This is a genomic window from Trichocoleus sp. FACHB-262 (assembly GCF_014696035.1).
Taxonomy (GTDB): Bacteria; Cyanobacteriota; Cyanobacteriia; order FACHB-46; family FACHB-46; genus Trichocoleus.
Genome location: NZ_JACJPK010000097.1, coordinates 172,665 through 229,765, shown reverse-complemented (window position 1 = coordinate 229,765; position 57,101 = coordinate 172,665). Strand labels below are relative to the sequence as shown.

At 49.0% G+C, this 57,101-nt stretch carries 56 protein-coding genes and 1 tRNA gene (2 of these 57 cut by a window edge); 16 read left to right on the top strand and 41 right to left on the bottom strand.

Features of this window, described 5'->3' with window-relative positions; genetic code table 11:
- Window positions 1–1,046, bottom strand: the 5' portion of a protein-coding gene (locus tag H6F68_RS23355; protein WP_190562681.1) for a tRNA (guanine-N1)-methyltransferase. Its footprint begins 94 nt before the window's first position; 1,046 of the gene's 1,140 nt are visible here — the first part of the coding sequence; it begins with the start codon at window positions 1,044–1,046; the stop codon falls past the left edge of the window.
- A 221-nt stretch (window positions 1,047–1,267) separates the two neighbouring features.
- Here H6F68_RS23355 and H6F68_RS23350 point away from each other — a divergent pair, with 221 nt between their 5' ends.
- Window positions 1,268–1,591 carry a hypothetical protein gene (locus tag H6F68_RS23350; protein ID WP_242016994.1) on the top strand — a complete coding sequence of 108 codons (324 nt, stop codon included), beginning with the start codon at window positions 1,268–1,270 and terminating at the stop codon, window positions 1,589–1,591.
- Window positions 1,592–1,627: 36 nt separating this feature from the next.
- Here the strand turns inward: H6F68_RS23350 and H6F68_RS23345 are convergent, their stop codons facing one another.
- The 3 genes from H6F68_RS23345 to H6F68_RS23335 form a co-directional block, all read right to left on the bottom strand.
- Complete coding sequence (locus H6F68_RS23345) at window positions 1,628–1,975, bottom strand: DUF2103 domain-containing protein (protein WP_370527521.1); 348 nt, start codon at window positions 1,973–1,975, stop codon at window positions 1,628–1,630.
- A 31-nt stretch (window positions 1,976–2,006) separates the two neighbouring features.
- Window positions 2,007–2,333, bottom strand: a complete 327-nt coding sequence (gene clpS, locus H6F68_RS23340; RefSeq protein ID WP_190438295.1) for an ATP-dependent Clp protease adapter ClpS — start codon at window positions 2,331–2,333, stop codon at window positions 2,007–2,009.
- A 94-nt stretch (window positions 2,334–2,427) separates the two neighbouring features.
- A complete protein-coding gene (locus H6F68_RS23335; protein WP_190562882.1) occupies window positions 2,428–4,491 on the bottom strand; it encodes an FAD-dependent oxidoreductase in 2,064 nt (687 codons plus the stop codon).
- Window positions 4,492–4,775: 284 nt separating this feature from the next.
- Between H6F68_RS23335 and H6F68_RS23330 the strand changes: the two genes are divergently transcribed.
- Window positions 4,776–5,405 (top strand): NUDIX hydrolase, encoded by a 630-nt coding sequence (locus tag H6F68_RS23330; RefSeq protein ID WP_242065621.1) that lies wholly within the window; start codon window positions 4,776–4,778, stop codon window positions 5,403–5,405.
- A gap of 218 nt (window positions 5,406–5,623) precedes the next feature.
- On the top strand, window positions 5,624–6,001 hold the full coding sequence (locus H6F68_RS23325; protein WP_190555362.1) for a hypothetical protein: 378 nt from the start codon (window positions 5,624–5,626) through the stop codon (window positions 5,999–6,001).
- On the opposite strand, the gene H6F68_RS23320 is transcribed toward H6F68_RS23325, so the two are convergent.
- The 6 genes from H6F68_RS23320 to H6F68_RS23295 form a co-directional block, all read right to left on the bottom strand.
- Window positions 5,998–8,100 carry a cation:proton antiporter gene (locus H6F68_RS23320; RefSeq protein WP_190562678.1) on the bottom strand — a complete coding sequence of 701 codons (2,103 nt, stop codon included), beginning with the start codon at window positions 8,098–8,100 and terminating at the stop codon, window positions 5,998–6,000. The two genes, H6F68_RS23325 and H6F68_RS23320, sit on opposite strands and share 4 nt — an antisense overlap.
- Window positions 8,101–8,225: 125 nt before the next feature.
- On the bottom strand, window positions 8,226–8,894 hold the full coding sequence (locus H6F68_RS23315) for an HAS-barrel domain-containing protein (RefSeq protein ID WP_190562676.1): 669 nt from the start codon (window positions 8,892–8,894) through the stop codon (window positions 8,226–8,228).
- Window positions 8,895–8,899: 5 nt separating this feature from the next.
- Complete coding sequence (locus H6F68_RS23310; protein ID WP_190438286.1) at window positions 8,900–9,097, bottom strand: NAD(P)H dehydrogenase subunit NdhS; 198 nt, start codon at window positions 9,095–9,097, stop codon at window positions 8,900–8,902.
- Window positions 9,098–9,266: 169 nt separating this feature from the next.
- Window positions 9,267–10,535, bottom strand: a complete 1,269-nt coding sequence (gene rodA / locus H6F68_RS23305; protein WP_190438274.1) for a rod shape-determining protein RodA — start codon at window positions 10,533–10,535, stop codon at window positions 9,267–9,269.
- Between the two features lie 77 nt (window positions 10,536–10,612).
- A complete protein-coding gene (locus H6F68_RS23300; protein ID WP_190562674.1) occupies window positions 10,613–11,680 on the bottom strand; it encodes an Mrp/NBP35 family ATP-binding protein in 1,068 nt (355 codons plus the stop codon).
- 132 nt (window positions 11,681–11,812) lie between these two features.
- Window positions 11,813–12,283, bottom strand: coding sequence for an SRPBCC family protein (locus tag H6F68_RS23295; protein ID WP_313930222.1), 471 nt, complete (start codon window positions 12,281–12,283; stop codon window positions 11,813–11,815).
- A 588-nt stretch (window positions 12,284–12,871) separates the two neighbouring features.
- Between H6F68_RS23295 and hemF the strand changes: the two genes are divergently transcribed.
- The 3 genes from hemF to psb29 all read left to right on the top strand — a co-directional run bounded on the left by hemF (window position 12,872) and on the right by psb29 (window position 15,533).
- Window positions 12,872–13,918 carry an oxygen-dependent coproporphyrinogen oxidase gene (gene hemF, locus H6F68_RS23290; RefSeq protein WP_190438266.1) on the top strand — a complete coding sequence of 349 codons (1,047 nt, stop codon included), beginning with the start codon at window positions 12,872–12,874 and terminating at the stop codon, window positions 13,916–13,918.
- A 269-nt stretch (window positions 13,919–14,187) separates the two neighbouring features.
- Window positions 14,188–14,547, top strand: a complete 360-nt coding sequence (locus tag H6F68_RS23285; protein WP_190438263.1) for an STAS domain-containing protein — start codon at window positions 14,188–14,190, stop codon at window positions 14,545–14,547.
- Window positions 14,548–14,810: 263 nt separating this feature from the next.
- Window positions 14,811–15,533, top strand: a complete 723-nt coding sequence (gene psb29, locus H6F68_RS23280; RefSeq protein WP_190555357.1) for a photosystem II biogenesis protein Psp29 — start codon at window positions 14,811–14,813, stop codon at window positions 15,531–15,533.
- A 48-nt stretch (window positions 15,534–15,581) separates the two neighbouring features.
- On the opposite strand, the gene H6F68_RS23275 is transcribed toward psb29, so the two are convergent.
- The 17 genes from H6F68_RS23275 to H6F68_RS23195 all read right to left on the bottom strand — a co-directional run bounded on the left by H6F68_RS23275 (window position 15,582) and on the right by H6F68_RS23195 (window position 30,726).
- A complete protein-coding gene (locus H6F68_RS23275) occupies window positions 15,582–16,577 on the bottom strand; it encodes a CBASS cGAMP-activated phospholipase (RefSeq protein WP_190562670.1) in 996 nt (331 codons plus the stop codon).
- A 198-nt stretch (window positions 16,578–16,775) separates the two neighbouring features.
- Window positions 16,776–17,534, bottom strand: a complete 759-nt coding sequence (locus tag H6F68_RS23270; RefSeq protein ID WP_190438259.1) for a phycobilisome rod-core linker polypeptide — start codon at window positions 17,532–17,534, stop codon at window positions 16,776–16,778.
- A 125-nt stretch (window positions 17,535–17,659) separates the two neighbouring features.
- A complete protein-coding gene (locus tag H6F68_RS23265; protein WP_190562668.1) occupies window positions 17,660–18,403 on the bottom strand; it encodes a phycobilisome rod-core linker polypeptide in 744 nt (247 codons plus the stop codon).
- A 65-nt stretch (window positions 18,404–18,468) separates the two neighbouring features.
- Window positions 18,469–19,314 (bottom strand): phycobilisome rod-core linker polypeptide, encoded by an 846-nt coding sequence (locus H6F68_RS23260; protein WP_190562666.1) that lies wholly within the window; start codon window positions 19,312–19,314, stop codon window positions 18,469–18,471.
- A 62-nt stretch (window positions 19,315–19,376) separates the two neighbouring features.
- Window positions 19,377–20,045, bottom strand: coding sequence for a HEAT repeat domain-containing protein (locus H6F68_RS23255; protein WP_190562664.1), 669 nt, complete (start codon window positions 20,043–20,045; stop codon window positions 19,377–19,379).
- A gap of 86 nt (window positions 20,046–20,131) precedes the next feature.
- Complete coding sequence (locus H6F68_RS23250) at window positions 20,132–20,983, bottom strand: HEAT repeat domain-containing protein (RefSeq protein ID WP_190562662.1); 852 nt, start codon at window positions 20,981–20,983, stop codon at window positions 20,132–20,134.
- A 50-nt stretch (window positions 20,984–21,033) separates the two neighbouring features.
- Window positions 21,034–21,369, bottom strand: a complete 336-nt coding sequence (locus H6F68_RS23245) for a phycobilisome linker polypeptide (protein WP_190438245.1) — start codon at window positions 21,367–21,369, stop codon at window positions 21,034–21,036.
- A gap of 127 nt (window positions 21,370–21,496) precedes the next feature.
- On the bottom strand, window positions 21,497–21,730 hold the full coding sequence (locus H6F68_RS23240) for a phycobilisome linker polypeptide (protein WP_190438242.1): 234 nt from the start codon (window positions 21,728–21,730) through the stop codon (window positions 21,497–21,499).
- A gap of 126 nt (window positions 21,731–21,856) precedes the next feature.
- Window positions 21,857–22,729, bottom strand: a complete 873-nt coding sequence (locus H6F68_RS23235) for a phycobilisome linker polypeptide (protein WP_190562660.1) — start codon at window positions 22,727–22,729, stop codon at window positions 21,857–21,859.
- 128 nt (window positions 22,730–22,857) lie between these two features.
- Window positions 22,858–23,346: a phycocyanin subunit alpha gene (gene cpcA / locus H6F68_RS23230; RefSeq protein WP_190438238.1), complete on the bottom strand. Its 489-nt coding sequence runs from the start codon at window positions 23,344–23,346 to the stop codon at window positions 22,858–22,860.
- Window positions 23,347–23,429: 83 nt separating this feature from the next.
- Window positions 23,430–23,948: a phycocyanin subunit beta gene (locus tag H6F68_RS23225; protein WP_190438236.1), complete on the bottom strand. Its 519-nt coding sequence runs from the start codon at window positions 23,946–23,948 to the stop codon at window positions 23,430–23,432.
- 566 nt (window positions 23,949–24,514) lie between these two features.
- Window positions 24,515–25,480, bottom strand: coding sequence for an RluA family pseudouridine synthase (locus tag H6F68_RS23220; protein ID WP_190562658.1), 966 nt, complete (start codon window positions 25,478–25,480; stop codon window positions 24,515–24,517).
- A gap of 131 nt (window positions 25,481–25,611) precedes the next feature.
- On the bottom strand, window positions 25,612–26,427 hold the full coding sequence (cobA, locus tag H6F68_RS23215) for a uroporphyrinogen-III C-methyltransferase (RefSeq protein WP_190562656.1): 816 nt from the start codon (window positions 26,425–26,427) through the stop codon (window positions 25,612–25,614).
- Window positions 26,428–26,591: 164 nt separating this feature from the next.
- Window positions 26,592–27,473 (bottom strand): sirohydrochlorin chelatase, encoded by an 882-nt coding sequence (locus tag H6F68_RS23210; RefSeq protein WP_190562654.1) that lies wholly within the window; start codon window positions 27,471–27,473, stop codon window positions 26,592–26,594.
- A gap of 330 nt (window positions 27,474–27,803) precedes the next feature.
- Window positions 27,804–28,364, bottom strand: a complete 561-nt coding sequence (locus tag H6F68_RS23205; RefSeq protein WP_190438226.1) for a Dps family protein — start codon at window positions 28,362–28,364, stop codon at window positions 27,804–27,806.
- A 252-nt stretch (window positions 28,365–28,616) separates the two neighbouring features.
- Window positions 28,617–30,176, bottom strand: a complete 1,560-nt coding sequence (locus H6F68_RS23200; RefSeq protein ID WP_190562652.1) for a serine/threonine-protein kinase — start codon at window positions 30,174–30,176, stop codon at window positions 28,617–28,619.
- A gap of 139 nt (window positions 30,177–30,315) precedes the next feature.
- Window positions 30,316–30,726: a DUF4359 domain-containing protein gene (locus H6F68_RS23195; protein ID WP_190562650.1), complete on the bottom strand. Its 411-nt coding sequence runs from the start codon at window positions 30,724–30,726 to the stop codon at window positions 30,316–30,318.
- Between the two features lie 149 nt (window positions 30,727–30,875).
- Between H6F68_RS23195 and H6F68_RS23190 the strand changes: the two genes are divergently transcribed.
- A tRNA-His gene (locus H6F68_RS23190) sits at window positions 30,876–30,948 on the top strand.
- Window positions 30,949–31,040: 92 nt separating this feature from the next.
- Here H6F68_RS23190 and H6F68_RS23185 read toward each other — a convergent pair.
- The 8 genes from H6F68_RS23185 to H6F68_RS23150 all read right to left on the bottom strand — a co-directional run bounded on the left by H6F68_RS23185 (window position 31,041) and on the right by H6F68_RS23150 (window position 39,257).
- The gene (locus tag H6F68_RS23185) at window positions 31,041–31,607 is read right to left on the bottom strand and encodes a hypothetical protein (protein WP_190562648.1); all 567 of its coding nucleotides are present in this window, start codon (window positions 31,605–31,607) and stop codon (window positions 31,041–31,043) included.
- 222 nt (window positions 31,608–31,829) lie between these two features.
- On the bottom strand, window positions 31,830–32,423 hold the full coding sequence (locus H6F68_RS23180; RefSeq protein WP_190562646.1) for a hypothetical protein: 594 nt from the start codon (window positions 32,421–32,423) through the stop codon (window positions 31,830–31,832).
- 321 nt (window positions 32,424–32,744) lie between these two features.
- A complete protein-coding gene (locus tag H6F68_RS23175; protein WP_190562644.1) occupies window positions 32,745–33,245 on the bottom strand; it encodes a YtxH domain-containing protein in 501 nt (166 codons plus the stop codon).
- A 60-nt stretch (window positions 33,246–33,305) separates the two neighbouring features.
- The gene (locus H6F68_RS23170) at window positions 33,306–34,109 is read right to left on the bottom strand and encodes a hypothetical protein (RefSeq protein ID WP_190562642.1); all 804 of its coding nucleotides are present in this window, start codon (window positions 34,107–34,109) and stop codon (window positions 33,306–33,308) included.
- A gap of 720 nt (window positions 34,110–34,829) precedes the next feature.
- On the bottom strand, window positions 34,830–35,153 hold the full coding sequence (gene trxA / locus H6F68_RS23165) for a thioredoxin (RefSeq protein WP_190562639.1): 324 nt from the start codon (window positions 35,151–35,153) through the stop codon (window positions 34,830–34,832).
- 184 nt (window positions 35,154–35,337) lie between these two features.
- On the bottom strand, window positions 35,338–35,784 hold the full coding sequence (locus tag H6F68_RS23160; protein ID WP_190562637.1) for a response regulator: 447 nt from the start codon (window positions 35,782–35,784) through the stop codon (window positions 35,338–35,340).
- A gap of 176 nt (window positions 35,785–35,960) precedes the next feature.
- Window positions 35,961–38,657, bottom strand: a complete 2,697-nt coding sequence (locus H6F68_RS23155; RefSeq protein ID WP_190562635.1) for an ATP-binding protein — start codon at window positions 38,655–38,657, stop codon at window positions 35,961–35,963.
- A gap of 270 nt (window positions 38,658–38,927) precedes the next feature.
- A complete protein-coding gene (locus tag H6F68_RS23150; RefSeq protein WP_190562633.1) occupies window positions 38,928–39,257 on the bottom strand; it encodes a YkvA family protein in 330 nt (109 codons plus the stop codon).
- 218 nt (window positions 39,258–39,475) lie between these two features.
- Between H6F68_RS23150 and H6F68_RS23145 the strand changes: the two genes are divergently transcribed.
- Window positions 39,476–40,192: a MotA/TolQ/ExbB proton channel family protein gene (locus H6F68_RS23145; RefSeq protein ID WP_190555340.1), complete on the top strand. Its 717-nt coding sequence runs from the start codon at window positions 39,476–39,478 to the stop codon at window positions 40,190–40,192.
- Between the two features lie 27 nt (window positions 40,193–40,219).
- Complete coding sequence (locus H6F68_RS23140) at window positions 40,220–40,939, top strand: biopolymer transporter ExbD (protein ID WP_190562631.1); 720 nt, start codon at window positions 40,220–40,222, stop codon at window positions 40,937–40,939.
- 63 nt (window positions 40,940–41,002) lie between these two features.
- Here H6F68_RS23140 and H6F68_RS23135 read toward each other — a convergent pair whose 3' ends face one another.
- Entirely contained in the window at window positions 41,003–42,820 is a 1,818-nt protein-coding gene (locus H6F68_RS23135; RefSeq protein WP_190562629.1) for an aspartate kinase, read from the bottom strand.
- Window positions 42,821–43,107: 287 nt separating this feature from the next.
- Between H6F68_RS23135 and H6F68_RS23130 the strand changes: the two genes are divergently transcribed.
- Together H6F68_RS23130 and H6F68_RS23125 are read left to right on the top strand one after the other, a co-directional pair.
- Window positions 43,108–43,758 carry a ParA family protein gene (locus tag H6F68_RS23130; RefSeq protein ID WP_190438185.1) on the top strand — a complete coding sequence of 217 codons (651 nt, stop codon included), beginning with the start codon at window positions 43,108–43,110 and terminating at the stop codon, window positions 43,756–43,758.
- Window positions 43,758–44,576 carry a hypothetical protein gene (locus H6F68_RS23125; protein WP_190562627.1) on the top strand — a complete coding sequence of 273 codons (819 nt, stop codon included), beginning with the start codon at window positions 43,758–43,760 and terminating at the stop codon, window positions 44,574–44,576. The genes H6F68_RS23130 and H6F68_RS23125 overlap by 1 nt, the downstream gene beginning before the upstream one ends.
- A 291-nt stretch (window positions 44,577–44,867) precedes the next feature.
- Here H6F68_RS23125 and H6F68_RS23120 read toward each other — a convergent pair whose 3' ends face one another.
- A complete protein-coding gene (locus H6F68_RS23120; RefSeq protein ID WP_190562625.1) occupies window positions 44,868–46,427 on the bottom strand; it encodes an NAD(P)H-hydrate dehydratase in 1,560 nt (519 codons plus the stop codon).
- A 45-nt stretch (window positions 46,428–46,472) separates the two neighbouring features.
- Window positions 46,473–47,300 carry an SPOR domain-containing protein gene (locus H6F68_RS23115; RefSeq protein ID WP_190562623.1) on the bottom strand — a complete coding sequence of 276 codons (828 nt, stop codon included), beginning with the start codon at window positions 47,298–47,300 and terminating at the stop codon, window positions 46,473–46,475.
- Window positions 47,301–47,452: 152 nt separating this feature from the next.
- Here H6F68_RS23115 and mnmA point away from each other — a divergent pair, with 152 nt between their 5' ends.
- A complete protein-coding gene (gene mnmA, locus H6F68_RS23110) occupies window positions 47,453–48,529 on the top strand; it encodes a tRNA 2-thiouridine(34) synthase MnmA (RefSeq protein ID WP_190562621.1) in 1,077 nt (358 codons plus the stop codon).
- A gap of 69 nt (window positions 48,530–48,598) precedes the next feature.
- Here the strand turns inward: mnmA and ndk are convergent, their stop codons facing one another.
- Window positions 48,599–49,048, bottom strand: a complete 450-nt coding sequence (ndk, locus tag H6F68_RS23105) for a nucleoside-diphosphate kinase (protein WP_190438638.1) — start codon at window positions 49,046–49,048, stop codon at window positions 48,599–48,601.
- Window positions 49,049–49,259: 211 nt separating this feature from the next.
- On the opposite strand from ndk, the gene speA reads away from it, so the two are divergent.
- The 3 genes from speA to H6F68_RS23090 all read left to right on the top strand — a co-directional run bounded on the left by speA (window position 49,260) and on the right by H6F68_RS23090 (window position 53,377).
- Window positions 49,260–51,287 (top strand): biosynthetic arginine decarboxylase, encoded by a 2,028-nt coding sequence (gene speA, locus H6F68_RS23100; RefSeq protein WP_242024672.1) that lies wholly within the window; start codon window positions 49,260–49,262, stop codon window positions 51,285–51,287.
- 213 nt (window positions 51,288–51,500) lie between these two features.
- Window positions 51,501–52,490: a metal ABC transporter solute-binding protein, Zn/Mn family gene (locus H6F68_RS23095; RefSeq protein ID WP_242065620.1), complete on the top strand. Its 990-nt coding sequence runs from the start codon at window positions 51,501–51,503 to the stop codon at window positions 52,488–52,490.
- A 5-nt stretch (window positions 52,491–52,495) separates the two neighbouring features.
- Window positions 52,496–53,377 (top strand): metal ABC transporter ATP-binding protein, encoded by an 882-nt coding sequence (locus tag H6F68_RS23090; RefSeq protein ID WP_190562619.1) that lies wholly within the window; start codon window positions 52,496–52,498, stop codon window positions 53,375–53,377.
- A gap of 346 nt (window positions 53,378–53,723) precedes the next feature.
- Here H6F68_RS23090 and H6F68_RS23085 read toward each other — a convergent pair whose 3' ends face one another.
- On the bottom strand, window positions 53,724–54,746 hold the full coding sequence (locus H6F68_RS23085; RefSeq protein WP_190562617.1) for an Npun_R2821/Npun_R2822 family protein: 1,023 nt from the start codon (window positions 54,744–54,746) through the stop codon (window positions 53,724–53,726).
- A gap of 356 nt (window positions 54,747–55,102) precedes the next feature.
- On the opposite strand from H6F68_RS23085, the gene H6F68_RS23080 reads away from it, so the two are divergent.
- Window positions 55,103–56,467, top strand: a complete 1,365-nt coding sequence (locus tag H6F68_RS23080; RefSeq protein WP_190562615.1) for a cytochrome P450 — start codon at window positions 55,103–55,105, stop codon at window positions 56,465–56,467.
- A 28-nt stretch (window positions 56,468–56,495) separates the two neighbouring features.
- Here H6F68_RS23080 and H6F68_RS23075 read toward each other — a convergent pair whose 3' ends face one another.
- Window positions 56,496–57,101, bottom strand: the 3' portion of a protein-coding gene (locus tag H6F68_RS23075; protein WP_190562613.1) for a hypothetical protein. It continues 384 nt past the right edge of the window; 606 of the gene's 990 nt are visible here — the last part of the coding sequence; the start codon falls outside the window, past its right edge — the gene reads right to left on this strand; the stop codon is at window positions 56,496–56,498.

Below are 57,101 nucleotides of genomic sequence, written 5' to 3'. Positions count from 1 at the left end.
TGAGTGGGGCTGGCTTGGTAGCCTTCAGCTTGAAGTAGCTGGATCAGGCGATCGCGAGGAGGTGGGTCCATTTTGCCGCGCCGACCAATTTCTCCCAAGCCAAAAAAGTAGGAAGGTAGGTCTGCTTCAGCCTGCATAGTTTGTAGCAGTTGCACTCGTTCTGACCAATTCCACTGTTGGGCTAACCGCTCCATCCGTTGCAACATGGGGCGATCGTGTAGGGGACCGAGCCACATTGGGCCACTGAGTGTGAGTGGCTCTGGGGAAGCGTGGTGGTGGCAAACAGCACGGCTGAGTTGACGCCAAGACACCGTTTCATAGTGGCCGCAATGATGGCAGTAACCCAGAAATCCATAGTGTTTTAGCTCAGAACTAGGATGGGTTAGAACTCGCACCATCACCCGGTAAACCTGACCATTAAACAGCGAAAAAATTGGTTGAATACTTAAGCCCTTGTTATTGGCTTGTTGTAGAACACTACCAATTAAGAGCCGCAAGCCTTGTTCATGTAAAGCGGGATGCCAGCGGGCGTAAGCACCATAGACTTGCAGGCTTTTTTCAGGTTCATGGCCCGAACTGGTACGTCCATCGGTACTCGTTAGATAGAGCAATCCACCAATTTTTGTTGCCCAAAGACTAGTGCTGAAGTGGGGCGCAGGACTGCCAAAACTATCTACATCTACTAAGTCGTAGTAGTCTTGCCGTTGATAGCAATCAAAAAAGACGCGATTGGCATCTTGATAGGTGATTTGATAAGAACTTGGCTCTAAATAGCTAGCTAGATTTTGGCTTAAAGTTATGTTTACTTCTGGGTTGGCATCATTCGCCCAAACCCAATCTGCTTGGCTCTCTAGCACATACCGTAGAGACCGCACGCCACAAGCGGTCATAACGTCCAGAACTCGCAGTTTTCCAGTATCAGCTTTATAAATCGCAGCGGCTAACAACCCTAGGTCTCGGCCAATTTGGCTCTGAGAGCGATAGAAAGTATTGCCGATTTGAAATTTGACTTTACCCTCCTGCTGCCAAAGTGAATTTCGATTCATTTTTCTTGATTAACTTTAATTAACTGAAAAATTGATCCCAAACTAGAAAGGATTGGTTAAAGCTTTAAGCTGCTTTAGTTCTCGCAATTAACAGGGAATTATAAAAGTGCGAAACATGGTTTGTTCCTCGCACGAATTCATTGCAGTTTGTAATATTTTCGTGAGTTGAAAGCCCTGATCTTTTAGACTAATTTTCGATTCAATGCGTAATCAAGGACACAATGATGCCAACGCTCCTCTGGCATGACTGGTTGGTTTTGCTATCATTTTTTGCTTGTCTGGCTGGTCTCGGCTTGCTGGTTGGCATGCCTCAAGATCAAGGGGAAGATTTCGAACAAGCTGAAAGCATGCTGATGCTGATGATCTTTACCTACTGGGCTGTTCACTGCGTCGCTTTGGGCGTGCAGAAATTTGCCTTGCCTGACTGGGAAGTTCTGCTGCTAAGCCTGAAATTCACTGCAATTATTTCTTACTTACTCACTTTTGCCTGCATGATTAGCTTGCCGCTAAATCGTTTGGCCGTCGTACTGCGTCAAGTTGAGTAGTGCTAGCTCAGTAGAATAATGGCTTTGTTAAGGCTGTTACTTCGCTAAAACCGTAGCGATCGCACTTTCCAAAACTTCCTGACTTAAGCTCGTCAAAATAAACACTTCCTGTACTGTCTTACCTTGTCGGGCGAGCACCTTAAAGCCGCCGCGAATCGGGACAGAAATCTTAAGTCTGAGCTTTGGAGAGTGCGCTCGTACGGCACCAATTACACCAGGGGTAATCGTTTGAATCCCCTCTTGCTGAAGCAGCCGTTCCAACAACGGAATCAAGCCCGGAATGTGGGTGGAGTGGTTGAGAACAAGCCTGCCGCGAGAGGGGTTACCCATTGTTTTGCCAGTTGAAGTGTGCTGCGATCGCCGAGTTCCAGCACTTCTCAGCATAGAGGAAATCGCAGCGACCGGAGAGTTTGAGTTAGGCCGCTTCTAGAGGAGCCATCGTCAAACCAGCGCGGCTTAGTTGCGTGTGATAAAGTTCCGCCTGCTCTTGCGGCCCTACCCAAACCACTGCCTGACCTTCAAAGTGAATTTGATTGGTCAATTCCCAAGCGCGATCGCTAGTCATAAACGGGATGTACTTAATCAAACACTCGGTGACATGCTGAAACGTGTTGAAGTCGTCATTCAGCACAATGATTTTGTAATTCGGGTAAGTTTGACGGGTAACTTGACCAGCCTTTTCAGGCGCTACCGTAGGCGCAACGGCGGCAAAATGGGAAGCTGCCGTAAGTACCAGATTCATAGGCCGTTACCGGAAACACTTTTAACAAAACTACGTATTTTATCCTAGTGCAATTCTAGCGACTTACCACCGCTTCGGCCTCCGGGGCAAAAATCTATTTCCAATCCTCCCATTTCTCATTGAAGATCGAAGTATCAGGGAACGTAATTGGATTGCCATTTTCCGCCAGCCGACGTTGCAAAAGTTCGAGTTGTGGCTCTGCTCGCGGTAGTTGGTCAACCAGCTGATAAGGCATGATGCCCTTTTCGAGCGCAAAGGCGGCTGTTGTGCCTGCTGCTGCACCCGAAGACCACTCAAATGAATGCACCCGATAAGCTGCTGCGGCAACGTGGCTAGTGGCAATACTCTTACCCGCCACCAGCATGTTGTCAACTTTTTGGGGAATCATGGCTCGTAGTGGTACTTGGAAGGGGTAGGCATTACCCGCCCCGCGTCGCTCTCCTGCTCGCTCGGTGTTGCCAGGTTGCTCAGGCGGACTCTGAGTCATGCAAGGATGGAAATCAATCGCATAGTGCCCAATCCCAACTGCATCTGGATAAATGGTCGATCGCGTCCGGCGGGTCACTTTTTCAGACGGCAATTTGCTACCTACAAAAGACGTAGCTTCTAGGCCTGCCAAAGTTGCTTGCAAGCTGCGATACATCTGGGGTGACAGTGTCTTGCGGTAGTACTCATCTTTGAAATAATCCTGTCGAGAAATATCTACCTCCCAAACCGTAAAGCCTTGAGGCTGCCCCCAAGACGGACGCCCAATAATCCGGCGACCCTCGCGGATGTAAGGATACTTAGACAGACCATGAGCAGTCCCCATGGGGGTATCAAATCCTGTCAGGTAACGGTGATTGGGTTGCGGTTGTTTTACGCCTGCTCCGAGTTGAGAGTCGGTCGTACCCGCAACTAACCAATGGAAATATCCCTGAGACAACTCCTCAGCTCGCTGGAGACTTTCCGTTCGTAAACCACCCATCCACGCTCCTGGCTGCAATTGCCCCGTGCTGGTAAGTTGATCGCGGGTGTAGACAAAGTTATCGGTTGCGGTGCCAGGGCGATAATCGTTCCCCCAAGTCCAGTTCTGCATGGAAATATCACCAGGGGTAACCGCGCCAGTGTTCGACTGAACCTTCACCTCTTGGCGAGTGGGGTTTTGGTTTAGAATCCGGCGGTAGGTGAAGACAAGCGGGAAACTCGCCAACCGGGGCAATTCGTAGCTGTAGTACCCGGCGTAATTGGGGTAAAACGCAGGCTCAGTATGCTGTTGGGGTTGCTCTGTGGCCTGCATGGCAAAGGTGTAGGTAAAGCCTTGAGTGCAATAGGGGTCACCCGCTTCACTAGAGGAAGACGGTTCTAGATAAGAGCGAGGATCGATGCCCAAGCGATAAGGCACATCAGCCAGTGCTACCAGTTCTCCGGTTTCGGTGGCATCTACCACATACCATTGCGGAGCATTAGCCGGGGATTGAGTGGTTTGAGATTTAGACAGTTTCGCTGGAGCTGGCACAAACCGCACGATCGCTTTTTGAAACTGCGCTGAGTTTTCGTAGCGATAGGCATCTTCAATCGTTTGGGAAAGGGGCAAGGCATTGAGCGGACTTGCACCAGGAGCAGGCCGATGCTGAATGGCGATCGCTCCTTGAATCTGTTGCCCAGCTCCGACAGGAGTTGTGTTTAGCTCTTTAATCACCGTGGCGGGAAACCACTTCAGCGTCCCCTTGCCACGCTTAGCAGCACTCTGCAACTCATCGAACAAAACTTTGTGGCCGTCCCGTGGCAAGAAACAAGACTCGCTGACCCAACAATCACCCGGATTGAGATCGCCCTTGTAATAACGCTCTAGACGTTGCCGCAGTTCGAGATAGCCGCGCGGATAGAACAAGAGCGATCGCTGAGTCTGCCGTTCATCCAGCGCTGAGGTGCCTTGAGCTGAAATTTGCCCGCCGACCCAATCTGTAATCTCGGTCATGCAGACAGTGCGTCCTGCCAACAAAGCTTCGTAAGCCGTTGCGACACCCGCCAAGCCACCTCCTGCAACTAACACTTCGCAGGTCACAGTTTGGTCAGGAGTTCGAGGAGGAGCCGCGATCGCAGAAGGGGGCAAGAGTTGTAGGGCTAGGGTAGCACCCATGAAAACTTTGCTAATGAAAGAAAGACGACGTTGCATCACGAGAAAACTGTAGGGGGACATGTAGGGGGTTAGTGATTCGCAGCAGCCAGCGCATTTAGCAATCCATCCAGGCAAGCTTTGTGACTAACACTCAAGCCACTGCTGCTTAAACCTGACTACAAGGCAACACCTTAAGTTTCGGAGTCTGAGCAGAATCCCTACAACTCTACTGGGGACGTACTAATCACTCAGACGCAGCCTCTGGTTTTAACTGAAACTGAGTCAAGCGTATTCATGGCTTGCCAGGCAGATTTTATGGCAGCAGGAGATCTAGCCTAGATTTGCTTATTCTCTTTGCCTACATTCTTTCCCTTCCAGAACTACTAGAAAACCTTAAAGTTATGCAGCCGATTCGCAAATGGCAGACCTTAACTTCACGCATGGTCTTTGAGCACAAATGGTGCCGAGTCCGCCAAGACACCGTGAGACTAGCCAATCAGCAATTAATTGATGACTATTTTGTTGTGGTTCGACCTGATGTGGTTTTGGTGCTTGCGATCACTCCAAACCAAGAAGTTGTCTTTGTGCAGCAATATCGCCACGGGGTGGAGGAAATCTTATTAGAACTCCCAGCGGGCACGTTTGACCCCGAGACTGAAAGCCCAGAAGTTGCTGCCCAGAGAGAGCTGCAAGAAGAAACAGGTTATAGAGCTGAGCATTTAGTAAAGCTGGCGACGCTCCACGATAACCCCGTCAAAGATACTAACCAAATTCACTTATTTCTCGCGCAAAATGCTTTTGTTTTTGCTGAACAAAACCTTGATATGACTGAAGCCATTGAAGTTGTTTTAATCCCCGTGGAAGAATTATCAGAAAGGATATGGAATGGAGAAATTTGCGTTTCTGGAACGATCGCAGCTTTATTTTTGGGTATGCAATTTCTTAAGGTTTCAACTCCACTGGTGCCATAGTTTTTATTTCTTTACAAACTCAGCTATTTTTCCCAAAAAGCAGTCTCAGCAATTCTTCTAGAAACTGAACAGCTACTTCTAAAGATTTCTTTTGTAGAGAAATAAAAAATCGGCTAGAAAATACTAATATCTGCGTCTATCTTGGGAGCTATTTTTTATCTGCCTTCAGGTATACTTGGCAAAATCACAATTCCTTAAGAATTGACTTAGTGCCCAACATGAGCGACTTGAAGTTAGAGCAAGAAATCGAAAGAATGGCTTTGGCTATGATGATCCGCAACACTCACGTCGGTAGAGATCTCATAGCCAATCTCAAAAGCCAATTAACTCTTGTAGAGGTAGCAGGAGTATTGCTCGTCAGTTTTGAGCGTTTAATTAGTTTTGACACTGATTCCTTTTTTTGGGCAGTTGAACACTTAGTTCCTGCCGATGTGATGGCAGAAATCCGCAGCATCACCTCTCCTGCGATCTACCAACGGCTGATCGGTAAAGGCTTTTTGCCCGGTAGAGATATCAGTGTGAGCGAAAACGGCCAATTACTTCTCAACGAGCGGGCCAAGACTGTATTAAGCCCTTGTTGTCTCGTGTTGATCTAAGCCTGGGTAGCCAACTGGTCCCGAGTCGGATTCACTACTACACTAGGTTGCGATCGCTGAGGTTCTCCTAACAGCACCACGGAACAGGTCAATTGTTGAGCGACTTGAGTGGTGACATCGCTAATGTCGAGTCCAGCGTTAGTCCGACGGCGGAGCGATCGCAACACCACCAAATCGCAAGATTTAGCAGCCTGCAAAATGGCCGTCACGACATTATCACTACTCACCACCTGAATCTCTGGCTTCAGCTGGGGTGCCCATTTCGCTACGGACATCGCTAATTGTGATTCAGTCCAAGCTCTTTTGCCCGCTGAAGCTCGGCGATCGGTGATATGGAGCAGCGTCACAGTGGCTTGATTGGCGGCGGCTAGCATTTGAGCAAATTGCACCGTCCTGCTAGACGCAGATCCCAAGTTATCAATCGGCACCAAAATGCGCTGCATGGTGCTGGGAGAGTTTAACAGGCGGGTAATTGCGACTGGACAGTGGGACGACCAAAGCACGCTGTCTAACACATTCCCGAATATACGAGCCCGGAACCCAGTGCGCCGTCCCCAACCCATGACGATGAGGCTGGCATCTTGTTCTCGGCTAGCACGACTAATTCCTTGAGCGATTCCATCATCAATTCGCAATAATGGCTCTGCCTCAACTCCGATTTCTTGGCTGACAGCTTTAGCATTGGCTAGCAACGCTTCACTGCGCTCCATTGCTGCACCGATGGTGGGAGTATCCATGTTGGCTTGAGCTGTGGCGATCGCTAAAGGGACAATCCGCCCCGACTCATACCGAGCCAGCAGCGCTGCCATCTCAATCAAATACTGCTCCGTTTTAGGGTTATAAACCGGAACCACCACCGTAAAAGGATGATCGGTTGTGCCAGCACCCCAATTGCTGGGCGTAGTATCAGGCTCCAATGTCGTGTCTGAAGTAATCAGCCTCGGAGCAACCCGACTCGTAATTAAGGGACCCAAAGTAGCAGTTACTAGCATCAACACAATGACGCTATTCAGCACGCCTTCAGTCAACATGCCAGCTCGATAGCCTACCAAGGTTGCAGCCAAAGTTGCTCCTACTTGAGGCATCGACATCGACCACATCGTGAGCAATTCGTCTTGGTTATAGCGGTATAACAGTTTTGCGCCATAGGCAGCCAAGAACTTGCTAATAATTAAGCCAGTGACGATCGCTAGGGTTAACCAAATCGAGGAGATGCTGGCGATGAAAGCAGGAATATCAATCAGCAGACCCAAGTTAACAAAGAAAATTGGAATAAATAAAACGCTACCGACAAATACCACTTTTTCTTTAACGGGGCTTTGACCGACAGCATCATTGACTGCCAAACCTGCGAGGAAAGCCCCCACAATCTTCTCGACTCCAATTAATTGTGCGCCCAATGAAGCTAGGAAGATGGCTAACAAGACGAATAAAAACTGATTGCCTTCGTCATCTCCGGTGCGTTTAAAGAATTGACGACCTGCCCAATCAAACCCAAACAGCACCACTACTGAGTAAATTGCTAGAGAGCCGAGTAAGATTGCTAGTTTGGTAGCAGTAAAATCACCCGCATTAATTCCAATACAAATTGCCAGAACTAATAGTGACCCGACATCGGTAAAAATAGTCGCTCCAATCGTCACCGTCACCGCCTCATTGGACACCACACCTAAGCGGCTGACCATTGGGTAAGCTAGCAAAGTGTGAGAAGCAAACAACGAACCGATCAAGACCGAAGCGTTCCAGTCAAACCCAAATAGGCGACCCACAACCGTGCCAAATATTAGGGGTATCGCAAAAGTCAGGCTACCATACCCAATCGAACGATATTTTTTGCGGCGGAACTCTTCAATATCGACTTCCAGACCCGACACAAACATTAAGTAGAGCAACCCAATTTCCGCCAGCAGGCTGAGCGTTTCCGACTCTTTTTGCAGCAAGTGCAAGCCATTCGGCCCTAAAACCACCCCTGCTGCTAACAACCCTACTAAGCCTGGTATCCGGAACCGCTCTACTAGGATAGGTACAGTCAGAATTACTGCTAGGAGAACCGCAAACGAAACGATGGGTTCCTCAAAAAATTTCAAAATCGATTCCATAGAGCGTCCATTAAAGTGAATGAGTGCCAGCAGCTTCCAGGCATTACGCGGAAAGCCTTGCTTGAGTGCTAACTTGTCCGCATCATTCCAAACCTTAAGGCTCTAAAGGAAGAAGAAGTAAATACCTATAGGTGGATCTGACTCAAGATTACTCGCAGGCGATCGTAATCATCTTTGAGTAAGACACTCAAAGTGCGTCCCGCGTTCACTAGCCAAGTGCGATCGGCTTGGCGTAATTGATGAATCTCTCGAATGGCCGCCGCAGTTAACGCATCGACTGGAGCTCCATTCACTTGTAGCAAAGCTCGCAAAAAATCTAGCTTTTCACTAAAGTGCAGCACTTCCTCTGATTCACAAACATATACTGCTTGGTGAATTTGTGGCGGTCGAGGCGGCAAGTGCTGATAAATCGTTTCACTCAGGCGTTGTGTCCCAGCTACTCCAGTTTCGCAGGGCCGAAATCCAACGATCGCAGCCCGAAACTCTGTCTTCAGCATGGCAAAAATCTGGGGTTGCTGCTCGCGTAAATCTTGCAACGACAACCCTAAAGCCCGCGCCCGATGCACTGAATCGATCGGGCTCGTTGTGGCATGATACACCACAGCATAAACGTGATTCCCCGATTCTTCATCAATAGAGCGTACCCAACTGCCAAAAGGCGGCATGACCGGAAAACTTAAGTCTTCCGGTTCCAAGCACTGCGCCAAAAACTCCGTCGTCGCCGTCTCAATCACTTCAGCAATGTGATTCGGTGGACGATTTTGGTGAGCAAATTGGGGTAGGGGCAACCGCATAAGTGCTACTTCGCTTTCTTGCGGCCCGCAGTTGCGTCTACCAACTCTAACTGCGATAAACGAAACGTAACCAACTTGTCCCAGTTACCTCCTTCAAACAAGACGGCTGCCTTGCCATCGGTTACACGCTGCACAAGACCTTGGAAGCCGTAGTAAATATCAGAGGTGCTGGTCACACGAACTGCTGAGCCAGGCAAAATCATAGTGTTCAGTGAATAGGTGTTCAGTGAATAGGATGGAGTGACTGGAGTCGCTTCTCTTCTAAATAGCTTACTAGTATTTCACCGTGTTAGTTTTGGTTGTTGGTTAGGCGAGGCCCACTCAACAAATCCAATTGAGTAAAGTACTAGCAGCTAACCTAATTCTGCCGCTCTAGAACTTTAGCCTTTGGCGGTAATTTGCCACCGATTGCACCAAGCCGATCGCGACGAAGTTGGTTAAGAGTGCCGATCGCCCATAACTCATCCAAGGCAGGGGAATTCCGGTTACGGGAGCCAAGCCAATGGTCATCCCGACGTTCACAACAACCTGGAACACTAGCATAGAAAACACACCCACTGCTAGCAACGAGCCGAAGTTGTCCTTGGCATTCTGCGCCACCATAATCAGCCGCAGGCAGACCAACCAAAAAGCGAGCAACACCAGAAAAGAACCAATAAAACCAAGTTCCTCGCCAATCGCAGAAAAGATAAAGTCGGTATGTTGCTCCGGAATGAAGTTGAGCTGCGTCTGAGTGCCTTTCATAAACCCTCGGCCCCACCACTCGCCCGCTCCGATCGCAATTCGAGATTGAATCAAGTGATAGCCGCCGCCCAAGGGGTCTTTGTCTGGATCTAAGAACAAAATTAGGCGGTCTTTCTGGTAATCCTTGAGCAGTCCCCAGAGAACATGCCCTAGCGCTCCAGAGATCAGGTTGACAGCCACTGCTCCTAGCGCTCCGAGCCTAGGCCAAGGTAAGGTCATCCAGGCGATCGCCCCCATCGCCACCACCCAGATAAGCTCCAAACCCAGCAACCAACTAGAGAAAAAGACATTAAATAGGATGGCTGAAACAATTGGAGAAATCAGTAGCACCAGCCAACCAGGATTGGCGTTTCCCCAATAGAGCATACCAATGGTAATTGCCCCAAAGACCAGCGACGTACCCAAATCTGGCTGCAAAAAGACTAAGCCCCAAGGCAGCGCCGTCACTGCTAAAGTCTGAATCGCCGCAGTCAGGGTGGAAGCAGTCCGCCCGTGCAACATGGCCGCCAAGGTAATAATCATGCCTAACTTGGCAAACTCAGACGGCTGAATGTTAAAACCAGCAATCGTAATCCAGCGCTGGGCTCCCAGAGCCGTGGTGCCGATAAACATAACGGCTAGCAGAGATGCATTGGTGATGCCGTAAATCACCCAACGCCACTGCAACAAGTTTTCGTAGCGGCACCTAGAGATTATTAATGCCAGCACTAACCCAATGCCGCCGATCAGCCAGTGTTGCCACCAGTCTGTCCAGCCTTGATTCAACTCGGTACTATAAATCATCACGCCACCGAGGAACGTGAGACCAATAGGGAGAAAAAACAACCAGCCGTCAGTCTCTTGCCAAGGTTGAATTAAAGATTTCCAGCGAATCCGGGCTAGCGATTTCTGCAACATGTTCTAGCAAATGGTCAAGTTTAAGTCGAAGGCTGTTAGGGAGGTAACTGGGTTGTTCCAATCACCATAAACATCTATTACGCTGATGCCAGCGCGGCGACAGAAACTTTTGCCGCAATTTGTTGAGCAATTGCCTTTAAAGCTTTGGCTGAGGCTGAATCAGGATCACCAACTGTAATCGGTAGGCCGCGATCGCCTCCTTGTCGGAGCGGAATTTCTAGCGGCACGCATCCTAGCAAAGGTACACCCAGCTCCTGAGCCGCCTTCGCTCCACCTTCTGAACCAAAAATGTCATATTGGCGATCGGGCATGTCAGGAGGAATAAAGTAGCTCATGTTCTCTACAATGCCCAAGACAGGCACTCCCATCTGCTGGAACATCTTTAAGCCTCGGCGGGAGTCTAATAGCGCGACCGTTTGCGGGGTAGTGACAATCACCGCGCCAGCCATCGGTACCGCTTGCGCCAGCGTCAGTTGAGCATCCCCCGTCCCAGGTGGCATATCCACAATCAGGTAGTCTAGGTCGCCCCACTGCGTCTGATAGAGAAACTGCCGAATGATGCCATTCAGCATTGGTCCCCGCCAGATTACAGGCTGGTCAGGGTCAATCAAAAAGCCCATTGAAACCAGCTTAACGCCGTGGTTAAAGGCAGGCTCCAGAATATCTCCTTGAGGGCCTTTAGAAACCATCACTTGGGCATCAGCTAGACCTAGCATCGTCGGAGCGTTGGGACCATAAATATCTGCATCGATCAGTCCTACTTTGGCTCCCGCTTGGGCCAGGGCTACTGCCACGTTCACAGCCACGGTGCTTTTGCCAACACCACCCTTACCGCTAGAAATCGCAACAATATTTTTTACGCCCTCAATGCCAGTGCGATCGGGCAAAGCCTTCTGGTGGGGGGTTTCGGCAGTTACCTCGACCTCAACTCGTTCAACTCCAGGTAGAGTTTTGACTGCTCTCTGACAATCTTCCACAATAAATTCGCGCAAAGGGCAAGCAGGTGTTGTGAGCACCAAGGTAAAGCTAACTGTGCCATCTGCGATCGCGACGTTGCGAATCATATTCAATTCCACCAAACTCTTGCGAAGTTCGGGGTCTTGAACGGGGCGTAGAACTTCTAGAACTGAATCAGCATTAAGCATACGAGATTATAAATTCTCCACCCTAACTGCAACGGGAGGATATAAGGTAAGTGGCTTTGTCCTCTAGTGCAATCTTACCGTTACCGAGGGTGGATTCGTGTCTGTAGGCGATCGCGACTGCCGAATCGCCTATCAAAAATCAAAACAACTATTTCCGGGCGATCGTGTCCTGGCATCAACTGGTACTGTGGACAGGGCTGCCTGCTCTGCCGCTTGCACTAATTTTGTTGCCACCCTAGCTGCGTAAGGTTGGGTCAAAGACCAAATTAAAGGGGAAAGCCAACCGCGCAACGTCACTGAATAAGATACGCGAGTTCCACAAACCGTTGATTCAACCTGGTAGGTAACACGTTCTTCCACCCCAGGAATTGCTAAAATTCGGACGCTGAGTAATTCTCCTGGATTCACCCGCTCCACAAAAATCCGAACTGGAATCGGGCTCAAGCGCGTCACGGCTCGATAAATTAGCCCTGGTTTCACGACCAAGCCATGCGGGACATCAGTGCTAGCCAGTAAAGGATGCCAAGACACATCGGTGAGGTCACCAATCTTGCACCATAAGTCTTCTACAGAAGCCGTACTAAGCGCTTGATAAGTTCTCACCAAAGAATACTGAAACCTGATTCGATGACGCCGAAGTCGCAGTTTAGTTAAAATTTTTGCCATTTTCGTTCCCGCATCGAGTCACTTCAACAGGTTGGGATAGCGCGATCGCTGCCTAGCTCGATCCTAACAATTGCGATCGCTCATCTCGGATCAGCCATCCTAGCGATTGTCACAATCAGGTGCGATCGCACTAAAGATAGATCAACGACGCCACACATTTTGTGTGTTATTAAGCCATTTAAACTGAGCTCTAGCAGGCAAAATCAACGACCTTCGCGCCCCCACATTAATCCAACCGCAGAAAATAAGTTTCAGGGTAATCCAGGGAAAAGTTAGACTGCTAGATAATGTTGTAAAAACGTATCAAGTTCGCCAATTTTGTGCGGCTATCTGTTAAGCTTTTTGCGATTCTCTCGATAAAACTCTATAGAAGTTTACGCACTGGAAGACCTTGAAACTCGGTCTTGATGCATTTCACTCAGCCTAACTAAGCCCAGCTAAACTTCGGGCTTGCGATCATTTTTTAACTTCTGTTGAGATTCCAGCACGCCAGCCAAAATTTTTAACGGTATTGCACTGAAGGTTATGACTACTTCTTCCACTCCTGAGGCAACTGCATCTAAACTGACCCTTCCTACTGACTCACGGCAGCAGGTCAGCCAATTCTTGAAAGACCTGCAAGATCAAATTTGCCAAGGTTTGGAACAGCTAGACGGGCAAGCAACGTTTCAGGAAGATGCCTGGGAACGGCCCGAAGGCGGTGGCGGGCGATCGCGGGTGATGCGAGAAGGCAGAGTGTTTGAGCAGGGAGGCGTAAACTTTTCTGAAGTTTGGGGTACTCATCTCCCTCCCTCCGTGCTGGTTCAACGACCAGAAGCGGCGGGTCACAAGTTTTATGCCACAGGCACTTCCATGGTGCTGCACCCCCGAAATCCCTACATCCCCACGGTGCATCTCAACTACCGTTATTTTGAAGCGGGTCCCGTTTGGTGGTTCGGTGGTGGCATTGACCTAACCCCTTACTATCCTTTTGCTGAAGATGTGGTGCATTTTCACCAAACTCTGAAGCAAGCTTGTGATGCTCACCATCCTGAGTACTACCCCACCTTTAAGCTGTGGTGCGACGAATACTTCTACTTAAATCATCGCCAAGAAACGCGAGGAGTTGGCGGCATCTTCTTCGACTATCAAGATGGACTCACTAATCACTTGTATCGCGGTCCAGCGGCAGACGGCCCAGCGGCACTCCATAGCAATCAAGTAGGTCAGATCGGTAGCCGTAGCTGGGAGGAAATTTTTAGCTTCATTCAGTCCTGCGGTCAGGCTTTCTTGCCCGCCTATGTGCCCATTGCAGAGCGCAGACAAGGGACTGAGTATGGCGATCGCGAACGGAATTTCCAGCTTTATCGTCGGGGTCGTTACGTCGAGTTCAACTTAGTCTACGACCGAGGCACCATTTTTGGTCTACAAACCAATGGCCGCACCGAATCGATTTTGATGTCTCTCCCGCCCCTCGTACGTTGGGAGTATGGTTACGAACCAGAACCCAACACCCCTGAAGCCGAGCTGTACCAAACCTTTCTTAAGCCGCAAGACTGGGTTAACTGGTTTTCTCCCGCCTCTGAGAGCTGAGGTAAACTACGGGAGGTAGGGCTGCGATCGCCAGAAATTTTTCTGCCCGATCTGTTATAAACCTCTGCCACCTGCCAACTATAGATAAGGCGCAACTCGTGTCTAACTCGGGGAGTCTACAGGCTTAACAATGGCTGGTACCCACTAATCTACGGATCAGTAGCTCAATTTTTATTTAAGTTGCGGCTGCTCCTGATCCTTTCAGTTATTGCCAGCACCAGTTCATTTCCCAAATACCCATTATTGCTAGGGGAGGATCAGCGATCCCAATGGAGCAGAGAACTTACACAACCCAAGACGGTACTACAGTCATTGTCTTAACCCCCACCGGACGCTTAGACATTACAACCGCCTGGCAGTTTCGCTTAAAGTTACAGGAATGTATTTCTAAATTGAGCCGCCATGTAGTGGTGAACTTAGGCCAGGTCAATTTTATTGACAGTTCTGGTCTCACCTCTCTGGTTGCAGGGATGCGCGATGCGGAAAAAGTCAAAGGCAGCTTCCGTATTTGTAACGTCCATCCAGAAGCCAAGCTAGTCTTTGAAGTCACCATGATGGACTCAGTTTTTGAAATTTTTGAAACTGAGGAAGAAGCTTTAGAAGGCGTACCTAGAGGTATTGCTAGCTAAATATATTGATTTAATCGAACCTTGCCGTGACCGCAGATGCACAAATCAAGTTGCCTCAGCGATCGCTTGGTCGTGGTGCTCAAATTCACCACCAAGGTAGTAGGCTAAGGCCACTCATTCAGGTGAAAATTTCAGAGTAGGCGAGTCTCTGCAATCTCAAATTGTAGAATACAGAGACAGCCATCCTTGATTGGCGTGCTGTTGCCTTGGCAAACCTCCCGCCAAGCGAGACAATGAAGTTACTGATCCCCTGAATGCTTCCTGTGAATAACGTTCGCACCGTCTCCGATACTAAGCGCAACTTCTATACGGTTCATACCCGTCCCATCAACTCGATCTATCGACGAGTGGTGGAAGAGTTGATGGTAGAAATGCACTTGCTTTCGGTCAATGTTGACTTTCACTACGACCCAATTTACGCGTTGGGGGTTGTGTCTTCCTTTGACCGTTTTATGCAAGGCTATCGTCCTGAGCAAGATAAAGTCTCAATTTTCAATGCCCTTTGTCAAGCTTTAGGAGCCGACCCTCAAAAGTATCGTCAAGATGCTGAACAATTAAAAACCTTAGCGACTCAGGTATCGGCCCAAGAGTTGATTTCCCCAACTGGGCAACTTAGCAGCCTAGAGGGTGGTCAAGCGCTCCAAGAGACCCTGCAAGCGATCGCTGCCAGTTCTAAGTTCAAATATAGTCGCTTGTTTGCCATTGGCTTATTCACGATTCTGGAGTTGGCTGACCCAGAAATGGTGAAGGATGAAAAGCAGCGCACTGAGTTCCTGAAGCAAGTAGGAGCCACACTGCACTTGCCAGAGGATAAAGTGCAAAAAGATCTGGAACTATACCGCAGCAATTTGGAGAAAATGGCTCAGGCGCAAGCAGCGATGGAAGATATCCTCAACGCCGATCGCAAGCAACGTGAGCAAAGAGCACAGGCCAAGAGTGAAGCAGCCATTGCTGATGCTCCTAGAGACGAAGCTCCCTCCGCTTAAGGCAACCTCAACTAACCCTCAGCTAGCTTGTTCGATTGGTGAAGCAGGCTAGCTAACGACTAGTCCAGCAACTAGCTGGTGACAGAGTGAGTTCAGTTCCCGCTCATTGTTGTGAATCGTGTTTTGAGCAATTCGCTTGAGGAAAGCAACATTTTCGGGGCTGGCATTATCGATGTGGTTACCGCGATCGAGCTTACCGAGAGCATGGAGTGAAGCCTGAAAACGGTAGTAGCGCGGTGGGTTTTCCTCGTTAGCTAGCAACTCTTGTAATTGATAGTCTACGGTGTCACTGACGCCATCTGAAACAATATTAAAAATAGGGCGTGCCCACTCCAGTAAGCCCCAATTTTTGATCTGAGCATAGTTGAAACTAGTGGTTAGTTCACCTGTGCCGAGTGAAACCACCAAAAAATCATGGGCTTCTGGGTGATTTTTTCTGGCTTCCACGTAAGCACACATGGCGGGATTGTTAGCAAACACGCCACCATCAATAAAGGTGGAGGGCACCAAACCCTGATTCGATTTAGCTTGTAGCGGCTCAAAGTAAGTTGGGGCCGCAGAGGTGGCGCGAGCAACAGTTGCCATAGGAAAATTGCGATCGCTATCTGCCTTCGCTTTGCGACTTTTGAAAAAATAAGGACGCCGCAACTCAGTATCGTAGCTAGGCACCAAAACAGTCTTTAGCGCTTGGCTCAGCATGGTGTCGCCAAAGTACTGCCTGAGGACGGCTTCAATACCGATTGCTGGATATTTTTGATTGACTAAGCCGCGTATTTTACTCAGCGAAGACTTGGGGAAAATCCGTGCTCCTTCAGCTTCGTATAAATGTACGAGATTAGCTGCCGAATAGGCAGGTTTGCCGCTAGCGTTGGGCTTAGTTAAACCTAAAGCTAGGATGCCACCGGTTGAGGTTCCAGCAATGACATCGAATAATTCAGCGATCGCTTGGCCTGTGCGTTTCTCAATTTCGGCTAGGAGCATCGCCGGAATCACACCCCGGATGCCACCACCATCAATCGCTAAAACTTTAATCAGGCGAGACATAGAGTTTCCCTAGAAATAACTAGTGCGAACAAGTGCAACACTTTACACCCATGAATTTATAAAACTACTGGGTCTACCTACTGTTGTATCTAGAGAACTTACGGAACCGCGATCGCGATTCGCCAAGTTTTTAGTCAACAGTAACTAGACCCAGTTAATAATTACTCGTTACCAACCCCAAGGGGCTGGCTGTAAAGATTAGCGTCGGCCGCGCACAGGTACCTTGTTCAGGTAGTCAATGTCAAAGGCAGAAATCCGCTGTGCATAATTCCCTTTGGGTGCGATCGCAGCTGCAACATCCCGGAAGCGACGAGGATCGCCTTCAGGCAACTGCCGATCTTGGAACTTGCGAGTGTAGAATTTCTCCAAGGTGATGCGCCAGTCGGTGGTAGCAGTTCCAGCCACTTCCTGATAGTCTTCGCCGTAGCGAGGCAGGAAGGTAAAGGGCCGATTCTGCATCCGCTTCCGCTGATAAGGGACAGTGCTGTCCCCAAAGTTTTGGGTGTACTCTTCACTGTCAACCAGCGCATCAACGAAGCCGTGGAAGCCTAGAGTACCAATCTTGATCGACCAAGCGATCTTTTCATCTTGGTTGTAAGGTTCACGACCTAGCAAGCGCTTTAAGCAAACTTCTACCAAGCGGTAATTATCATTCACGCCTACCACCAAGGTGTAGAAGCGCTCTGATTTTGCCAATTCCCGGATGAAGTCACGAACCGTAATGGAGCCGTTTGCCAAGCGAGTTTCTAGAGTCACTTGACGGTTAAATCTCAGAACTAACTGTTCGTTAAAGACTTGACGATAAGCTGCCCAAATCAACTGGCGCAGTTCTTCGGGAGAGCTGACGTTCTCCGTCCGATAGATGTAAGGGGTGTCCTCGTTTTGGTCAGAAATACCAAAGCTACGAACCCGGTGATTTGGGGCAGTTGGTTTGTATGCAAGTAACGGCAATGCCATGCCAGAATCTCCCTTATGAAAATAGTTAAAAACTTACAATGCCTAGAGCGTGCAAACTGGATCACCCGCAAACTGCGTCGCCAAAGGAATTTGACAATTCCACGCCTCTCTTGGATTGTACGCTTTTAGCGGATCGGAAAACCAGCGGATGTATTGATTGAAGCGAGGGTGCCTGTGGGCTGCGCGTCGCGAGTGGTATTCGGAATCTGGATGTTAGCGGTTTTGACAGTCACAAACTTGGCTTGAGGCAGCTTGAGCGATCGCGCCATCTCCAAGAAGTTATTCACATCGCCCCACTTGTAGCGATCGCCTTCTTCCTTATCGCGCCAGTAGCTGTTGTAGCGTGGCGTGACTAAATTGAACGGGCGATCTTTATAGCGACGGCGCTGATAAGGCACCGTGTTGTCGCCAAAGTTTTGGCTGTATTCTTCGCCATCTAGCAAAGCATCCACAAAGCCGCTCAAGCCTTGGGTCGCAATTTTGATTGACCAAGCGATTTCTTCGTCTTTGTTGTAGGGAGCACGGCCCAACAAGCGCTTGAGAGTTAACTCCACCACGCGATAGTTGGAATTAGTTTCTACAACTAGCCGCCAATACACATCGGACTTAGCCAAGCCCCGAATGAAATCGCGGACTGTAATCGCCCGATTTTTCAATTGAGACTCTAAAGCCGTTTGGCGGTGGTTGCGGAGGGTTTCGTGCTCACTAAACACCTGACGATAAGCAGCCCAAATGATTGCTTGAATATCATCACTGGCGCTACCACTATCTAGCTTGTAGATATCGGAATTATCTTCGTTGGGCACTTCATAACCAGCAACGCGCTGATTTTGTGAAGAGGGTTTGTACTCTAGTAGAGGAATTGCCATCAGTAAACTCCTGAATAGTCCTGTAAGCGATCGCCCCGATTCATCAGTTTGAAACGTGGACTGAGTTAGACCTTGGGTTGAGTCGGAATGTAACGATAGGGCAGTGCTACATTCGTCCGCTTCACAGTGGGGGGTGGTGGCACATCATGGGTAGAAGCAGTCTGACCGGAGGTATAGGCCGCTGCGACACCCCGAGCCTGGTCAGTTGTCCGCTGATAGTTTACTTGAGGCACCAAGATACCTTGAGCCATATTCAAGAAGCTTGCCGGAATCCCTCTGCGAATGACTTGCATATCGCGATCGCCCGCTTGGTACTGCCGACCTTGAGCAAAGGCACTGCCGCTACCTGAAGTAGCCTTCTGAATCCGCCAGTAGTCGCTGTAACGAGGAGTCACTAAGTTGAAGGGTCTACCCTCCATGCGTCGCCGTTGGTAGGGCACGATGGAGTCACCAAAGTTTTGCTGATATTCATCGCTATCTACGACAGCATCAATGAAGCCGTGCAAACCTCGTGTGGCAATCACAATTGACCAAGCAATTTGCTCATCTTTGCCGTAGGTAGCCCGCCCTAAGAAGCGCTTGAAGGTAATATCAACCAAGCGATAGTTCGAGTTGGTGTCGGCAACTTCGCGACGGTAGACATCCGACTTTCCAAGGGCGCGGATGAACTCCCGCACAGAAAGCTGACGGTTGCGTAGTTGCGACTCTAAGGCCAGTTGACGATACTCTTCTAGAATTAAGTGCTCACTGAAGATTTGGCGATAGGACGCCCAAATCAACTCTTGCACATCAGACTGGGAAGCAGGTTCCCTAAAGCGGTAAGGCTGAGGAGCATCTTCATTGGGCACCTCGAAACCAGGAACCCGTTGATTCTGGGTTTTGGGTGCAACTTCAAGGAGGGGAATAGACATAGGTAACGTTTACCACTGTATCGAGGAACAGGTATCGAGTAACAAAAAATGACAGCCGATCGCTAGCCGATCGCTGCCAACTGATTGCTCAATGCGTTTAGCTGTTGCTGAGCCATTTCAGCTCTAGCACGCACAGCTAAGTCGGCATCGGTTTGAGCAATGTGATTGAACTGGGCTAAGATTCGTGCAGCCAGCTCCACTTCAGTTGCCTCTCCGGAGGAGGCTAAAGCTTGGAGACCCACTACCGCTGCATAACGAATGTCCCAATCTGGATGCTGGGCTAAGGCCAACAGTGACTGCAATGCTCGCTCTTGAGCTGCTTGGCGTTGTTCATCTGGAAGTTGAGACCAGTGAAGTTGCCCAATCCCCTTAGTCGCTGCCCGACGTACACTCGGAGCAAAGTCAGTTTCTGCGGCATTAATGAGAACGTCTAAAGCTTGAGGGTCGGCGATCGCGGCTAAAGCTCTAAATGAGTAAGCCCTAGCGCCATAGTTGTAATCATCTAACCGCTCAATTAAAGGTTGAACTGCTGCTTCTCCCAACTCAACCAATCCTTGCACTGCAATCACAGCTGCTTCTGGGTTGTTGTAGCCCAGCGCTGAAATAAGTGTGGGAATGCCTGCCTCTAGACGAGCTTCTGCCAAAGCTTGAACTGCCGCCACTAAACTAGCGGGAGTAGCCGCTTGTTCGATAGCAGAAATCAGATCAGAAGCACAAGCAGAATGGGTCATAGCTGTATCAAGTTCAAGAAGATGGGCAATAGATTTTGAGGAAATTCAATGAACTGAGTGCTGATGACCTCAAAATCCGTAACTGCCTACAGCAATGAGTCCAGCAAATTCATGACTCGCTCAGTAGACGGTGAAACCAAGACAGCCTCTGGCTGTTGCTTAAGATGGTTTTCTAGCAGGCTTTTGAGGGCCATTACTTTAAAGCTATTTTCGACAGAAGCTTGAGCGATCGCTTCGGCTCCTGACAAATAACCACTCGCGCCAATATCTAGCAAAATCATGCGACGCATTTTCAGATCGCTATGGGCTAACTCTTGAACCAACCGTTCTCCATAAACCGGATCTTGAGTTAGCACATATAAAGCCCGCGCTGCTCCATGCCGCACCCGATCCAACGAATGCTGGAGAAAGGGTTCGATCAGCGGCACCGCCTCTGTCACCTTTAAGGCTTCTAAGGTTTCCATTGCTGCCTCAGCGGGTTGCGTCAGGTGAGGTCGCCCTGGAAATAGCTGCACCGCTGCCACACCGCCTTCTAGCCAAGACATCAAAACCGGGATGCAGGTGCGATCGCCCAACATGCCTAAAGACTGAGCCGCAGCCTCACGGACATAATAGTCAGAACAGTCCAAACAACGCAGCAATCCCGGCACAGCCCGGTCGTCTGCCAGCTTCCCCAATGCCCGAACTGCATTTCGCCGCAGTGGATAGCCTCCTAGCTCAGTGCGATCGGCTTCATCCTCTAGGACGGCAATCAGAGCTTCCACTACTCCAGGTTCGCTTTTGGCAAACTTTCCCAGCCACCAAGCAGCATAATAACGGAGACTCAAGTCCTCATGAGTTAAGTTAGCGATCGCTTGCTCAACAGTTAAAGCTTCGCCAGAAGACTCAGTGGGTTGTGACTCTGATTCAAAAGACTGCTGTAGGCTGGTTTCCGACATGAATCTAACAGGTTCAGCACAGGAACAGGAAACAGACAATGGCACCCAAGTTAACCTTTGGCAACGGGTGCGGCTGTCACGTTATCAGCTTCTGCGGTCGCCTCAATATTCTGATGTGCCGCCGTCGCCTCTGCTTTTGCTTGAGGATGATCAGCGTTCAGAGGTTCAATGCTGACAATCTTGCCGCCCAAACGATTAATCCGCTGCATCTCTTCACTCATGCGACCGTAGGGTACAGTGACGTAAGTACTGCCACTACGGCGAATCGGATAGCTGAGCTTATTAGAGCGATAGGTTTGACGCAAACCCCGCACTTCAACCCGAAACATGCGGCTAGCAGAATCGTCCACCGAGGTATTGCTTCCTAAGGAACTTTGACCAAACATAATTGCAACAACTCCCTCATCAAAACTTAGAAGATTAGCTCTGGGACGAAATCAATCCAGTGTGAATCGAACCAGTGTGAATCGAATGGGAGCAAAAAGCTTCACTCCCTGGTGCCATAGGCACTAACTAAGCAGAGACCGAGGTGATGTTGACAATCTTGCCGCCCAAACGGCTAATCCGCTGCATTTCTTCATTCATGCGACCGTAGGGCACAGTGACATACGTGCTACCACTGCGACGAATCGAGTAGTTGAGCTTGTCAGCTTCTTCGTTTTGACGCAAGCCTTGAACTTCGAAGCGAAACATGCGGCTAGCGGAATCGCTTAAAGAAGCTTTTCCTAAAGCAGTTTGACCAAACATCGTTACAATAGCTCCTATGAAGTTGAACTAGATGATTGCAGGCAGTAATGGCAAGCTCATTAAATTGATGCCTGCCATTACCGTCTTTTCTTAAAGACTTAATTCAGTAAGATGCGATCAGCAGCCTTAAGCAGGCGTAACGCTGACAATTGTGCCGCCCATGCGATGAATCTGCTGCATCTTCGGGAGCATTTGCTCGTAGGGAATGAGATAAGCAACACTGCTGCGACGAACTTTGGGATATCCAGGGTTGCGAATTCCTGTCACCTCTAGACGATAAATCCGTCCGCCTTCGCCCCAAGAGCCACCCAATGCTTTGTTGGGAGTGTCATCACCAACGCTGCTATGGAAGCCACGGCTACCTTCACCCGTAGGCTTCACGATGCTAGAAGCGCGGTTCTGAGCCAACTCGCGGAACACGTGAGGAGCTTTACCTGCAACTTGAGCGCGATCGCTATTGGCATAACCCCGGTAAAGGCGGAACATGCGGGTAAAGCCCGTGGTTCTAACACCAGGATCAACCGAAAAGCCACGGTAGTAAGGAACTACGTTGTTGCCAAAATTATCTTCGTATTCAGCGCTGTCGATGTAAGAGTCGATTTCAGCGTCGTAACCTTTTTCGTTGTAAAGGTTAAGGTGAAAATTGATTTCGTCTTCTGAATAGGGAGCACGACCGAGCAAGTGCTTGTAATTCAGTTCAATAAAGCGCGTGTTGGAATTAGGAAAAAGAAATTTGTTTTTATAAAGGTCGGACTTCGCGATTGCCCGGACAAACTCCCGCACCGTGATGTTGCCTTGGCGGAGTTGAGACTCGCTATTACTGAGGCGCTCAGACTTCATCACGTAGTCATTGCCTAAAACTTGGCGATAGGCAACCCGGATTACGGCCCGAAGATCATCTTCTGACCAGTCTGGACGCAATTCTACTCTGGTCGCATCAAAAGCAGAAACACCGAGCTTCCCTGCTGCCGCCAAATTGGACGCTGCTAAACCGCTCATGCATGCCCTCCCAACACAAAAGATTTTCGAAGATTCTTATATTCAGATTGAGAAAAACAATGCCCGGGAAGATAAACAACTGCTAACACTCGCCAGCACTTGCATATCTTTCCGGGCCATGCGTTCAATTAGCTTAGAGCGTTGATCGCGTAGTCGATGTAAGCGTTAGCTTCTACAGCAGCTTGTCCGGTGATACCGTGGTTAGCTTTGATGTGCTTCAGAGCTTCAACGTACCAGCTGTTGGAGAGGTCGAAGGTCCGGTGCATTTCATCTAGACCAGCGAGGAGGTACTCATCCAAAGGACCTGTGCCACCAGCTACCAAGCTGTAAGTGATGATGCGCACGTAGTAACCGATATCACGAGCACACTTGGACTTACCACGAGCATCAGAAGCCATGTTGTTGCCAGCTTGCTGAGTGGTGTAAGGGAATTTCTGGTAAACAGCATTAGCTGCACCATCAACCAACTTTTGAGCATTGCTGGTCAAAGCACGAGCAGCTTCCATAGCAGCAGCGGCACGCTCATAGCGACCATAAACTTGGTGCATCTCAGCATTGCTGAGGAAACGGCCTTGAGTATCTGCTGCGGCGATCGCTTCGGTAATGGGGGTCTTCATAGTTACGGTATCTCCCTAAATATCCTGTTCTGCAAAGTTTTTGTAGAAACGTATTCCGTGACTTGGTTGAAACAGAGGCTTAATTAGCCAACTGCAGCAGCAGCGCGGTCGAAGTAGCTAGCGAGTTCGGAGACCAACGCACTGCAATCGCCCTTGGTGATACCGTTGGGGTCGTTAGCAACTGCGATCGCAGCATCTTTCATTTTTTGAACGCCAGAAGCCACAGAACCACCAGGTACACCTAGAGCTTGGTAGGTCTCGCGGAGGCCATTCAAGCAGCGATCGTCAAGAACACTGGAATCACCAGCGATGGTTGCGTAGGTTACATAACGCAAGATGATTTCCATGTCGCGGAGGCAAGCAGCCATCCGACGGTTGGTGTATGCGTTACCGCCGGGTTGGATCAACTGAGGCTGTTCTTCGAACAAAGCGCGAGCTGCATTAGCAACAATGGTAGAAGCGTTGCCAGTGATGCGGTTAACAACATCCAGGCGCTTGTTGCCTTCCTTAACCATGTTGGTCAAAGCATCGAGCTGAGAGGTGCTGAGGAATTCACCCTTAGCATCAGCCTGAGAAACAACCTTGGCGAATGCATCTAACATGGACTTTTTCTCCTAATTTTGACTTGAGTTTGAATCTGGATTCAGAGCTGGGATGTTAGTTCAGCCACTTGAAGCTGCTCAGGTAGCCCAGAAAGGTTGCAACAGACATCAACCAAAACTATTTAGCTCTCCCACCCTCTAACTCGTTACCGACGGTAAAAGTAAAGGCAATTTAAGAAATCTGAGAAAATTTCATATTTGTATGAGAGAACTCAAAACTCAATAACTCGGCGCTTTGGTCAACTTTTGCCTGTTGTTTATACCCTTCAGGTTATTTTTATACACCGCGGTAAAGGCTTTATTTATTACAAGTTATTAAAACCAGCAAATCTATGCGAACGATTAATTCAAATCCTTATCAATCAAAGGCTTCAGCCGACCATTAACCAGAAAATTCAAAACATTTCGTTACATTTTTGTAGGGTATTTATACTTAGTCACTACCAATTAATAGTTTTATAGATTCTTAATAAAACCTCAAAACCAGATATAGCAAAGGATCTAAATTTCGAGTTGTTTCTCGCAAACTCGGCTCTTGTGTAGATATGTGTAACGCAAATTTTCGACTAAATCTTTAAGTTTGGTAAAGCAATTCGTTTCTTTAAGACTTCTAAGAGCGTCTTAAAAACAGGCGGAGGAGGGGCTGTCGCTTCGATCCAGTCATTTGAGACAGGGTGTTGCAATCGGAGTTTCCAGGCATGTAGTGCTTGACCTGGCAGGTTTACACCGATAGGGCGCTGGGAACTGTAAACCGGATCTCCGACGATGGGATGACCTATATGGCCACTGTGAACCCGAATTTGATGAGTGCGGCCCGTTTCTAGCTGAAAGTGGATCAGCGTGTAGTTCCCCAAGCGCTCTAATACTCGCCAATGGGTCACAGCTCGGCGTCCTCCCTTTGCTTCCGCAACGATCGCCATTTTTTTACGGTCTACGGGATGCCGACCGATGGGCAGGTCAATGGTGCCACTTTCGGCGTTGGGGGAACCGTAAACCACAGCTAGATATTCCCGGCGAGCCGTTTTTGCTTTTAGTTGGGCTTGTAAATGGTGATGGGCTTGGTCAGTTTTAGCGATCGCGATCGCGCCACTGGTATCTTTGTCGAGACGATGGACAATTCCCGGTCGCTGCACGCCGCCAATTCCAGGCAGAGTATTTAATCCAGATAAAGTTTGACAGTGAGCCAACAGCGCGTGTACCAGCGTGCCCGAGTCATGTCCCGGTGCGGGATGGACCACTAGCCCAGCAGGCTTATTTACAATCAGTAGATGGTCGTCTTCGTAGAGAATATCCAGGGGAATGGCTTCAGGCTGCAACTCTAGTGGTTGCGCTTCAGGAATCTCGACCTGCACGCGATCGCCCATCTGCACCGTGGCTTTCTTGGAGGTGCAGACTTGACCATTCACCTGCACTTGGCCTTGCTCAATCAGCTTTTGCAACCGCGAACGAGACAAGTCAGGCAGTTGCTCCGATAGCCAGCGATCGAGCCGTTCCCCAGCCTGTTCAACCTGTAAATTAACTTCTGCAGCCAAAGTAACCAGCCCTCAAAACCGAATCATGGATGCGCTTCTTCCATTGTCGGTTGTGCAGCCGCTCCAAGACTATTTGCAGTCGCTATTTAACTACAACGAGGAATAAGTTCTCACTTCTCACTTCTCACTCATTACAGCCCACGCCTTACCCCCAACTCCGAAGGTCGAGAACCAGAAAGCAACCCATGTAAATTAACGACCGAGCCAATCACCGCGATCGCCGGAGCACTAAACTCAGCAGCTTCCATCTGGGCCACGATGGTGCTGAAGGTGCCAATCAGTTCTTCTTGGTCGGGACGAGTGCCCCAGCGGATTAAGGCGATTGGAGTTTCTGGCCCTAGCCCACCGGATTGCAGTTCACTCAAGATATGGGGCAAGTTGTGAATGCCCATATAGACCACGATTGTTTCTGAGCCGTGGGCGAGCGCAGCCCAATTTACCTCTGGACGGTACTTACCAGCGGATTCGTGACCTGTGACAAAGGTGACAGAAGAACTATGCGATCGATGGGTGAGGGGAATTCCGGCATAGGCAGGTGCTGCAATCCCAGATGTTACCCCTGGCACCACTTCTACAGGCACTCCTGCCTGGATCAAGTCTTCCATTTCCTCGCCGCCACGCCCGAACACAAACGGGTCGCCTCCCTTCAAACGCACGATCACAGCTTGAGTTTGAGCTTTCTCAATGAGTAATTGCGTAGTTTCTTCCTGAACTAAGGAGTGCCGCCCTCGCCGCTTGCCTGCATTGATTTTCTCAGCGTGGGGATTAATCAAGTCCAAAATCTGCGGACTAACCAACGCATCGTAGATGACGACATCGGCGCACTCCAGTAAGGTCTTGCCTTTTACCGTCAGCAAGCCGGGGTCTCCTGGCCCCGCCCCAACTAGATACACTTTACCGAGGCAGATTCGAGTCGGAGCAGGCGCAAGGTTAGCTTCAGCAGTCATAGAAGTTTTGAGGCAAGCGGGGAGAGGAGGAACCGAAAATCGTGCACCAACTGAATTGGCAATGTTTCAGCCTAAGAGAGTTGGTTTCACAAAACTGAAAGATTTGATACAAAAAACACCCAATTTTGGCCTGGTATTTTCTAGCAAGTTGCATAGAGCGATCGCTAGCTGGGGACAGCACTCAAGGCAAGGTCTAAAACCAGGGAGGCTAAAGCTGGGCTGGTTCCTATTGGCTCGGCCAACGTGAGTTCTATCTCTGGAAATTGCCAAGACAGCCGAGTCACTAACTGAGCGATCGCATCTGTGATTCCCCCAGCGAACAAGAAGTAAGGCAGGATGCCAACTCGGTGATGCCCCATCTGCACCAAGTCAGCCACAGTGGATTCCAGATTGGGTGGAACTGACCAATAAGCTGGCACAGCTTTCAGTTGAGTGGCGATCGCCTCAATGGGCGCATTTGCCTCAGGGCGGCGACTCCCATGCGACAGCAAAATCCAAGCATCCACGCTAGCCGCAGCCATCTGATTTGCTAAGAGTTGCACCAAGTTCGGGTGCGTGCCCAAGTAAGGGCAAATCTGTAAATTAAGGTGTGAATCTAAAGCGGTTTGAGCCAATTCCACTTCGGTAGGAATGTCTTCCATCACATGCACCCCAGGCAACAAAAATAGGGGAACTAATTGCATGAGTGAAGATTCAATCTGAAGCACTTGCTGCCGCTTTAAGGCCAAAATGCGATCGCCAAATTGTTGAATTTGTTGATGTAGAGGCTGAGGGCCTAGCTCTAGGCAGGCAGTCCCAACTAAGGGCAATCGTGGATTACCAATAGTCGCTGGAGTTGAAGCAGCAGTCGGTGTCAGCCCACCTTCGGCTGAGTAAGGGCTACCAACATAACTTAAGCGCGGTGCCACATCTTGGCCCCCATCCCATAAGTGATAGCGCTGTTGAATCTCTTTGCTGACCAATAGCGCTAACTGTTCCACCGCGATCGCAGGCCGAGGATCACGGCTACCATGAAACACCAACAAATAGGCAGAGGGTAAGTTCAAGAGTGCGCCGAAAAGATAGAGGTCTTCTTTGTAAATTGTATCTTTACAATCTCAATACTTTGTATAAATAGTCGCTGTTTATCTCACAAATCTGCAATTTCTACCACTCAAATAGAACGGCGAGTAAAACAATTTAGCGCAGCCTAATTTCTTAGGGTTGTGACTGAAATGGATGAGCTGAAGAAAACAACAAGCTAAAACGCAAAATTCTGGTCAAAGTTACAACTTTTTTAGATTTAGAACTTCTGGCCAAAAAGAAAGGTGCCTAATGGCACCTCAGCGAAGTTTAGCGAAAAGTGTAATTGGGTTTACAACCTTTTGGCAAAACCTTTAATTACTGGAATTAGCTGCCTGAACAAAAGCCAAAGTTAGGCTGTCGTGAGTCAGGAAGTGAGACAGGTGGAACGCTCGGTCTTCCGTCTTCAGCAGGATTTGCTCATAGAGGTAGCGAGTAGCGCGATCGCCTAGGCTTTCAGCTTGACCTGCTTGACGACGCAACAGCTTGATTAGGGCTTGCTCCGCTTGCAAATCGTTCTCTACCATTTGACGGCAAGAGAAAACCCCATCTGGCTCTGGAGTAAAGCAGCACAGTTCTGCCAGCTTGGTAAAGCTAGCCACTGGCACACCACCCAAACCATCTAAGCGTTCGCCCACATCATGAGCATGGCCTTGAACAGCTTCGTAGCCTTCCGAGAAAAATTCGTGTAGGGAATAAAATTCTGCACCTTCAACGACAAAATGGTGCTTTTGATATTGCAGATAGAGCGCCTGGAAACTTGCGAGGGCAATATTTAGCCCTTCACAGACAGGAACAGTTACACTCCGCTCCAGCAAAATTGGATTATCGTAAACCTGGTCAACAGAACGTAATAAGTTTTGAGTTTCAGACATCGTTTCCCTTCCCGTGTCACTGTCTTCAAGACTGTGAATAAGCTCAATTTACCATGCTGATTCTGATAGTCAATACAGAGATTTATTTCTATTAGGAATGATTGTCAATACACCTAGAAATTCTGCTGAAGGAAATTTTACTCAGATCGCGATCGCCCTTATTTTCGTAGACCTTCAGCATTAATTAAGTGAGATTAATTCACATAAATAAAATTTGGAATTTTATAATCTCTACAACTTTCCTGGTAGATCTCAAGCTGGGTTTACTCCAATTTTCTTCACAGAATGCGGACTACATTCAGTTAATTTTGTCGCGATCGCTTCCATGTGTCGCCACCAGTAGGAGCCTCCTACCCAAACCCGTGAAGGTAAATGGCCGATCGGCGCCGAACGGTTGAATTTGAGGCTGCTATAGCTAGAAGTGGAGTTGTGCAGAGGCCAGCCGACTCGTTGGCAAAAGCTGCCGTAATCTGCACCGACACTTTGATAGACCTGGACTTGCACCGTCCAACCAAACCGCCTCTGGCTGTGTTTCATCCACAAGCCATCGATCGACTGCAAGTCTTCACAGGGCAATTTGTTCAGGTCACCGGGCAGCAAATAGCGACCCAGCGGCTTACCCAAAGCTTGACAGAGCACAGCCCAAGTCTCTTGGTCAGCTTCTTTCCAATGGGCTGCGGCTAACAAATCTCGCAACTTTGTATAGTCCACTCCGATGGCTGAGCTTAACTGACCAGGGCGATGAGCAGGAGTAACAGCAGAGGATCGCGCTGAGGCCGAGGTGAGTGGCGCTAGATGCAGAGCCCCAGCCTGAACCGAGGTAAGCTGACTCGTGATTTGACTGGCATTGATAGCTTGCAACACTTCATCCACTGACTGATAGCGCTGGCTGATAGCCTCTTGGAGAAGTTTGTCTAGAATCTGCCCCAAGCGATCGCTAATTCTGGTTCCCTTAAGCAAAAAGTCCCGCCACGCCCAATGGTTGTTGGCAATGTCGAACATATTTAACGCGGGCACTTGGGTCAGCAGATGAATGCAAGTGACTCCCAAACTGTAAAGATCGCTGGCAGGCACAACCTTACCTTTGATTTGCTCCGGTGGCATATACTCTGGGCTGCCAATAATCGTGCCAGTACAAGGCGTAGGGCTAGCTAGAGACTTTGCCACGCCAAAATCAATCAACACTAATTTGTGATCACTCAATGACTCCACCAGCGATCGAGCTGCTGGGTCGATTCCTGAAGCAAATAAACCAGACCAGCCTGAGCTTCCCTGTGGCAATGTTGGAGTCCGACTGTAGCGAATAATATTGGCAGGCTTAATGTCTCGATGAATGACTTGGTGCTGATGGATAAACTGCAACACAGGCAGCAAGTCTTGCAGCAATTCCCAAATCTTGCCCTCGCTAAATCTGCCTTGCTCGTGCAGTTCCTGTGCCAGGGTCTGCCCACTAATCCAGGCTTGCACCAAGTACAGCCGTTTTTCTTGCTCAAAGTGGGCGAGTAATCTGGGAATTTGAGGATATTCCCCTAACTCTTGCAAGCGCATTGCTTCCCGGTGAAACAGCTCCACTGCTTTTGTGAAGTGGCTGCCTGTATGTCTTGGCACATGCAGTTGCTTAATAACGCAAAGCGGCTTGAAGGGGAGATCCTCATCTATTGCTAAAAAGGTTCTACCAAACCCGCCTCGACCTAACGGCTGGAGGGGCCGATAACGCTCTCTGAGTAACAGGCGACCTCCGCAATGCTGACAAAACTGAGTAGCACTGGGGTTGGTCGGTCGTTGGCAATCCGGATTCAGGCAGTAGCTCATGGGCGATCGCGGATTAGGTAATGTTCTATACCTAAAGGATTTTTGAGCTACTAGAACAATTTCTCACAATTCTTGAATATTGCTTCAGCCACTAAGCACTACAAGCGTTAAACGCAACCCGCTAGCTGACGCGATCGCCCTACCGTCTTTGGGCTTTGTGAATATAGAAAGTGTTGAATGCCCCGACCGTCTCGAAACGGTAAGCGGGCAAAAAAGAGCCACCAAGCGAGAGATAGGGCGGCAGGAGTGAATTGATCGACAAATCAGTTTGGTAAGTACTAAAGAAGATATAGTCTTGGCGCTGGGTATTTTCAGCGATTAGTTGCTCCATCTCGCCACGATTGTTGGCGGCTAAGGAGAGACAGCGCTTTTGCAAGCCGAAGGCAGTGGGAGCTTGAGAGCAAATACTATCTTTTAAGTATGCGCCTAGCTGCTCAGCCGCATATTTGTTGTAAGCCGCTTCACTCGGATTAGTTACTGCTGAGCCAACTCCTACGCCTAGCAGAGCCACCAACCCGGTTAACAATGCGGCTGTCCTGACACCTTTCATAAAACCCTGCTAAGAATTGCTCTGCCGTGATCTGTGCTGAGTGAATCGCTCGATTTACCCATTACAGATTAACTGATTGCAAATCCAGCTTTTTTGCTCCCAGATCTGGAGAATTTTCTCAAAGGGGTGCTATACTTAGAAACGCAATGGCGAGCGTGGCCAAGAGGTTAAGGCAGTGGATTGTGGTTCCACTACTCGCGGGTTCGAGTCCCGTCGTTCGCCCTTATTTCAGCGACCAACGTAAATAGCTGATATAGATTTGATCTAAAAAGCACCTACTTTAAGTTAAAGGGGTGCTTTTTTAGTTGGGACGACTACGCTTGCAATTTCACGGGAGCTTGCAGGAGTTCGACATTCCTAATCTCAAGAATGCCGCTACTTTCAAATTCGATAATCACCTGAACTTTAGCAGGGGTAATGTCTTGCTTGAAATGAGCGCGAATTTCAAACGAATGGAAATCTTCAGTTGGTGAAACGCTTTTCGACCAAGCTTTTGCCGATGTGCTTACTTGCCTTTGCTTACACAAACCCAACTTCACTGTGATTGCTTTTTCGGTATTTAGTGCCTTTGCTTGAAATCGGCAGGCAAGGACACATTCTGGGTCAGTCGGTTCGGCAATTTCGAACAAAATGACCTTTCGTAGAGGCTCGTTGTCAATTAGGCGTAGGGAATTATCGTCATAGGCTTCAACCCGCCAGCTTTCCCCAACGATCGCAATGCCTCCTTTTGTGATGGTTGAATCAGCAATCGTGAATTGGCGGATGAGAGTAAATGGTTCTGCGGGCTCAGGAACAGCGAGACGTTTTTCAAGCTCTTTAGCAGCTTCCTGCACTTTAGAACCAATCAAGCCTGTCAAATTCTTGAATAGCTCATCAAACATACGAATGATTCTAAAGACACAACACTGCTATCATTCCCAAATCTAAATGGTAGGCTCCTAAGAAGTTAGCTTTTGCAGAGCTATGGACTCAAAGTAAGGCGATCGCCAAAGCTTGACACTGTTATTTCTACTTCAGGTTTTACCTAAACTTTTTCCAAACAAAAACAGAGGCTTCTCTAGAATTTAAGAAACCTCTACTCATCAAGTTAAGAATTTAACGTTTTAGAAAACTTTGGCGACAGGTACGTTTTTATGGCTGTTTTCTGGGTTTAAATCTTGAGCAGCTTCTAAAGCCTCGACACGATTTTTTAATAGAGCGATCGCTTGAGAGTTTCCTCCTACCGATCTGGGCACCACTCTAAATCTAACTAATAAGCTTTCCACTAATTTAGTGCGATTTTCTAAAACTGTAATTAGCTGGGTATTTAGTTCTGCTTTTTCTAAAGAAGGTGTAATTTGCTGTGTCAAAGTTTCCACACAATCAAGGCGGCTCTCTAGAGTAGCGATCGCCTGACGAGAGTCTTTCATATGCTGTCCCAAAGCACCTTTTTCTCCCAGATATTGCTCGATCGAATTAATCCGCTTTTCTAAAGCTGCCATTGCTTGATCGCGTTCATACAATCGTTCTACTAAGGTGCTTAGTTTCAGCAATAATTGCTCTGTCTCACTGGCATTATTGACCACAGGTTGTTCTTGAACTTTGGTTTGAGGAGCAGGCTTAGGCTGTAAACTACGATTCACGACAGCGGTTAACCAATGTGCTACAGCCATGATTACTTCTTCTGCCACGACTTGCACCATCTTAGAATCTCGCATTCTGGAATCAGTAGATGGCTGTTCTTGCTCTTGAAATTGTTTTTTCAGAAAAAGCTTTTGTAACCAGCCCATAATAATTAATGTGATACTGCTATGTCTCTACTAAACATTTAGAACATTTAAAAAATCTGTTTTCATCAATCCTAGGATTGAATAAAATCACAATTCCTTATAGATTTTCAAATTTAACTTCGCATCTTTTTCTTACAAAAACCACCTACCAACTTAGTGTTAGCAGGCAGTCTTTTTAGAAAGGATTAAAACGCCAAAGCTCAAAAAAGTGTTTTAGCCAAAATAGGAATTTGGCAGAAATCGCAAGACTTACGACTCTGGTTTACTTGGGCTAACGGGTACTAGCTTATAAAGCATTTCCTCAGCTGGCACATCAATACTATCTTTGGGAGATTCCATGATGTCTTCAGACTGGTGCTTGATACTGTCTAAAGTACTTTTGACGGTGGTGTTAACATCTGCTGCTGTGTCTTTGACAGAATAAAATGTGTCTTTCACAGTACCGTTCACACCCTCAGCCGCATCTTTAACTGCCCCTCCAACATCGCTGACCGTATCATTCACGCCCATAGCAACTGACTGCACGGCATCGCCAACTCCTTTAACCGTATCGTTGACCCCTCTAGCTGCATCTTTAGCGGCATTGCCAACATCTTTGACGGTCTGATTAATTCGACTGACTACACGCTTATTAGTTAAAGCACCAGCAATGCCGCCTACTGTAGCGCCTATTAAGGCTCCAATCATCACTTTTGCTAAGCTACTAGTGTTGTCTTCTTCTTCAGTTAAAAGCTGATCGCTGTTAGTCACTGTTATCACCTCCTTGGTTGCTCATTACAACGGTTTACTATTAGGCCTCAGCTAAGTGCTCTAAATACCAGTTGAACTAATGGTGGAATCAAAAGCATCAGCTGAACTAGCAGTGGGGTCAAATACTGGATCAATAGGGCTAACATATCCACTTTCAACGCTGTCAAACTTTTGACTTGTGGATATTGCGTTGTCCTTAACCATCTCTTTACTTTGCTCTGCTACATCAGTAATAGATTGCTTAGCAGATTCACTAGAAACTTCAATGGAATGCGCTGCACGTTGAATCGTTTCGTTAACGCCTTCTGCTGTTGCTTGCACTACATTTGCTGTCGCCATTCCTGCTTGCTTAGCGCCTTCAACAATACCTTTGGCTGCATCGGAACTACCGCCAACCACCGCATAAGTTACACCTTCACCGACGCTCTTGGCTGCGTCTCCTACGCCTTTCGCAGTTTGACCTAAGCCTTCACCGATTGTCTTAAAAGCATTACTAACGCCTTTGATGGCATGATTAACACCTTCAGAGGTTTTTCTGCCTGCCAGAGCGCCAGCCAATGTGCCTAATGTTGCACCAATTAGTCCGCCTACTAAAGCTCTAGACAAGGCGGGGCTCATTGCTTTATCTACAGATTTGGCTTCCGTGGAAGGGCTGTAGGTGACTGGCTCTTTTGGCACTTCAACTGCTCTATAATCTGCGCTTCTTTCTGTTGTGCCAGCGTAGGGTTGTGCGGTGCCTACAGAAGAAATATTCTCCTCAGGCCGAATTATAGATTGATAATTGTCTGCCATTACAACTGCTTCCTTTTTGGTGTCAAAAACTGTATAAAATTCGTTTAACGCCTGGCTAGAAGATGCACCCAAAATATTGCTTTATACAGCTTTAAGCAAAACTTTTTACACCTTCTAAAACCAAGCGTTGTTAGCGACAATTTAACAATAAGCAGTAAGTACTTAACTAATCTACAGGGATAGATGATATAGGCAGCAGCCTATCTAAAGACATAGATAGTGACTGTGGTTAGCGATGCAGTCTGACTTAACTCAAGTCCAGAATCGGCCAAAATAAAGTTGTCAAATTAGTGCAAGTAACCATTAATAATGAGGTTTGATTATTTCCAGCCTGCTGCTCTTATACCAATTCCTGAAAATCAGGCTACAAATGCTTGGCTGTAGGAGAACGACCGTTCGCCTCTACGAATATCTGTAAATAGAATTTGGAGAATTAGTATTAGTACTTCCATTACTCTGATGAGATACTGAAAAATTGCTCTTATAGTTCTGCTCAAAGAGTATCTTTAGCTATCTTCAATAGCTGAAGTTAAGAGTATTTCAATTACTTCAATTAGGATCGGCTTAGCAAAGCAGAGAGGTCTTGCCTCATCCTCAATCTGCTAATTCAAGCGCCAAAGCGATCGCTAAAATTTAGCTATATTTAGCTACCTATAGAGCGATCGCTGTTCAAATAAAAAGGTTCTGTGACATTTTAATGAAGGGAAGTAGAGAGTTTTAAGCTTTCTCTCTACTTCTAAATACGTCTTCTGCAGTTACGCAAAAGTGCTTATCTTTTTTAAGCTTTTAAGATTAAGCAAGGTATTTATCTAGAGCACTGGTGAACTCTGCATAGGGTTTAGCACCTACTAGCGTTTCTGCTAATTCGCCTTGCTTAAAGATCATGATGGCAGGAATACTGCGGATGCCAAACCGCTTAGCTACATCCTTGTTGGAGTCAAGATCTAGTTTGCAGACCTTCGCGCGATCGCTATAATCTATTGCCAGTTGATCGACTAAAGGGGCAACTAGTTTACAAGGACCGCACCAAGTAGCGGTACAGTCTACTACCAACAGTGGCTCGCTCTCTAAAAGCGTATTGAACTCAGTTTCGCCTTGAATATACTCAGCAGTCATAAGATTCTTGCAAAGATATGATTGTCCCACAGTTACGCGACGAAAAGCGAACCTGATCTATGGTTGGTATTTCTTGGTCTACGCTGATTTTGGTGGCAATTTTAGTTGGGTTGGGGATTGCTTTAGTGATTTGGTTCTTGGGCAGACGATGACAAAACGCGATCGCGTTAGTAAGTCTAAGGTTCTAGTAGGACTGACGTTGAGCTAACTCAGCCACAGCCATCACAAATTCATTAAACTCTAGTGGCTTGGAAAAGTACTTCTGAAACCCAACAGCTAACGCTTTGCTGTTTACTTGTTGGTCTAATAGCTTGGTGCTGTAATTAGTGATGGCGATCGCAGGAACAGCTTGTATCCTTTTTTGGTTCCCTAAAGCTCTTACCTCGGCTAAGAGCGACCAGCCATCTGTATCAGGCAACCGAATATCAGTAATGAGCACGTTGGGAACAAAGCATTCCATTGTTTTGAGCGCTTCGTAGCCCGACTTCACAGTGATGACTTGAGCCCCATACTGTTCCAGGACAAAAGTTAGCAGTTCAGCAGTATCTGGCTCATCTTCTATCAGTAGCAACCATAAATCTGCTAACGGTAACGGCTGCTCAATTGTTTTTTGGTCCGCGGATCTGGACATAGCAGAACTGAAAAGCCCCTGCTGACGCTGATTAGGAGCTATGAGAATAACTCTTGCTAAATTAATGGATTGCGATGTTACCGAGGAAGCCCCTAAGGAGTGGAAATGACATGAAGTTAGAAAGTGATATATATCACTTCCATGGCTTGTGTGATTCAATCTACTTGTCCGACCAGTTACCGTGAAGCTTTTGGTTTTACCAGGGTTGCGATCGCTTGGATGAGTTCATCCGGTTCCACAGGTTTAGCCAAATGCTTTTGGAAGCCAGCTGACAGCGCTTGTTTTTGGTCAGAATCAGCAGCGTAAGCGGTGAGGGCGATCGCGGGAATGGGTTCCTCCAGATCTTGATCAATGGTTCTGACTTGGCGAATCAGCCGATAGCCATCCATTTCAGACATACCAATATCACTCACCAACACGTCTGCTCCTGACTGGCGCAAAACCGCCAATGCCTCACTTGCGGAGGCAGCTAGCTTCACCTCAGCGCCTGCTTGCTTGAGGACTGTGCTGGCTAATGTCCTCATATCGGCCTCGTCATCTACCACTAGGACTCTAATGCCCTCTAGACTCGTTTCTTCTGAAACTAAGGATGGCTGAGGCTCTGTTTCGGTCGCGGCTTGCATCATGGGTAGCCGCACAGTGAAAGTTGCTCCCAATTCTTCGCCCAAGCTATCTACTCGCACTGTACCGCCATGCAACTCAACGACTTGACGCACGATCGCCAGACCTAGACCCAAGCCACCAAACTGCCGAGTTGTGCTACTGTCTGCCTGCCGAAAATGATCGAATACATGGGGTAGAAATTCTGGGCGAATGCCTCGGCCTGTATCAATCACTTGAATCTGGGCATAAGGCGCGATCGCCTCTAAGCGCACTTCTACGTTGCCGCCTGCTGGCGTAAACTTGACCGCATTCGATAGTAAGTTCCACACGACTTGCTGAAGTCGGTTGGCATCTCCCGCCACCAACCCCACCCATTGATCTAGCTCCGCGTGAATCTGAATCGACTTTGCCGTTGCGGCTAACCGCACTGTTTCGATCGCCGATTGAATGGTTGTCGCTAGGTTCACGGTGGCGACATTTAAGCTCAACTTACCTTGCAGAATCCGAGAGACATCGAGCAAATCTTCTACAAGTTGGGCTTGCAGCTTAGCGTTACGTTCAATCGTTTCTAGAGCTTGATCCGTTGTTTCCGGGTCAAATTGGCGAGTGCGTAGTAACTTGGCCCATCCCAAAATTGGGTTCAGGGGCGATCGCAACTCGTGGGACAACACTGCCAGAAACTCATCTTTGAGCTGGTTAGCCGTTTCTGCTTGTTCGCGGGCGGTTTTTTCTCGATTCAGTAGTTCGGTTCGTTCCACCTCCACTCGCTTACGAGCTTCGATGTCAATGGCCGTGCCTACCCATTTGATAATGCGTCCTGCTTGGTCATGGGCTGGGCCTAGGGAAGCCAGATACCAGCGGTATTCTCCGGTGGCTGAGCGCATTCGGTACTCAATCTCGCAGGGAGCACCTGTTTTGGTTGCTTGCCGCCACTGTCGTCTCGTGTGAGCGTAATCCTCTGGGTGTAGCGCTACTTCCCAGCCGCAGCCTAGAGTTTGAGCTTCACTCAAGCCAGTGTAGTTGTACCAATAGCGATTGCAATATTCAACTTGTCCTTCTGGATCTAAAAGCCAAACGAACTGGGGTAGCGCTTCTGAGAGTAATCGATATTGCTCTTCACTTTGGTACAACGCCTCTTGTTGTCCGTTCAGCGTTGAAACCAAGTAGCGCAGAGATTGTGATAGTTTGGCTAGCTCGTCTCGCCCCTCCAAGAGCGGAATTGGTACTCGTTGGTCTCCTTGTCGCATCCGATTGGCGATCGCGGCAATTTCCAACATCGGATCAACAATGCGACTAGCACTCAGCCAACTGAGGAGTGCAAACCCAACACCACAGATTAAACCCAGTCCCAAAATTTGCCTTTGCAGTTTGCGAGCAGGGGCTAGCGCTACCTCTGCTTTTTGCCTCACTAGCACGAGCCAATCTAAACCGGGGTAATCTCGATACCCTTGAGCGCGAGCAAATCCAGTTAGAAATTTTCCTTCCCCTGCCCAAGATTCAAGCAGATAGTGATTCTGGTTCGCCTGCACCTTCTGCACACTCGGTACGGTGAGGGTTTTGCCTTGCAAAGCATCTGGTCCCAGTAAGACTTTGCCGTCAGTACTCAGCACAAAAATTTCGACTTGGCTATGCTGTCCCAGCGGCTCCAGCAAAGACTTCTTCACTTCTTCCGCCCAAGCCCAACTGAGATGCGCTGCAATCACGCCTTGAAACTGCCCCTGCTCACTGAGCACAGGAGCTGCTAAGTCGAGAAACCTTAAAGGTTCACCATTCGGATGTGGCAGCAGCTTAGCCAACATGACGGCATCGTGAACATCGCCAACAAAAGTTTTGTTGCGTCCCTGCTGAAACACATCTCTTGAAGCAACACTAACCCCTTCCAGAATGCCGCCTGTGCTTGTAAGTACGTTGCCCTGAGGATCGATCAGCGCAATCCAGGCGTAGTCAGAGAAGGTGGATTGCAACTTTTCTAATAGCGATCGCCGAGCTGGTTGCGAATAAGTTGCCTCTCGAATGGGTGGTAGGGCGGCCAAAATTTGGATCTCGCGGTAGCGCTCAAACATGCCGCGATCGAGCTTGTCGGCCATTTGATAAGCCAACTCAGCCAGAGATTGCCCCTGAGTATTTTGTAGCTGCACACTCGTGGTATACCCTACCAACCAGCTCAGCAAGATTGATAGCAGCAGCACAATGCCACCTGTTGCTAACCCCAATCGAGCTTGAAGGCTACGAGAAGGATTCAATTGAACCCAGCGGCTAGGAAAAGTCATCTAAAACCACAGCTATCAACAGCAATGTACCTACTAGGCTAATGAAGATTAACTGAGTTAGCAGAAATCCAGCTAGATCTCTTTATCTCAAAAAAGGCCATAAATCTGCTCCAAAGCCAAAAAGCATAGCAAAATCCCCTCTAGTCTGGTCATTAACGAGCACCAATCCGGAGGGGCGATAGAAGTTATGCAGTTGTAAGTGATGCAGGAGTATTAGTGGTGGCATGGGGCGATCGCAATTTCCCCATCATTTAACGGCACTATGCAGCACTATTTAACAGAAACAGCATCTACATCAACTGTGCTGGAACCACCAGAACCAGTAGCAGAAGCATTATTGGTGTACTCGAAAGCTTCATCTGACTCAGTAGGCTTAGAGGCAGACTTCAAGCGGGCGGTTAGCATCTGGGAGACTTCACCGATTAGGAGGGTCAGAATGACGGTATCGTCGATCCAACCAATCACAGGGATAAAATCGGGCGCAATATCAAGCGGGCTGAATAAGTACAGCAACGAGCCGAGAATAATCCACCAACGATATTTAGGGTTCCGGATGGTGTCGCGGTACCAGTTGTAAACGGATTGAATAGAGAAGTTCATAAGCTTGCCTTTGAAGTTATCTTGATTTTGGCAAATTTTGCATAGAATTTCTGGTGTGGATATCTGGTGCATCCGGTCGGCAAGCTCTACTTAAAAAACTCTTTTAATTTTCTAGAAACTATTTCAGCGGGCGATCGCTCTCTACTTCTTGGCACCAATTGCAGGTACCCTGTAGAGAAAATGCTGGCTTGAGGAATGCACGGAGGCAAGAAATAACTGTGAATATTGCAGAGCTATTTCAGAAGGGCGGAATCGCAATGTGGCCGTTGCTGGTCTTGTCGATCATTGCTCTGAGTGCCATTATTGAACGCTTGTGGTTTTGGTCTCGCATCTTGACCCAAGAGAAAGAAATTGTAGAACGGGTGATGGATGCCGCTCCGCATGACTGGGGTAAGGCTGCCGACTTGGCTAGAAGAGCTGACGACCAACCCGTTGGGCGTTTTCTCTACGCGCCTCTAAAACTACAAAACCCTGACCCAGAGTTATTTAAGCTGGCGTTGGAAGCCTCTGCTGATGAAGAATTGGCCTCCATGCGTCGCGGTGACAAAGCGTTGGAAGCAGTGATTGCGCTCTCTCCGCTCTTAGGACTTCTAGGGACAGTCGTGGGCTTGATCCAATCGCTACGATCGATTCGGATTGGTGACATTGGTACTGCTTCTACAGCAGGGGTTACCAGTGGTATTGGTGAAGCGTTGATTAGTACAGCCGCTGGCCTAATTGTGGCAATTTTGGCGTTGGCATTCTATCGACTATTTCAAGGTCTGCTGTTTAATCAAGTGAAACTATTTCGCAAAGCTGGTAACGATTTAGAACTCCTCCACCGCCAGCAATGGCTGGAAAGAAAAGGAGTTTCGCCTTTGGTAGGTAGTGGGACTCCCACCTATCCTTCTACTGCGGAGACAAGAACGGATACTCCTAACCTGACTGACTATTAAGTTTGCTGCCCCTATTTTCACAAGGTCATGAAAATTAACCTGGAGTCTCCCAGCGAAGAAGTTCAAATCCAGATTATTCCGCTGATTGATGTCATCTTTTGTATCCTGACATTTTTCATCTTGGCAGCTCTGCAACTGACACGACAGCAAGCTATCAACGTGGATCTACCGCAAGCGGGTACCGCTGCTACCCAAATGCGTCAGATGTTGGTGGTCAGTATCGATTCGGTTGGGCAGACTTACATCGACCAAAATCCGGTGACGGAGGCTGTACTTTATCAGCAACTTTTGGGTTATCAACAAACCAATCCTGACGGCATGATTGTGCTGTATGCGCCCAAAACCGCAATTTATGATGATGTGGTGCGGGTGCTGGATTTGTTGCGCTCGGTAGGAGGCGATCGCGTGGCTTTAGCGACCTTACCTGGTACTCCAAACCCTGCTGGAAATCAGACAAATCCTGCCAATCCTACTTTGCCTGGTGTTGCTCCACTTCCCGGTGGAGCACCGTTGCCTGGTGCCTCACCCTATCCATTAAATCTAGAGCCTCCAGGAGCTAATCCATCTCCCGCGTTTAATCCCAATGTGCAGCTATTCCCCAGTCCGGGACAGGTGCCAAATGGTGCTGGACCCAATGGCGCTGGACCCAACGGTACTGGACCCAACGGTACTGGAGCGAATGGCGCTGGGCCAAATTCAACAGGTACCTTGACTCAACCAATCGCACCTGAAGCGGCTCCTCAGTAAAACTCCCAAAGAATCTTCGCTTCCCCTTCCCTGCGAGGGAAGGGGACTGAGGGGTTAGGTGCTCTAAGCAGGAACTTGGATTTTTTGGCTGCCGGAGAGATTAAAAGCGGCGTGGATGGCTTGGAGGGCAATAACGCCTTGATCTTGAGCCACAACGCAACTGACTTTGATCTCGGAGGTAGCAATCATCTGGATATTGATTTGGTGCTGAGATAACGCCTCAAACATCTGGGCGGCGATGCCTGGTTTGCCCACCATGCCAGTCCCGACAATGCTGACTTTGGCGATCGCAGAGTCTACGACAATCTCACCACAACCTAGCTCAGGAGCAGCTTTTTCTAGTACGGCGCGAGCAGCTTCAGCATCGATTTGCGCCACGGTGCAAGCAATATCGCGGGTGCTGGCTCCATTCACGACTCGGCAGCGCTGAGACTGGATGATCATGTCCACGCTAATGTTTTGCTCAGCTAAGATTTGGAAGATTTTTGCGGCCATGCCAGGGCGATCGGGAACGTGACGGATGGCAAGACGTGCTTGATTCAGGTCTAGAGCCACACCGCGCACAGGAGGTTCATCGGGGGTGTGAACTTCTACGGCTGGGGTGAGCTTGGCGGAGGAACTGTGAACTTCAAAGGTTTCACATAGAGCAGCAATGGCGCGATCGCAATCCTCCGCATCGATCACGCAGCTCACTTTCACCTCTGAGGTGGAAATCATCTGAATGTTGACGCCTGCGGCGGCCAAGGTAGAAAACATTTGCGCGGCCACCCCAGGCCGACCAATCATCCCTGCTCCAGCGATACTGACTTTGGCAATTTGGCGTTGCACTATGACATCGGCAGCATCTGGCCCTAGGCCAAGTTGTGCGCCCAAAGCAGGTACGATCGCGGCGGCTACAGCTTCAGCTCGGTTTAAAGAGTTCTTGGTGACAGTGAAGGCGATGTCGTTGGATTTGCCCTCATGAATAGATTGAATAATCAGGTCTACATCTAGGTCTTGGGTAGCAATCTCGCCAAACAAACGGGCTGCAACTCCAGGGCGATCGGGAATGTGCAGCAAAGCCACCTTGGCTTGGTCGGTGTCAAACTCTACGCCATCCACCGGACGGGCCAGTTCTAAATTTTCTAGGGGGCGAGGTTGCGGTGTGGGTGAAACAACTTTGGTGCCAGGCTCCTCGGTCCAGCTAGAGCGCACAACCAACGGTACGCCATAGTTTCGGGCAATTTCTACCGCGCGAGGATGTAGAACTTTGGCTCCTAGACTCGCCAGTTCTAGCATTTCGTCGCAGGTGATCTCAGACATCAGTTGCGCATCTGGCACCAAGCGAGGATCGGTGGTCAAAATGCCAGGGACATCGGTGTAAATTTCGCAGACATCGGCTCGGAGGGCTGCCGCTAATGCCACCGCTGAGGTGTCGGAACCACCCCGACCCAAGGTGGTAATCTCTAGTTCTTCGCGACTAGCAACCCCTTGGAACCCTGCCACAACCACAACTTTTCCTGCTTCTAGTTGGCGTTGGACGCGATCGGGCTGAATGTGCAGAATCCGGGCACGACTATGTTCGGCTTCGGTGACAATGCCCACTTGTGCCCCCGTCATGGAAATGGCAGGCTGACCGAGTTCTTGAATCGCCATACTAAGCAGGGCGATCGAAACTTGCTCCCCGGTCGAGAGCAGCATATCCATCTCCCGCCGATTGGGTTGAGTCGAAATTTCGTGGGCTAACTTGACCAAACCATCGGTGGTTTTGCCCATTGCTGAAACCACCACTACCAAGGAGTTGCCAGCTTTAACTGCCTTTACCACTCGCTGAGCAACTGCTTGAATGCGTTCTACCGAACCAACAGACGTTCCACCGTACTTCTGGACAATCAGCGCCATGACCCTTCCCCTACAACCCTCCCACTCTGCTGTGAACAGTTGTAGCGTCAAATCTGTCAGGGAGCAGGCAGGTACTAATAATTAAATTAACCTAATAAACTTATCAGAATGGACTGGGCCGAAACAGCAAGATTGAGAATAAACCTTACAAGTTTTTCGGCAGTGCTAGCCAATAAGAATCGAAACCAAACAATTTTTACTCCTAGGAACGATGTATATTCGACCTCAGAGGTGCTTAGATAGCATTCAACTAGCCAACTTCTAGACCGCATTAAAGGAGATCATCTTTGAAGTCAGCGTCCTCGCCACAAAAGATCCTCGCTGTACTGAATGGGAAGGGCGGAGTTGGCAAGACGACTACAGCAGTTAATCTGGCAGCAGCATTCTCAGACAAGTACCGGGTGTTGCTAGTGGACTCAGACCCGCAACATTCTGCCAGTTGGTGGGTGGAGCGGAGTGAAAAAGGCATTGGCTTTGATTTAAGACGCGAGACAGATGCCACGCGCCTCGCAGACCTGCGAAAAGTAAAAGGTTACGAGTTAATTGTGGTTGATACGCCACCTGCGCTTGGTTCGGATGCTTTAGCAGCAGTGGTGCCAGCGGCAGATTATCTTGTACTTCCCAGCCCTCCTGCGCCAATGGATTTAACGGTATTGATTGAAACAGTGAAAACGGCGGTGATACCCACGGGCGTAATGCACCGAGTGCTGTTGACCAGAGTTGATCCGCGCAGTTTGGCAGAAGCGCTAGAAGCTCAAAATACCTTGCTAGAGTTAGGCATCCCTGCTTGTAATGCTTTCATTCGAGCGTATAAAGCTCATGAGCGCGCAGCTTTAGATGGGGCATCCATTATGCAATGGCGGGGCAAAAATGCTCGTGAGGCTGAGGCAGACTACCGTCGAGTTGCAGAAGAGATACAGAGAGACTGGAGGAAGTGATGGTGAAGAAAGGCTTGGGCGATTTGCTGCGAGAGGAGGCTCAGAAGTCCCTAGAATCAGAAGTAGTTGGAACTGTTGAAAGGAGTCAGGAGTTGGTGCAAACGTCCCACAATACCCCTAATAATGCCGAGCCCGCCTCAGCACAGACTGTAGATGTCAAGGCTCAACCTGTTGCCGCTCCTGAGCAGCCTGAAGATACGGCGGCTAAATCTAAGCGTGGTTCTAGTACAGGTGGCAAATCCACCCCTGCTAAAGCTGCGGCTACAAAGCAGGCTACTAGTAAGGCGAATCACAGTGATGATGATGCTAGCCCGAAGACATCTACAGGTAGCACTTCAAGCTTAGAAGCCACGATCGCAGAGTTACGCAAAGATTTAGAAGCGGCTCGGAAAACTGAAAAGTCTTTATTAGACAAAATTACTGCCATCCAAACAGATTTGGATGAGCAGAAGTCGTTGTCTCATAAGTTGCAGACCGAAGTGAAGCACAGCAAGAAGCTGGAGTCTGAGCTAGAGGAAGCCAAGAAGGTGATTCTGCAACTGACTGAATCCAACGCTAAGCCAGAACCCGCAGCGAAGTCAGAACCCCCAGCTAGGGCAGCACTCGTACCAGCACATAGGGCAGCAGCAAAGAAGGAACCTGCTAAACCCCAAAGTGTACAGTTGGCAAGGGTGCCTCAGTCTCCTGCGCCTGATTCAGGCAACCGAGACTACCGATCGCATCGCATTGTGCTACAGGAGCGCATTCCTCAACACTCAATGCACAAGCACTATCCTAGCAACACTACTTCTGATTCTGATCTGGGTTGGTTTGACTAGAACTAGTTTGCAATTGAATTAATCACAAGCGATCGCTTCTAAAACAGGGGCGATCGTTTTTTATTGAATCTCTTAGGCGATCGCTGTAGTCTTCTCAAGGTACTCAGTTAGGCGATCGCGAACTTCCAAGAAATCTTGCCAGGGTAGATAGGTTTTTTGGTGTTCATCCAAGTAGCGGGTGAGGAGCGAATGGGCAACAGACCTCTCCCTAAATCCCTCTCCTGAGAGGCGAGGGACTTTGAAACTCTAGCTCCCCTTCCCTGTAGGGAAGGGGCTGGGGGTTAGGTCTTGCTAATGTAAATGCGATCGCAAAGCTGGCATCAAATATTGGGTCAGCGTAAACGCATCAACCCCTAACTCTGTGCGTTCCTGAGCCGCGAGAATGCCTGCTTCTGCATGCCACCAAGCTCCTGTTTGCACTGCTGCCTCGATTGGAGCCGACTGCAACACATCTTGCGCTAGTAGTCCTCCAATTAAGCCTGTCAGCACATCACCACTGCCACCCCGTGCTAAGGCAGGTGTACTGGCTGGGTTGATCCAGACTGTGCCAGTTGGATTCGCGATCGCCACTCTTGCACCTTTCAGCAACACTACCGCTCCAGTTTTTTGAGCCGCTTCTCGAACTGCGATCGCCCGATTCGTCATTTCCTCGGCAATGGCTGGAAATAGCCGCTTAAATTCTCCTAAGTGTGGTGTGAGGACTGTGGGAGCTTGGCGTTTAGTGAGTGTTGGGATGGTGCCTGCTTGAGCCAAGACATTCAAGGCATCGGCATCTAAAACTAAAGGGCGATCGCTAGCTATAACTCGCTCAACTACAGTGCTGGCATCCATCGTCAAACCGGGGCCACAAGCGATCGCATTATAGGAACTCAGTTCTACACTTTCAGGGAGCTGAGCGATCGCGCCACTGCTAGTTTCAGGACAACCAATAATTAGGGCTTCGGGTAACTGAGCGGAGAGCAATGGCTTAATTGACTCTGGGACTGCGACAGAGAGCATGCCCACACCACTAGCTCGTGCTCCTAATGCCGTCAGAATCGCTCCGCCTGTATAACGATGAGAGCCGCAGATGGCTAGTAAGTGCCCCATTTTGTATTTGTGACTGGTGGCGGAGCGAGGTAGCGGTAAATTGGCGATCGCGGTCTGCGGTGTAATTCGATGAATACGGGGAGAATCGGCCAGTACTGCTTCAATATCTACTAGAGGCAAACCAAAATCAATTAGCTCCGCAGTCCCGACATACTCCAAGGCGTTGTCTTGCAGAAGTCCTAGCTTCCATAATCCTAAACACAGAGTTTGGGTAGCTCGAATCGCCGTTCCTAAAGCGGCTCCTGTATCGGTGTGCAGACCAGAAGGTAAATCAATGCTCACGACTGGCACTGACCACTGGTTGATCTGATTCACGACCCCAGCGATGGAGTCCGAAAGCGATCGCTCTAGCCCAAACCCAAACAGGCCATCAATCAACCAATCACAGGATTGCAGAGCTTCTATCTCGTTTACCAGGGCAATGCCCAGACTCTCGGCATACTGAGCGTGCTGCTGGGTTAACTCTTTCAGCTTGGAAAATGGGCAATAAAGGACCACTGCATAGCCTTGCAAGTGCAGCTCTCGCGCCACTACGAGAGCATCTCCGCCGTTATGCCCTGGCCCTACCAGCACCCCAACCTTTTGATGAGTAGAGAGTGGATAGAGCGCTTGCACTCGTCGCGTGATCAAGCTAGCTACCTTTTCCATCAGTGCAGCCACAGGCATTCCCGCCGCAAATGCCCGTCCCTCGATCGCCCGCATTTGCTCGGCAGTCACGACAAACTGCTGAATTTGCTCTAGCCTGTTTTGTCCCTGAGCCACAGTGCTATTCCCCCACCCACTGATTCAAGCGATCGCTAGCCAGCTTTAGCGTCCGTAGTAAACTCGCGCATTGTTAATGCCGAAATCTTTGACATAGCGGTTCCAAGAATTCGCAGCATCCCAATTGGTGAAAGGCCCCACTGCGATGTGCTGCCCTCTCGGCTTTTCTCGGGGAATCACGTTCACCCGTAGGTCGCCTGCTAGCCGTTTCACTTGATCTCGAATGGCGGCAAGTTCTCTATTTCCCGCTGGAACCACCACATAATAGCCCTTCGGCTTAGCTGATGCTGAATTGCCACTACCACTGCCAGAAACCTGGGCAACTTCAGCGCGAATGCCTTGGTCTTGCAATGCCTCGGCTCGCCGTCTAGCGTTCGATTGGTCGATAAATTGTCCCACTTGGATGACTGTACGGCCTCGATATTCTTTACGAAAAGCCTCTGGCTCGACTCGTCTCACTTGGTCCAGCATTAAGGGGCTATTGCCATTCACAAAAACCAGATAAGTTTCTGAGGGCAGCGCACGGATGCTAGGCGATGGCGTGGTGACTGGAGTAGCACTATTTGGAAAAGGAGCGGGGGCTGGCTCTAAGGTGGGTAGGGTAGGATCACGGGGCACAATCACCGAAGGAAACTGATCAGAGGGTGGGGGTGGTGCTTCAAAATTAAATTCCTGCGCCACTAACACACTGGCTCTCGGTTCAGCCGCGATCGCCCCATTAACTACCAGCGCTAGTCCACCTTGGCATAGCAACATTGCTAAGGGTGCCGCCGCCCAACTCCATCGGGGTTGGGTTCCAGGTTTTAATTCACCCACAGATAAACGCAGTTCTTGAGTGGATTTCTTAGATCTGTTGCCTGAATGAATGGTCATAGCGATCGCAACCCTAGGGATATTTCCTAATACTTTGGCGATAAAAATTTGCGGTTAGTGTAACACGGAAAAAGCGCTATCTCTTGACAAGCTCTGGGCAAGAGAATGTTAGCCTAGGAGAGTTAGCTTACTCTCAGCAGTATTGGCAGTCCATGAATAAAGTTGTGGTAGGACTCTCCGGTGGAGTTGATAGTTCCGTTACAGCCGCCATCCTCCACCAGCAAGGCTACGAAGTCGTTGGCATGACCCTATGGCTGATGAAAGGGAAAGGCCAATGCTGCTCCGAGGGCATGGTGGACGCTGCCCGGATCTGCGAACAATTAGAAATTCCTCACCACATCGTCGATATCCGAGACACCTTCCAAACCTACATTATTGATTACTTGGTGTCGGGTTACAGCGCTGGAATCACACCGCTGCCTTGCTCTCAGTGCAACAAAGCCGTGAAGTTTGGGCCGATGCTACAGTATGCCCGCGAGAACTTCGGCATCGATCGCATTGCCACCGGGCACTATGCGCGGATCACCGTTGATGAAGCGACTGGACGTTACCAACTGCGCCGAGCTGTCGATCGCAGTAAAGACCAAACCTATTTCTTATACGACCTGAGCCAAGAGATTCTGGCTGGGGTGTTATTCCCCTTGGGTGAGCATCCCAAAACTGAAACCCGCCGTATCGCCGCAGAACTTGGTCTCTACACCGCTGAAAAGCCTGAAAGCCAAGACCTCTGCCTGATTGAAGCCCACGGTTCGATGCAGAAGTTTTTGGATCAGTACATCACGCCCCAAAAAGGCGACATTGTCGATCAAGCAGGGCGGGTGCTGGGCCAGCATGAAGGCGTGCATCATTACACCATCGGTCAGCGCAAAGGCTTGGGGATTGCTGCGGCTCAACCCCTCTACGTGATTGGCCTAGATGCAGGACGAAATCGAGTGATTGTGGGTGAGCGCACAGAGGCACAGCATGCAGAATGCACTGTGCAGCGGGTGAATTGGGTCGCGATCGCCGCCCCGACCACTCCTATCCGTGCAGAAGTTCAGATTCGCTATCGATCGCCTGCGGTGCCTGTAACGGTGATCCCGCTGGATCAGGATGGTAGCGATCGCGTCAAGCTGGTGTTTGATGAACCTCAGTTCAGCGTCACGCCTGGGCAAGCCGCAGTTTGGTACGACGGAGATGTGGTACTGGGTGGCGGCATCATCGAACCCTTAGAAGCTCCAAATTCATAACGTCCTGCCAACTCACGCCGCTTTCTGGCTCCCCTCTCCTGCTGGAGAGGGGACAGGGGAGAGGTCGATTTACTCGCGGGTCCAAGCCATCAGCGTGGGTTCCCAGTTGGCAATTTCTTCCTCTTTAAACCAGAGGGCAATTTCCCGCTGAGCGGTTTCGATTGCGTCAGAACCGTGGATTAGGTTACGGCCAATGTTGATGCCGAAGTCACCGCGAATCGTACCAGGCTCGGCGGCGAGGGGGTTGGTTGCACCAATAATCTTCCGAGCCGAGGAAACTACGCCTTCGCCTTCCCACACCATTGCCACAACGGGTCCAGAAGTGATGAACTCGACAAGACCAGCGAAGAAGGGTCTTTCCTTGTGGACATCGTAGTGCTGCTCGGCCAACTCGCGGCTCACATTGAGGATCTTGAGGCCAACTAAGGTAAAGCCTTTGGTTTCAAAGCGACGAATGATTTCACCGACTAATTTCCGCTGCACACCATCGGGCTTAATCGCCAAAAATGTCCGTTCCAAGGGGTACTCCTGATATTTCATCAACTGTTACAACGTCCAGATTACCCCAGAAAGTCTCTGCCAGAAGGTGAGGCTGAAAGTGCGCTAGATGATCATTTAGCATCAGATGAATGCGCTAGACTGGCATTCGAAGTTAAGTCTGATTTTGCCAGCAGCGAGTCAAAATCAGGCTTTTCTTTTGTCTAGGAGGATACTCAGAGGGTAAGACAGGATGGGTGGACGGCCAGCAGCAAAATCCGGAATGGGGAAAGCCGCTAACGATGGCGCTAACAAAACTCAGCTAGACAAAAGCCACGCTGAACCAGAATCATTGAGTTTAGCGAAGCCAACAGAAACTTTGAATCTCCGTAAATCCTGGACGATTGAAGATAGCGAAGAACTCTATCGCATCCAGGGTTGGGGAGAGCCTTATTTTTCCATCAATGCTGCGGGCCACATTACGGTGTCTCCCAAAGGCGATCGCGGCGGTTCTCTGGATCTGTTTGAGTTAGTGACTGCGCTTAAACTCCGAAACCTAGGCTTACCGCTACTGATTCGCTTTTCTGATATTTTGGAAGACCGCATTGAGCGCCTTAATGCTGCTTTTGGTAGGGCGATCGCGCGGTATAACTACCCTGGTACTTACCGGGGGGTGTTTCCGGTCAAGTGCAACCAACAACGGCATTTGGTTGAGAGCTTGGTCAAATTTGGCAAGCCGCACCAGTTTGGCTTGGAGGCAGGTTCCAAACCCGAACTGATGATTGCCCTGGCAACCCTGGATACACCCGGAGCTTTGCTGATTTGCAACGGCTACAAAGACCGCGAGTATATTGAAACGGCGATTCTGGCGCAGCGCTTGGGCCAAACTCCGATCATCGTGCTGGAACAGGTGGAAGAAGTGGCGTTGGCGATCGCGGCAGGACGCAAGCTGGGCATTCAACCGATTCTGGGCGTGCGGGCCAAGCTGAGTGCCAAAGGGATTGGACGCTGGGGCAGTTCGGCGGGCGATCGCGCCAAGTTTGGCCTCACCATTCCAGAAATTCTCCATGCAGTCGAGCAGCTAAAAGCCGCTGATATGTTGGGTTCGCTGCAACTGCTGCATTTTCACATCGGTTCCCAAATTTCTTCGATCAATGTCGTCAAGGATGCAATTCGCGAAGCCAGCCAAATCTACGTGGAGTTGGCGCAGCTTGGAGCCGACATGAAATATATTGACGTGGGCGGCGGTCTGGGTGTGGACTATGACGGGTCCAAAACCAACTTCTACGCCTCCAAAAACTACAACATGCAGAACTATGCCAATGATGTAGTCGCGGAGATCAAAGAAACCTGTGCTGAGCGTAATCTGCCTGTACCAACAATTGTGAGTGAAAGTGGTCGGGCGATCGCCTCTCACCAATCTGTCTTAGTCTTTGATGTTTTGGGCACCAGCGAACCGCCGTCAGAAACGCCAGAACCCGCCCGCGAAGATGAGCATTTGATCATTCGCAATCTCTACGACACCTACTCAGCCATTACTGCTGAGAATTACCAAGAGGCTTACCACGACGCCACGCAGTTCAAAGAAGAAGCGGTGAGCTTGTTTGGCTTTGGCTACGTTAGCCTGACCGAGCGAGCGAGAGCTGAGCGCTTGTACTGGGCCTGCTGCGAAAAGATTTTGGAAGTTGCTCGCCAGCAAGATTATGTGCCGGATGATCTCGAAGATCTAGAGAAAATCATGGCCTCGATCTATTACATCAACTTATCGGTGTTTCAGTCAGCTCCTGACAGTTGGGCGATCGATCAACTCTTTCCGATCATGCCAGTTCATCGATTGAATGAGGAACCAACTCGACGGGCAACGCTAGCTGATTTGACTTGTGACAGCGATGGCAAAATTGACCAGTTTATTGACTTGCGTGATGTCAAATCTGTTTTGGAGCTACATGCCCTCAAACCGGAGGAGCCGTATTACTTAGCCATGTTCCTCGGTGGGGCGTACCAAGAGATCATGGGCAATCTGCACAATTTGTTTGGCGACACGAACGCTGTGCATATCAGTCTTACACCTAAAGGCTACCGGATCGAGCATGTGGTGAAGGGCGACACGATGCACGAAGTTTTGGGCTATGTCCAATACGATGCTGAGGACTTAATCGAAAACATTCGCCAGCAAACCGAACACGCCCTGCAAGAAAAGCGCATCACCTTAGCAGAGTCGCAACTGCTGCTACAAAACTACGAGCGCAGCTTGAGCGGTTACACTTACCTTTCTTCGTAGTTTGGTGTAACTAACTCATTCTTTTTCAGAAGTTGAAATGGGGCACTCTTTAGGGGTGCCCTCACTTTTGGCCGATCGCCTGCCCAACGTAACCCCACACCAATTTAGTGAAGTATTAGAATAAGATTCATTCTCAATCGATTAGAATAAGATCGATTCTCATTTTCTTGGGGCTACCTGCTCTATCACTGCTGTCTCTGAGGAGAAGCTGTCTTGCATATCACCATGCGATCGCTCCTACAAACTCTGTCGCTGCTGCCTTGGTTGGTTCTCATGGGCTGTAGTCAAACTACCTCAGGCGCTCCTGGCGCTGAGCTATCCCAAGGTGAGGGGCAGTCGGATCGGGTGCAGGTGATAACCACTTTCTTGCCCATGTACTTGTTTACCAAGGCAGTGACAGGGGATGCGGCAGATGTAAAAGTCTTGATTCCTCCTGGGACTGAAGTGCATGAATACCAGTCGAAACCGGGGGATGTGCAGGCGATCGCGCAGGCAGATGTGCTGGTCGAGAACGGCTTAGGGCTGGAATCTTTCTTACGAGATACCATCAAAAGTGCTCAGAATTCTAAGCTAGTAGTGGTTGACGCGAGCCGGGGGATTCAACCCATTGGCGCAGCGGCTACAGAAGAGCATGGACATACAGAGGCAGAGCCTGGAGAGTCCAATTCAGCAGACTCAACCGCCCATGATCATGCAGAAGGTAATCCGCATGTTTGGCTCGATCCAGTTTTGGTAAAGCAGCAAATCACAAATATTCGCGATCAGTTAATCAAGGTTGACCAACCCAATCAACCTGCTTACACAGCCAATGCTGCGGCCTATCTCCAGCAACTTGATACTCTGCATGGGGAGTTTCAGCGAACTTTACAAAAGTATCCCAACTGCACTTTTGTAACCTTTCATAATGCTTATCCCTACTTGGCACAGCGGTATCAGTTGCAGCAAGTTGCGGTGGTGGAGTTACCCGAAGATAACCTTTCGCCCAGGGAAGTGCAAAATGCGATCGCCACAGTGAAGCAGTACAAAGTAAAAGCATTATTTGGTGAACCGGGGACTGATAACAAGCTGCTGCAAAGCTTGGCCCAAGACTTAAATCTCACTTTGCAGCCCCTCGATTCCCTAGAAGCTGGCTCCTTGGACCCACAATATTACTTCACCGCAATGAAGAAGAATCTCCAAACTCTCGAAGCTGCATGTCAGTAGTATTGATGAATTCCGATCAACCTCATTTCGACTTTGAGCAACAGTATCACCCAGAGCTTCCCCCTGCTGAAGGGAACTGGAGCGGCCCAATCTTGCAGATTGAGCACTTGATGGTATATCAGGGACAACACCCAGCGGTGCAAGATGTCTCCTTTGAGTTGCAACCTGGAACAGATACGGCTGTAGTAGGGCCGAATGGGGCAGGGAAGAGTACTTTAATTCAAGCCATTTTGGGCTTGTTACCCCGTAAGCAAGGCACGATCCAGATTTTTGGTCGTCCGTTATCTCGCTTAGGAAATTTACGGCATCAAATTGGCTATGTGCCTCAAAACTTTGTATTCGATCGCAGTTTTCCCATCTCGGTGCATGAGTTAGTCGGGTTAGGCTGGGTGGATCTGCAAACGCCAACTGCTCCAACTGCAACGCCCCTAGAAACTTGGTTGCGGAGTCTGCAAACTTTAGCGATCAGAGGCGATCGCCATCAAAGACGACAAAGCGCGATCGCTCAAGCCTTACAACGAGTGGATGCGTATCACCTACGCCATCGGCCAATTGGCACCTTGAGCACTGGACAACTGAAGCGAGTGTTGCTGGCCTATTGCCTCGTGATGCCTCGCAAACTTTTAGTCTTGGATGAAGCTTTTGCTGGCGTAGATGCTCAAGGAGAGGCAGACTTTTATGCCTTGTTACACCAACTCAAGCAAGAACAACAGTGGACTGTGTTGCAAGTGTCTCACGATCTAGATATGGTTAGTCGCCACTGCGATCGCGTGTTATGTGTGAATCAACGGCTGATCTGTCATGGGCAGCCAGAGGTCGCCTTATCTCCACAAAATCTCCTGGCTGCCTATGGACCCGCTTTCAGCCGATACCAGCATAATCATTAGGTTTTTCCGGCGATCGCTACACCCATATAGAATCTTTTGAATATGTAATATTAATTACAACCTATCAACTGTAGGCCCTTTATTGTTGAACTCATAGGTGGACGTCAAACTCCTAAACTTAGGGTTTGCTCCTAATTCCTTAAGCCGGGTATGACTGGGACATGGCTTTGCTATGTCCTTCAATTATTATTTTTAGTTTTCGCTTCGATAGCAGCTCGCAGCGATCGCTCTCCAAAGATCTGCTTAGCTAACCAGCCGCTTCATGGTTCAGATTTTTAGCACTCCTACAGAGATCAAGAATCCTGCCTGGAAAACCACACAGGATTGAGGCCTACCATACAACCAACTATTTGATTAATTTCTGTGCGGCTTTGCGGACAAAACGCTGAATTTTAGCAGCAGGGCTAGGAGGCTTTAATCGGGTGGGTTTTTGCTCTGGCTCTTGGAGAAAGCGATAGTGCAAAAAGATATCCTTGTAGGGAATATCTGCATCTTCTCCCTTGGCTAAACGGGCAAAGTCAGAGGACGCATACCCCATGTAATGAATCCGGTGAATCGGCTTAAGTCCTTGCTCGTTGTAGAGAACATTGTCCACATTAGTAAATGGGTCAACATTGGCGCAGTTACCTGTGCGGTCTTGCCCATTCTGACTGAGCGTGAAATTAAATAATGGGCGATCGCAGCGTAGCGTCATGTAGTTGAACAAAAAGGCATCGTCCCACCAGCCTTGACCGTTCACCCAAGCGGCTTCGCCTTGATTCACCAAGCGGTCTTGCAGGACGGCGAGTTCTTCAGCGCCAAAGATGCCATATTTTGACCCCCAGAAACTGGAACAGTGTAGTTTCGGTCGAATATCTACTGCTGTAAATAAACCCGTTTGCTCAATCAAAGAAATATCTAGAGCCGTATGAGGAGCTGATTTGGCATGTTCCCAGTCATCAAACACAAAATCATAAGTCTCTAGCTGCTGCCAAACATTCGTGAGCGGCTTCATGGCTAAGCTATCGCCGTCAAAGAAGACAAATTTATCAAAAATTCCTTCAAAGGCGACAAACTTACGGTGTAGCCCTCCGCCATACCAACGAGGATGCTTTTGCTGAGTGCGTTGAGCTTCTGGATGCACCCTGACAAACTCTTGAGCAAATTTTTCCCAGCGAGCAATGGCTGACTCATCGGTAAACAAAGTCACATTGGGGCGGCTGGCGATCGCTTGTTGACAACGCTCCAAACGCTGGTCAAAGGGAATCACACAGATGGGAATGTCGGAACCTACATTAGCGTCAATGCTGTTTAGCAACGCAATGAGCTGGTCATAGACCACATCATTGGCAAGCGTATAAATTCCAAAGGGTTGTCTTTGCTGGCTCATATTTCTGTATAGAGAGGTAGCAACAGTCACTCTTGGCAAATTTAGGCTTTTTAACCAAAGTTAGTTAATTCTACTTACGACTTCCCAAAAATTTGTTAAATTCCGGATATAAATATCGAACAATCAAGCCTGATGATGAAGTTTCTAGGAATTGATTTGGGGTTGCGATCGCCTTCCGCAAGCCGTGCCTCTTCTGTGGCTACATGATTGTATTGGGGCAGATGAGCACTTATTTAGCTATTGCCATGATTAACCTAGTTCCCTAAACCGATTTAGCGCATTACAGTTTAGACCCTTCTCAAGTGTTATGACAGAAAGAGGTCTAACGATCGCTGGTTTAGAGAGGGCTGAGTGCCATGAAACTTCCTGATGGTCCTAAAGGTCCGAAGCTATTTCTGACGCTGCAAGGTGTGTTGTGGCCATTGGAGTTTTTAGAAGATTGTGCGCAGCGCTATGGTGACCCGTTCACTTCCCGCTTCGCTAGCTTTCCGCCGTTTGTAGTTTTCAGCAACCCCCAAGCCATCCAAGAGATCTTCACCGCCGATCCCAAGCTATTTGACTCTGGTCGCTCTAATACCGTGTTCCGTCCCTCACTAGGGGACAACTCGCTCATTCTGCTAGACGGCGATCGCCACGCTCGACAACGACGCTTACTCACGCCTCCGTTTCATGGCGATCGCATGCGGGCTTACGGTCAGTTGATCTGTGATGCGGCAGAAAAAGTGATCAGCGACTACTCCATTGGTGAAACAGTGGTGGCTCGGACGGCAATGCAAGAAATTTCCTTGAGGGTGATTTTACGAGCGGTGTTTGGCTTGGATGAAGGACCGAGACTGGAGCAACTGCGGCAACTTTTGAGTGCTTTACTCGAAGGCTTTAACTCTCCGCTCAAATCTCTCATTGTGTTTGTGCCAGCCCTACAGCAAGACTTAGGGGCTTGGAGTCCTTGGGGGCAATTTCTCCGCCGTCGGCAAAAGATTGATCAACTCATCTATGCCGAAATTGAGCAACGCCGAGCTGAACCAGATGCAACCAGAGAAGACATTCTCAGTTTGATGATGGCTGCACGAGATGAAGCAGGCCAACCGATGACAGATGTGGAACTGCGAGATGAGTTGATGACTTTGCTGATTGCGGGGCATGAAACTACCGCTTCGTCGCTGTCTTGGGCACTTTACTGGGTGCATGCTATGCCTGAAGTCCGCGATCGCCTGTTACAAGAACTAGAAACGGTAGGGCCAGAAGCAGATCCTAGCGCGATCGCTCGTCTCCCCTACTTAAATGCGGTTTGCCAAGAAACGCTACGACTTTACCCAGTCGTGCTGTTCACGTTTCTCCGCATCGCCAAGGCTCCGGTCAAAATTATGGGTCACGAGTTTGAACCTGGAACCTACATCTCGCCCTGCATTTACTTGACTCATCACCGTCCTGATCTCTACCCAGAACCCAATCAGTTTCGCCCAGAGCGCTTTCTGGAGCGGCAGTTTTCGGCCTACGAGTATTTACCCTTCGGTGGCGGTAATCGTCGCTGCATTGGGATGGCATTCGCTCAATACGAAATGAAGCTGGTTCTAGCGACTCTGCTCGCGCGCTGGCAGTTCAGCCTGGTTGATCACCGCCCCGTCCGCCCTCTCCGTCGTGGAGCCACTTTCACCCCTCAAGGTGGTATCCCTCTAGTCCTTCAAAGCGATCGTCCATTAAACAGTTTGACCAGTGCTTGAGATGTTTGATATTCGCTTGATGAATACCTCAAGCTGCCTTGAATTTAGGCTGTTGAGCGTCCAACATTTGCTTAACCTTGTTAAGCCTCAAAACTACCTCGTAGTTATCAGGATGTAGCTCATTAACAAACTGAATTAGATGATTAACTGTGCAGGGTTTTTGAAAGCCACCATTCCAAATGTGAAATTCTTGGTGAACGGCCTCTGCTAGAGTAATCAAATTGTCTTGACAAGCAGCGAGATGAGGATAGTGTTCTTTTGAATAGATGTGATGTACAACAAAATTACATTTGTTGTATTTGTCTCGCTTTTGATTAGTAATTTGACAGCGGCTACCGTCCCGTCTCTTGGCAGCATTCATTGCTGAATCAATTCTCTTTTGTTGTGCTGTTTCCTCATCAATGATCATCTTAAAGGTTTTCTTACCTACAACCTCAATGGCCCCACACCAACTACGGCGATTTTTGACAGTTAACTCTTTGGCAAGATTCTCCGATAATCTATAGAAGCCTGCAAGAGAATAGTGCCGAACACCATCTATGTCATCAAAATCTGTATGAAGTTCAAGTGGAGAATCCGATCTTTGAATATCATCAAAGGCTTTATTTAGCCGAGTAGGGCTGGTACAAAGAAT

Bases quoted from the DNA above. Each gene is read 5' to 3' on its own strand.
- H6F68_RS23195 (WP_190562650.1), bottom strand. From the start codon at position 30,726: ATGAAAGGTGTCAGGACAGCCGCATTGTTAACCGGGTTGGTGGCTCTG.
- H6F68_RS23200 (WP_190562652.1), bottom strand. From the start codon at position 30,176: ATGAGCTACTGCCTGAATCCGGATTGCCAACGACCGACCAACCCCAGT.
- trxA (WP_190562639.1), bottom strand. From the start codon at position 35,153: ATGACTGCTGAGTATATTCAAGGCGAAACTGAGTTCAATACGCTTTTA.
- H6F68_RS23325 (WP_190555362.1), top strand. From the start codon at position 5,624: ATGAGCGACTTGAAGTTAGAGCAAGAAATCGAAAGAATGGCTTTGGCT.
- H6F68_RS23300 (WP_190562674.1), bottom strand. From the start codon at position 11,680: ATGCTTAATGCTGATTCAGTTCTAGAAGTTCTACGCCCCGTTCAAGAC.
- H6F68_RS23225 (WP_190438236.1), bottom strand. From the start codon at position 23,948: ATGTTAGATGCATTCGCCAAGGTTGTTTCTCAGGCTGATGCTAAGGGT.
- H6F68_RS23345 (WP_370527521.1), bottom strand. From the start codon at position 1,975: ATGCTGAGAAGTGCTGGAACTCGGCGATCGCAGCACACTTCAACTGGC.
- H6F68_RS23160 (WP_190562637.1), bottom strand. From the start codon at position 35,784: ATGTCCAGATCCGCGGACCAAAAAACAATTGAGCAGCCGTTACCGTTA.
- H6F68_RS23185 (WP_190562648.1), bottom strand. From the start codon at position 31,607: ATGTTTGATGAGCTATTCAAGAATTTGACAGGCTTGATTGGTTCTAAA.
- H6F68_RS23245 (WP_190438245.1), bottom strand. From the start codon at position 21,369: ATGTTTGGTCAAAGTTCCTTAGGAAGCAATACCTCGGTGGACGATTCT.
- cpcA (WP_190438238.1), bottom strand. From the start codon at position 23,346: ATGAAGACCCCCATTACCGAAGCGATCGCCGCAGCAGATACTCAAGGC.
- H6F68_RS23350 (WP_242016994.1), top strand. From the start codon at position 1,268: ATGATGCCAACGCTCCTCTGGCATGACTGGTTGGTTTTGCTATCATTT.
- H6F68_RS23335 (WP_190562882.1), bottom strand. From the start codon at position 4,491: ATGCAACGTCGTCTTTCTTTCATTAGCAAAGTTTTCATGGGTGCTACC.
- H6F68_RS23135 (WP_190562629.1), bottom strand. From the start codon at position 42,820: ATGGCGCTGATTGTCCAGAAGTACGGTGGAACGTCTGTTGGTTCGGTA.
- H6F68_RS23125 (WP_190562627.1), top strand. From the start codon at position 43,758: ATGGTGAAGAAAGGCTTGGGCGATTTGCTGCGAGAGGAGGCTCAGAAG.
- H6F68_RS23250 (WP_190562662.1), bottom strand. From the start codon at position 20,983: ATGTCGGAAACCAGCCTACAGCAGTCTTTTGAATCAGAGTCACAACCC.
- cobA (WP_190562656.1), bottom strand. From the start codon at position 26,427: ATGACTGCTGAAGCTAACCTTGCGCCTGCTCCGACTCGAATCTGCCTC.
- H6F68_RS23080 (WP_190562615.1), top strand. From the start codon at position 55,103: ATGAAACTTCCTGATGGTCCTAAAGGTCCGAAGCTATTTCTGACGCTG.
- H6F68_RS23285 (WP_190438263.1), top strand. From the start codon at position 14,188: ATGGAGCAGAGAACTTACACAACCCAAGACGGTACTACAGTCATTGTC.
- H6F68_RS23315 (WP_190562676.1), bottom strand. From the start codon at position 8,894: ATGCGGTTGCCCCTACCCCAATTTGCTCACCAAAATCGTCCACCGAAT.
- H6F68_RS23150 (WP_190562633.1), bottom strand. From the start codon at position 39,257: ATGAACTTCTCTATTCAATCCGTTTACAACTGGTACCGCGACACCATC.
- H6F68_RS23275 (WP_190562670.1), bottom strand. From the start codon at position 16,577: ATGTCTCGCCTGATTAAAGTTTTAGCGATTGATGGTGGTGGCATCCGG.
- mnmA (WP_190562621.1), top strand. From the start codon at position 47,453: ATGAATAAAGTTGTGGTAGGACTCTCCGGTGGAGTTGATAGTTCCGTT.
- H6F68_RS23115 (WP_190562623.1), bottom strand. From the start codon at position 47,300: ATGACCATTCATTCAGGCAACAGATCTAAGAAATCCACTCAAGAACTG.
- clpS (WP_190438295.1), bottom strand. From the start codon at position 2,333: ATGAATCTGGTACTTACGGCAGCTTCCCATTTTGCCGCCGTTGCGCCT.
- H6F68_RS23155 (WP_190562635.1), bottom strand. From the start codon at position 38,657: ATGACTTTTCCTAGCCGCTGGGTTCAATTGAATCCTTCTCGTAGCCTT.
- H6F68_RS23180 (WP_190562646.1), bottom strand. From the start codon at position 32,423: ATGCGAGATTCTAAGATGGTGCAAGTCGTGGCAGAAGAAGTAATCATG.
- H6F68_RS23270 (WP_190438259.1), bottom strand. From the start codon at position 17,534: ATGGCATTGCCGTTACTTGCATACAAACCAACTGCCCCAAATCACCGG.
- H6F68_RS23140 (WP_190562631.1), top strand. From the start codon at position 40,220: ATGAAAATTAACCTGGAGTCTCCCAGCGAAGAAGTTCAAATCCAGATT.
- H6F68_RS23310 (WP_190438286.1), bottom strand. From the start codon at position 9,097: ATGATTTTGCCTGGCTCAGCAGTTCGTGTGACCAGCACCTCTGATATT.
- rodA (WP_190438274.1), bottom strand. From the start codon at position 10,535: ATGTTGCAGAAATCGCTAGCCCGGATTCGCTGGAAATCTTTAATTCAA.
- speA (WP_242024672.1), top strand. From the start codon at position 49,260: ATGGGTGGACGGCCAGCAGCAAAATCCGGAATGGGGAAAGCCGCTAAC.
- hemF (WP_190438266.1), top strand. From the start codon at position 12,872: ATGACTACTTCTTCCACTCCTGAGGCAACTGCATCTAAACTGACCCTT.
- H6F68_RS23265 (WP_190562668.1), bottom strand. From the start codon at position 18,403: ATGGCAATTCCTCTACTAGAGTACAAACCCTCTTCACAAAATCAGCGC.
- H6F68_RS23260 (WP_190562666.1), bottom strand. From the start codon at position 19,314: ATGTCTATTCCCCTCCTTGAAGTTGCACCCAAAACCCAGAATCAACGG.
- H6F68_RS23240 (WP_190438242.1), bottom strand. From the start codon at position 21,730: ATGTTTGGTCAAACTGCTTTAGGAAAAGCTTCTTTAAGCGATTCCGCT.
- H6F68_RS23090 (WP_190562619.1), top strand. From the start codon at position 52,496: ATGAATTCCGATCAACCTCATTTCGACTTTGAGCAACAGTATCACCCA.
- H6F68_RS23085 (WP_190562617.1), bottom strand. From the start codon at position 54,746: ATGAGCCAGCAAAGACAACCCTTTGGAATTTATACGCTTGCCAATGAT.
- H6F68_RS23320 (WP_190562678.1), bottom strand. From the start codon at position 8,100: ATGGAATCGATTTTGAAATTTTTTGAGGAACCCATCGTTTCGTTTGCG.
- H6F68_RS23205 (WP_190438226.1), bottom strand. From the start codon at position 28,364: ATGTCTGAAACTCAAAACTTATTACGTTCTGTTGACCAGGTTTACGAT.
- H6F68_RS23255 (WP_190562664.1), bottom strand. From the start codon at position 20,045: ATGACCCATTCTGCTTGTGCTTCTGATCTGATTTCTGCTATCGAACAA.
- H6F68_RS23235 (WP_190562660.1), bottom strand. From the start codon at position 22,729: ATGAGCGGTTTAGCAGCGTCCAATTTGGCGGCAGCAGGGAAGCTCGGT.